At 36.1% G+C, this 57,671-nt stretch carries 40 protein-coding genes and 1 riboswitch (1 of these 41 running past the window's edge); of the genes, 19 read left to right on the top strand and 21 right to left on the bottom strand.

Going from position 1 to position 57,671, the window contains the following annotated elements:
* The 3 genes from AC13DP_RS16825 to AC13DP_RS16815 form a co-directional block, all read left to right on the top strand.
* Positions 1 to 707: the 3' portion of an MFS transporter gene (locus AC13DP_RS16825; RefSeq protein WP_483068154.1), read on the top strand. It extends 520 nt beyond the left edge of the window; only the last 707 of its 1,227 coding nucleotides appear in the window; the start codon falls outside the window, past its left edge; its stop codon occupies positions 705 to 707.
* 236 nt (positions 708 to 943) lie between these two features.
* On the top strand, positions 944 to 1,378 hold the full coding sequence (locus tag AC13DP_RS16820) for a hypothetical protein (protein ID WP_049771456.1): 435 nt from the start codon (positions 944 to 946) through the stop codon (positions 1,376 to 1,378).
* A 34-nt stretch (positions 1,379 to 1,412) separates the two neighbouring features.
* Positions 1,413 to 3,809: a WG repeat-containing protein gene (locus AC13DP_RS16815; RefSeq protein ID WP_483068153.1), complete on the top strand. Its 2,397-nt coding sequence runs from the start codon at positions 1,413 to 1,415 to the stop codon at positions 3,807 to 3,809.
* A 229-nt stretch (positions 3,810 to 4,038) separates the two neighbouring features.
* On the opposite strand, the gene AC13DP_RS16810 is transcribed toward AC13DP_RS16815, so the two are convergent.
* From AC13DP_RS16810 to AC13DP_RS16800, 3 genes are read right to left on the bottom strand one after another with little or no spacing between them, the layout of a single operon-like run.
* Positions 4,039 to 5,493: a SusD/RagB family nutrient-binding outer membrane lipoprotein gene (locus AC13DP_RS16810; protein ID WP_483068152.1), complete on the bottom strand. Its 1,455-nt coding sequence runs from the start codon at positions 5,491 to 5,493 to the stop codon at positions 4,039 to 4,041.
* A gap of 3 nt (positions 5,494 to 5,496) precedes the next feature.
* Complete coding sequence (locus tag AC13DP_RS16805) at positions 5,497 to 8,592, bottom strand: SusC/RagA family TonB-linked outer membrane protein (protein WP_483068151.1); 3,096 nt, start codon at positions 8,590 to 8,592, stop codon at positions 5,497 to 5,499.
* A gap of 5 nt (positions 8,593 to 8,597) precedes the next feature.
* Positions 8,598 to 9,854: an alkaline phosphatase family protein gene (locus AC13DP_RS16800; protein ID WP_483068150.1), complete on the bottom strand. Its 1,257-nt coding sequence runs from the start codon at positions 9,852 to 9,854 to the stop codon at positions 8,598 to 8,600.
* Positions 9,855 to 10,020: 166 nt separating this feature from the next.
* Here AC13DP_RS16800 and AC13DP_RS16795 point away from each other — a divergent pair, with 166 nt between their 5' ends.
* On the top strand, positions 10,021 to 10,620 hold the full coding sequence (locus AC13DP_RS16795) for a TetR family transcriptional regulator (RefSeq protein WP_228250670.1): 600 nt from the start codon (positions 10,021 to 10,023) through the stop codon (positions 10,618 to 10,620).
* Here the strand turns inward: AC13DP_RS16795 and AC13DP_RS16790 are convergent.
* The gene (locus AC13DP_RS16790; protein WP_228250669.1) at positions 10,598 to 10,855 is read right to left on the bottom strand and encodes a CBU_0592 family membrane protein; all 258 of its coding nucleotides are present in this window, start codon (positions 10,853 to 10,855) and stop codon (positions 10,598 to 10,600) included. The two genes, AC13DP_RS16795 and AC13DP_RS16790, sit on opposite strands and share 23 nt — an antisense overlap.
* Positions 10,856 to 11,058: 203 nt before the next feature.
* Positions 11,059 to 11,664, bottom strand: a complete 606-nt coding sequence (locus tag AC13DP_RS16785) for a hypothetical protein (RefSeq protein WP_483068149.1) — start codon at positions 11,662 to 11,664, stop codon at positions 11,059 to 11,061.
* A gap of 304 nt (positions 11,665 to 11,968) precedes the next feature.
* Here AC13DP_RS16785 and AC13DP_RS16780 point away from each other — a divergent pair, with 304 nt between their 5' ends.
* The 4 genes from AC13DP_RS16780 to AC13DP_RS16765 all read left to right on the top strand — a co-directional run bounded on the left by AC13DP_RS16780 (position 11,969) and on the right by AC13DP_RS16765 (position 16,163).
* Positions 11,969 to 13,135 carry a hypothetical protein gene (locus AC13DP_RS16780; RefSeq protein ID WP_483068148.1) on the top strand — a complete coding sequence of 389 codons (1,167 nt, stop codon included), beginning with the start codon at positions 11,969 to 11,971 and terminating at the stop codon, positions 13,133 to 13,135.
* A 270-nt stretch (positions 13,136 to 13,405) separates the two neighbouring features.
* Positions 13,406 to 13,816: a Fur family transcriptional regulator gene (locus AC13DP_RS16775; RefSeq protein ID WP_228250666.1), complete on the top strand. Its 411-nt coding sequence runs from the start codon at positions 13,406 to 13,408 to the stop codon at positions 13,814 to 13,816.
* A 304-nt stretch (positions 13,817 to 14,120) separates the two neighbouring features.
* Positions 14,121 to 15,314, top strand: coding sequence for a GTP-binding protein (locus tag AC13DP_RS16770; RefSeq protein WP_272956843.1), 1,194 nt, complete (start codon positions 14,121 to 14,123; stop codon positions 15,312 to 15,314).
* Positions 15,315 to 15,353: 39 nt separating this feature from the next.
* Entirely contained in the window at positions 15,354 to 16,163 is an 810-nt protein-coding gene (locus tag AC13DP_RS16765) for a hypothetical protein (protein WP_272956841.1), read from the top strand.
* 305 nt (positions 16,164 to 16,468) lie between these two features.
* On the opposite strand, the gene AC13DP_RS16760 is transcribed toward AC13DP_RS16765, so the two are convergent.
* Positions 16,469 to 17,881, bottom strand: coding sequence for an alkaline phosphatase (locus AC13DP_RS16760; protein WP_483068147.1), 1,413 nt, complete (start codon positions 17,879 to 17,881; stop codon positions 16,469 to 16,471).
* 263 nt (positions 17,882 to 18,144) lie between these two features.
* Positions 18,145 to 19,293, bottom strand: coding sequence for a hypothetical protein (locus AC13DP_RS16755; protein ID WP_273300301.1), 1,149 nt, complete (start codon positions 19,291 to 19,293; stop codon positions 18,145 to 18,147).
* Positions 19,294 to 19,400: 107 nt separating this feature from the next.
* Positions 19,401 to 19,612, bottom strand: a riboswitch (cobalamin riboswitch).
* 695 nt (positions 19,613 to 20,307) lie between these two features.
* On the opposite strand from AC13DP_RS16755, the gene AC13DP_RS16750 reads away from it, so the two are divergent.
* The 4 genes from AC13DP_RS16750 to AC13DP_RS16735 are packed head-to-tail and all read left to right on the top strand — an operon-like array spanning position 20,308 to position 27,341.
* On the top strand, positions 20,308 to 23,382 hold the full coding sequence (locus AC13DP_RS16750) for a SusC/RagA family TonB-linked outer membrane protein (RefSeq protein WP_483068146.1): 3,075 nt from the start codon (positions 20,308 to 20,310) through the stop codon (positions 23,380 to 23,382).
* A 17-nt stretch (positions 23,383 to 23,399) separates the two neighbouring features.
* Entirely contained in the window at positions 23,400 to 24,902 is a 1,503-nt protein-coding gene (locus tag AC13DP_RS16745) for a RagB/SusD family nutrient uptake outer membrane protein (RefSeq protein WP_272957612.1), read from the top strand.
* A 12-nt stretch (positions 24,903 to 24,914) separates the two neighbouring features.
* Positions 24,915 to 26,639 (top strand): GMC family oxidoreductase, encoded by a 1,725-nt coding sequence (locus tag AC13DP_RS16740; RefSeq protein WP_273300303.1) that lies wholly within the window; start codon positions 24,915 to 24,917, stop codon positions 26,637 to 26,639.
* A gap of 3 nt (positions 26,640 to 26,642) precedes the next feature.
* Positions 26,643 to 27,341, top strand: a complete 699-nt coding sequence (locus tag AC13DP_RS16735) for a gluconate 2-dehydrogenase subunit 3 family protein (RefSeq protein WP_483068145.1) — start codon at positions 26,643 to 26,645, stop codon at positions 27,339 to 27,341.
* A 130-nt stretch (positions 27,342 to 27,471) separates the two neighbouring features.
* Here the strand turns inward: AC13DP_RS16735 and AC13DP_RS16730 are convergent, their stop codons facing one another.
* From AC13DP_RS16730 to AC13DP_RS16695, 8 genes are all read right to left on the bottom strand, one after another.
* Entirely contained in the window at positions 27,472 to 28,368 is an 897-nt protein-coding gene (locus AC13DP_RS16730; RefSeq protein ID WP_483068144.1) for a carbohydrate kinase family protein, read from the bottom strand.
* A 183-nt stretch (positions 28,369 to 28,551) separates the two neighbouring features.
* The gene (locus tag AC13DP_RS16725; protein WP_483068143.1) at positions 28,552 to 29,448 is read right to left on the bottom strand and encodes a RagB/SusD family nutrient uptake outer membrane protein; all 897 of its coding nucleotides are present in this window, start codon (positions 29,446 to 29,448) and stop codon (positions 28,552 to 28,554) included.
* Positions 29,400 to 30,293 (bottom strand): RagB/SusD family nutrient uptake outer membrane protein, encoded by an 894-nt coding sequence (locus AC13DP_RS16720; RefSeq protein WP_483068142.1) that lies wholly within the window; start codon positions 30,291 to 30,293, stop codon positions 29,400 to 29,402. Before AC13DP_RS16720 ends, AC13DP_RS16725 begins: the two co-directional genes overlap by 49 nt.
* 12 nt (positions 30,294 to 30,305) lie before the next feature.
* Positions 30,306 to 33,458: a SusC/RagA family TonB-linked outer membrane protein gene (locus AC13DP_RS16715; RefSeq protein ID WP_483068141.1), complete on the bottom strand. Its 3,153-nt coding sequence runs from the start codon at positions 33,456 to 33,458 to the stop codon at positions 30,306 to 30,308.
* Between the two features lie 10 nt (positions 33,459 to 33,468).
* Complete coding sequence (locus AC13DP_RS16710; RefSeq protein WP_483068140.1) at positions 33,469 to 35,082, bottom strand: glycoside hydrolase family 32 protein; 1,614 nt, start codon at positions 35,080 to 35,082, stop codon at positions 33,469 to 33,471.
* Between the two features lie 26 nt (positions 35,083 to 35,108).
* Entirely contained in the window at positions 35,109 to 36,428 is a 1,320-nt protein-coding gene (locus AC13DP_RS16705; protein WP_483068139.1) for a sugar porter family MFS transporter, read from the bottom strand.
* Positions 36,429 to 36,668: 240 nt separating this feature from the next.
* Positions 36,669 to 39,395, bottom strand: a complete 2,727-nt coding sequence (locus AC13DP_RS16700; RefSeq protein WP_483068138.1) for a substrate-binding domain-containing protein — start codon at positions 39,393 to 39,395, stop codon at positions 36,669 to 36,671.
* An 819-nt stretch (positions 39,396 to 40,214) separates the two neighbouring features.
* Positions 40,215 to 40,637, bottom strand: a complete 423-nt coding sequence (locus tag AC13DP_RS16695; protein WP_483068137.1) for a DoxX family protein — start codon at positions 40,635 to 40,637, stop codon at positions 40,215 to 40,217.
* A gap of 751 nt (positions 40,638 to 41,388) precedes the next feature.
* On the opposite strand from AC13DP_RS16695, the gene AC13DP_RS16690 reads away from it, so the two are divergent.
* Genes AC13DP_RS16690 through AC13DP_RS16675 form a run of 4 tightly spaced genes read left to right on the top strand, consistent with a single transcriptional unit; the run spans position 41,389 to position 44,260 of the window.
* Positions 41,389 to 41,922 (top strand): RNA polymerase sigma factor, encoded by a 534-nt coding sequence (locus AC13DP_RS16690; protein WP_483068136.1) that lies wholly within the window; start codon positions 41,389 to 41,391, stop codon positions 41,920 to 41,922.
* A complete protein-coding gene (locus tag AC13DP_RS16685; protein ID WP_483068135.1) occupies positions 41,919 to 42,698 on the top strand; it encodes a HEAT repeat domain-containing protein in 780 nt (259 codons plus the stop codon). Before AC13DP_RS16690 ends, AC13DP_RS16685 begins: the two co-directional genes overlap by 4 nt.
* A 21-nt stretch (positions 42,699 to 42,719) precedes the next feature.
* Positions 42,720 to 43,535 (top strand): DUF4097 family beta strand repeat-containing protein, encoded by an 816-nt coding sequence (locus tag AC13DP_RS16680; RefSeq protein WP_049771460.1) that lies wholly within the window; start codon positions 42,720 to 42,722, stop codon positions 43,533 to 43,535.
* 29 nt (positions 43,536 to 43,564) lie between these two features.
* Positions 43,565 to 44,260 carry a DUF4097 family beta strand repeat-containing protein gene (locus AC13DP_RS16675; protein WP_148211741.1) on the top strand — a complete coding sequence of 232 codons (696 nt, stop codon included), beginning with the start codon at positions 43,565 to 43,567 and terminating at the stop codon, positions 44,258 to 44,260.
* A gap of 225 nt (positions 44,261 to 44,485) precedes the next feature.
* Here the strand turns inward: AC13DP_RS16675 and AC13DP_RS16670 are convergent, their stop codons facing one another.
* From AC13DP_RS16670 to AC13DP_RS16645, 6 genes are all read right to left on the bottom strand, one after another.
* Complete coding sequence (locus AC13DP_RS16670; protein ID WP_483068134.1) at positions 44,486 to 46,885, bottom strand: phosphocholine-specific phospholipase C; 2,400 nt, start codon at positions 46,883 to 46,885, stop codon at positions 44,486 to 44,488.
* A 122-nt stretch (positions 46,886 to 47,007) separates the two neighbouring features.
* Positions 47,008 to 48,483, bottom strand: a complete 1,476-nt coding sequence (locus AC13DP_RS16665; protein ID WP_483068133.1) for a SusD/RagB family nutrient-binding outer membrane lipoprotein — start codon at positions 48,481 to 48,483, stop codon at positions 47,008 to 47,010.
* 23 nt (positions 48,484 to 48,506) lie between these two features.
* Positions 48,507 to 51,662 carry a SusC/RagA family TonB-linked outer membrane protein gene (locus tag AC13DP_RS16660; protein ID WP_483068132.1) on the bottom strand — a complete coding sequence of 1,052 codons (3,156 nt, stop codon included), beginning with the start codon at positions 51,660 to 51,662 and terminating at the stop codon, positions 48,507 to 48,509.
* Between the two features lie 594 nt (positions 51,663 to 52,256).
* Entirely contained in the window at positions 52,257 to 53,189 is a 933-nt protein-coding gene (locus AC13DP_RS16655; protein ID WP_483068131.1) for a HipA domain-containing protein, read from the bottom strand.
* Positions 53,182 to 53,514: a HipA N-terminal domain-containing protein gene (locus tag AC13DP_RS16650; protein ID WP_483068130.1), complete on the bottom strand. Its 333-nt coding sequence runs from the start codon at positions 53,512 to 53,514 to the stop codon at positions 53,182 to 53,184. Before AC13DP_RS16650 ends, AC13DP_RS16655 begins: the two co-directional genes overlap by 8 nt.
* Positions 53,501 to 53,722, bottom strand: a complete 222-nt coding sequence (locus AC13DP_RS16645; RefSeq protein WP_347406734.1) for a helix-turn-helix domain-containing protein — start codon at positions 53,720 to 53,722, stop codon at positions 53,501 to 53,503. Before AC13DP_RS16645 ends, AC13DP_RS16650 begins: the two co-directional genes overlap by 14 nt.
* 641 nt (positions 53,723 to 54,363) lie before the next feature.
* On the opposite strand from AC13DP_RS16645, the gene AC13DP_RS16640 reads away from it, so the two are divergent.
* The 3 genes from AC13DP_RS16640 (at position 54,364) to AC13DP_RS16630 (ending at position 57,214) form a co-directional block, all read left to right on the top strand.
* Positions 54,364 to 55,713, top strand: a complete 1,350-nt coding sequence (locus AC13DP_RS16640; protein WP_483068129.1) for a site-specific integrase — start codon at positions 54,364 to 54,366, stop codon at positions 55,711 to 55,713.
* 5 nt (positions 55,714 to 55,718) lie between these two features.
* Positions 55,719 to 56,684 carry a hypothetical protein gene (locus tag AC13DP_RS16635; RefSeq protein WP_483068128.1) on the top strand — a complete coding sequence of 322 codons (966 nt, stop codon included), beginning with the start codon at positions 55,719 to 55,721 and terminating at the stop codon, positions 56,682 to 56,684.
* Between the two features lie 218 nt (positions 56,685 to 56,902).
* A complete protein-coding gene (locus AC13DP_RS16630) occupies positions 56,903 to 57,214 on the top strand; it encodes a DUF3853 family protein (RefSeq protein ID WP_483068127.1) in 312 nt (103 codons plus the stop codon).
* Positions 57,215 to 57,671: the final 457 nt, after the last annotated feature.

Raw genomic sequence — 57,671 nt, 5'->3', positions numbered from 1 at the left:
CTATTTATGCAGGAGCTTTATTTATAGCTGAATTATTTTTTAGCGGAGAAACCATTAGAAATGTAAAGAAATTTAACCTGAAAAAAACTTCGATGCTTTATATGGTTATGCTTAAAAACAAAGCCTTTGTATTTGGGATTTTAATTTTGGGAATGGCCTACTCTACCGTTATGGTATTTAATATTGCCGGCCCATTTGTGGTAGAACATCACTTTGGTTTTAATGCTGTAACCACCGGCTACTGCACGCTTATTCTTGGAATTTCCTGGATGATAGGGGGAATTATAAGCAAGACGTTTTCTAAACAAAACTTTTCTAGAAAATTAAAAGTATCGGCTTTTACACAAATCATACTACTTGTTCTATTTGTGATCGCTGCTGCTCAATTAGACCAGTTATATCTTTTAATCATTTTTGCATTTTTGATCCATATTGTATCGGGCTTTATTTTCACCAATTACTTTACACAGAATATGATTTATTTCCCAAGCAATGCAGGGATAGCAGGAGGTTTAATTGGCGGATTGCTTTATATTATAACTTCTATCATAAGTTTTTTAATATCATCTTCAGGAGAGATCGCGAGTACCTTCGATATGTCCATACGCTATTTAGGTGTTGGCATTCCGCTGGTTTTGGTTATTTTTTATTCTACTTTTTTAATTCTGAAAAAACAACAGAAAAAAGCTAAAATCACAACAGTTTGATCTTTGAACTTTAAGCCAAATTGAACTATAAATTGAAGGTAATTTTTAATGCTACACATTACTACCGACTAATTGATAGACTTTTTATTAAAGGCTTAAAATAAGTTATGCCTGGAGATCCTTTCATTTTCACGGAATTCAGGGATGTGGCCCTTTATTTATTCCGCTACATTGCATAATATATAAAGCATCATTGGCTATGATCATTTTCCGGATACTCTAAATTGATAATCAAATTGAAAAAACCAAGGTCTCTTTTAAACAGGCATGTCGTCATACTAAGTGCGGGGTTATTCATAGCTTCGCTATGCTTTAAAAGCTACTGTATAGAAGATAATTGTGCAGATGCTATAGGATCTTTTATTCTTGGAACAATAGGCTTTGTAATGGGTGGTGCCCTGATCTGCTGGTTAGCAAATCCCTTTATATTTTTGTCTTGGATTGTCATTAAAAAGTTTCCAGTACTCTCGTGGATACTAAGCGGAATTGCCTTATCAACAGGCCTTTTATTTATGACTTTTGACCGTATCATCATAAACGAAGCCGGACATTATAGTCCAATAACAGGTTATGCTTCAGGCTACTGGATCTGGATTATTAGCATAGCTATAATATTTTTATGGAATAGTTATAAACTTCTGTATAAGCGGTTTGGTATATTAAAAAAATGAAACTATAGAATTGATGGAAATTTGCTTCAACAAAATGTATAAACGCATCCTATTAAAAACAGTTCAAATAATTCAGATTGTATTTTTTGTATTTCTTATAATTTGTTTTGAGTCCTGCTCTTTACCTAAAAAAATAAATACTACGGTAAAACCTGGAAAAACCCCAGGTTTAGATACGATGGTATATTCTAAATCATCTGTATTTGAAAGAGGATTTGCCCATGTAGAAAATGATAGTACAAATTTCTATATCGATACCACCGGACAGCGTATTTTCGATACTATTATAGATGAATATCATCCCATAGACAGTATTATTCCAACCGGCGCCGGCTTTGTTAGTTTACGCAAAAACCAAGACCGCTTGTTAAAAATTGTTAGCAATAAAAATTCCTACGGGTTGGTTGATGATAAAGGAAAAGAAATTATTCCAATAGTCTACGATTTAATTCAATTTCATTATAAACGCTATCTCTCACTTTATAGAAAACAAAAAATGACCTTTGCAGATAGTTGGGGGAACCAGTTATTACCCTTAAAATTTGAAGAAGTAAGATTTTTAACCAACAGGTACTTTGATGTAAGTGAAGGAAATAAGTGGGGTGTTTATGATAGCAAAACCGATAAGTTAATCATCCCAATCGCCTATGATGATATTGACTATTGTGGTGGTTGTGGTCATAAGTCATCTTACATTTATGCCAAGAAAAATGGTAAGTGGGGAATTATAGATTTTAATAATAATATATTAATTCCTTTTAACTATGATCATGTGCATTCTAATATGCGAAGTGACCAGTGGGTCGCTTCATTTAAAAAAGAGGGTAATAATCTTATTATAAATATTCCTTCAACTAAAGAGTTTGATGATTCTGAGTTTAATTCCCTGGAGATTATAAACGGAGTACTCATTGTCGAAAAGAACGACAAACAAGCGATAGTTAATAAACAAGGCGTACAAATTTCTGATTTCGAATATGATGAAATATCAGCTTTGTATACTAGCTTTCAAAACGAGGCTTACCTTTCTGTAAAGAAAGATGGCAAATACGGTATTCTCGATACCCTTGGAAAAACTATTGTTCCCCCTATCTATCGGGAACGAATTATCCAGATAGGTGATTATTTCTACATAAAGCAAAATGGCAAATATGGCGTATTAACTAAAGAAAATAAAGAATTACTCCCCATAAAATACAAGCAAATCACCGAAATCATCCGACAAACTGCTGAAGGAAATGAAAAGATTGTGTTTCAAATAAAAAATAATGAACTTAAGGGCCTATTTTTTCCTGAAACTGGCGCACTGATCCCTCCCATATTTGACAATGTGCGAGTTTATCATAAAGATCAGGCGTATTATGATAGTGATTTTCCTCCGCAGTTGGTACAAGTCGTAAAAAATAATAAAATAGGCTATTATACGATCAATGGTGAAGAAAAACTATCTCCTTCTTATACTGATATTAGTTTTCTCGGAAAAGATATGGCTATACTGCGTAAGGATAAAGAAACTCAAACCGGCCTATATGATATCAGGCAACAAAAAGTCATAATTCCCTATATTTATGATAACATGAGCAAAATTTCCCATAATCCAGAGCTGATCATGGTTATCAAAAACCAGAAAAATAATAAAACTGCTTATGGAATTTTTAACACCAAAGGCAAGGAAATACTTCCATTACAATACCAAAGCATACAACAGCTTTACCAGCAAAACTTTTTATTGCAGCAACAAGATGGTGATTATTTACTCTGGAATGCCCAAAAGCAAGAAAAAGAGGTATTAGCCTTCCAAAAGGTGAGCACCATAGAAAATTATCCTATTTTAATAGTAGAAAATGAAAAAGGAACAAATCTATATGATGTAAAAACAGGAAAACTATTATTGGATAATATGATGAGTAAAATCATTCGTCTAAACAATGGCCAATTCGCAGTATTTGCTAAAAATGACCAGGACCAACTAAAATACGGATATGCCAATAGCCAAGGAGAACTTGTTGTTCCTCCAATATACGAGCCCGATAATGCTTCCACGGTTTATGATCTTCAGTATCGAAATTATTTCCCACTCTTTAAAAAAGATGCTGTTTCAGATCGAAAATTAATTGGTTTTGCCGACTTTGATGGAAAGATTTTAGTAAAACCTGTATACCATAGTGTTTTCCCTGAGGTTAATGGGAATGGTTTCATCACCGAAATAAACAGAAAGTTTGGATTGATTTCAGCGTCTGGAAAAGAGCTTTTACCCCCAAACTATGATATTAACCCGTTTAGTTCCTATCGTCCTTATGGCAATACTGCAGAATTCAATTTCCCCCTCATGTTTGGTAAAAACGGACAATGGCAATACATTCAAAAAAATGGTAATATTTTACCGATAAGCTCTAATGAGGTGATTGAATTTATAAAACGCAGGCAGTAGTTTCTATAAAAGCTTTCATTAAAAAACTCAAGAAATTTTACTCTTATCAATACAATTAAAAATGTTAGAGAGCCACTTAATCCAAACCGCTATAAAAAAACAGGAAGCATTAAGCTTCCTGTTTTTATGCAATTATCAACCTGAGTTTAAAAATTAAATGCTCTGATCCCGACAGTTATCGAAACAGCACCTCATCATTACTATTTAAACCTGGCGAAGATCATTTATTTTAGTTAAGCAACCACATTTGGGCATTGATATCATCACCTTCAGAAAATTGTCGGTTAATGGCTTCCTCCAGATGCTCAGCGTTATTTGTTGCTTCATCCATTGGATACATCCAACGCTTAGGAATTCTTCCGTTGTTTAAAATCCCTGCTCCGTCAGTATTGAATTCTGGAAATCCAGTGCGACGTTGTTCAAAGAATATTTGCCACCCGGTATTCATAAACATCGAAATATACTTTTGCTCCAAAATCTTTTGAATTTCATTACCAGCATCTAAATCAATACGATCATTATCAAAATAATCTTCAGGCATTGGTGTCTTGAAAAAATCAAAAGAAGCCGCTACTCCATTTCTATAATGTGTTTCAGGATCTACAGCAATCCAGGAACGTACCGCAGCTTCAGCAATAATAAATTCCTGCTCCCAGTAGCTCATTAAAATGCTAGGCTCGTTAACGGGATCGAAAAAATATCGCTCTGCAATCCTACTCGCTTCTCCCGAAACAGCTTTTGAAGTATTTATATTTAAATCTTCACTACCCTTCAATCCTCCGTAGGATTCAAAGTCATTCATATCATCATCAGCCGCAGTTGGTTTAGGTTCTGCAAACCTAAATAATCGTGGATCTTCAAAATCTTTCAATTTATCGACAAAATTTTGTTCCATATAATAGGCTGTTTGTAAATCGTTATCATTAAAATATGGATAACGGTTATCCTGAATATTAAAATAATTTAAAGCTCCATTATCAGAATTTGATGTCATTAAAGGATATTGAGCCGGATTATTAATGATTTCCTGAAATCTTGACCTAATATTTAAATCACTATCTCCCGTCTTATTGGATAAACTCATCAATACCCTTAAATAATAAGCATTAATAAGTTTTCGCCACTGTAATTTATTCCCCTTAAAAATAATATCCCCTACAATAGGTTCTTGATTTTCGGCTAACGCATCAGAGACCGACTTTAGATCATCCAGTACGCTTAAATAAATACTCTTTTGAGAATCATACACCGGTTGATAAATAGCTTCAGTAGCTAAAACAGCTTCAGTATAAGGCACATCTCCAAAAGTACGGGTAAGATCGATTATAAAATAGGAATTGAAAAAACGTCCCAGAATTTGATAAATCTCGATCCCTGCTTTTTCAGATTCTTCCATCATTTTTTTAACTTGTTTCAAATCGTCATACTTTCCAAAACCCGAGCGCTGCCAATTATAATATTGATTGGAGTTAACACCATTAGTATAGGATAAATATCGACTGGCAAGCGCACTGGATAGACTAACATTATTAAATGCTTTTGTTTGTATGTTGGTTAATAATAATTCTGGACTAACCGAAGTCGCCCGATTAGGATCTTCCTGCAAATCCTCAATTTTACTACAACTTGTAAAGTAAAAAAGTGGAAGGAGCAATAATATGATAATAGCAATAATACGTTTCATGATTTAAAATTTTGCGTTTAGGTTAATACCAATGCTTCTGGTGGCCGGTGCCTGTAAATTATCCCTTCCGGGATCTGGATCTACATTTGGTATTTTAGAAGAAAGCCATAAATTACGCCCTATAAAAGATAAGCTTAGATTATCGAAAGGTAATTTAGACAATATATTTTCTGTAAAATTGTAACTTAAGGTGACCTCTCTAAGCTTAATAAAATCCTCTTTATAGTAGTGGTAATTTTTATTATAACCATTACTGGTGGTCTGCATAAAGTTGATGTAGTTTACAGGAACATCATTAGGAGCGTAGGTTCTGGTATCATTCAAAATATTTCCGTTAACATCATAGCTAACATTCCCTCCTACTACTTTAACTCCGTTTCCTATAAATGTACTTTCTCCATTATTGGCATCATCACGATATTGATTAACCGTACCTGGTGACGTACCTCCCCACCACATTTTTTGATTGGTGGTTGAATACATTAAACCGCCTAAACGGCCATCAAAAAGAAAAGATAAGGATACATTCTTATAAGATATGGTATTTGAAATTCCATAAGTAAGATCTGGCTCATTATAGCCAATAAACCTGGAATAAGGATCTGATACGGGATAGCCGTTTTCAAAAATCACCTCTCCCGCTTCATTGGTTTGATATACCCCTGCGTAAATTTTATCTGTACGATCGCCCACACGAATAAATCCATCGGTTTGTTCACGATCACCATAAATTTCTTCCTGATATCTGCGATACTGACTTAAGTTAATTTGGGTATTCCATCTAAAATTTTTGGTCTTTACCGGTGTACCGTCCAGTACAACTTCAATTCCTCGACGCTTATATTCGTCTCCATTCAGCAAAATACTATTGTATCCACTACTCTGGGAAATAGAACTGTAAATTAAATTATTATAATCCCTGGTTTGGTAATAAGCGACATCTATTCCTAAACGGCTCTGTAAAAATCTGGCGTTCACACCTACTTCCCAGGTATCAGAGGTTTCGGGTTTTAAGTCGGAAGATAAAAGCTCATTTCCAAAATAGGTAGAAGGTGTACCATTCCAACTGGTTCCCTTGTCGTATGCCTGAATGTGATTATAAGGATTATTCCCTATTTTACCTTCAGAAACCTGGGACCAGGAACCCCTTATTTTTCCAAATGTCATCCATTCTGGTGTATTCAGCAATTCGGTAAATACCAGTGAAGCGGATATAGAAGGGTAAAAGAATGAATTATTAGCTTCTGGTAATGTAGACACTTTATCATTTCTCCCGGAAAGGGATAAATAAAATGTATCATAAAAATCAAAATCTACAAATCCATAAAAACTGTGAATAGTCTCTTTTTCTTCTCTATTGCTGGCGATAAAGGTGACTCCAGCATTATTATCCAAATTGTAAAATCCGGGAATATTTAAACCATCTGTAGCCGTAGAATGGTTGGTAGACTTACGGTAATAATTTACATATGCCAATTCCCCAGAAACCCCAATTTGATTTGCAATTTGATTTTCATATTTCAAACCAAAATCAGTAGTAATATCAAAATAAGTAGCATCAACTACCGTAAAATTACCTCTTGAACGCGCACCATACCCAATATAACTCTTGGGCTCCTTATAAGTCCTATTTAAGCCATAAACATTAGTGCCTCCACGACCTTTTAAGCTTAAATGAGGAGTAAGTTTATATTCTATATTTAAATTTCCAAAGACATTATCTTTACTATATCCACGCTGATATTCATAGGCCTGAAAATAAGGATTATTATAATAGGAAACATTGAAATGACGCTGCTGGTATCCTACTTCACCTTCTCTCCAGTAATTTCTTAAATCACGGATATCCACATCTACTCCCGTCCATAGCACGAGGTTATACAGGTAATTAGTAGGTCCATAACCAACTTCAGGAAAATTATCCGTATACTGTTTATTGTATGTCAATGCAGAATTTATCGAGAGGTTTTCAGAAGGATTTAAACTTCCGCCAAGGTTAAAAGACGTATTATTTAAATCGGTATTAGGAACAATACCTTTTTGATAAACATTAGAGATAGATGTTCTAAAACTTGCTTTTTCACTTCCCCAGTCTACGCTTACATTATTAGTCTGAATCAATCCTGTTCTAAAAAAGTTTTCGATATTATCTGCTCCTCTGGATACATACGGTAGCGGAATAAGTTCTCCGGTATCTGGATTAACTTCACTATTATATTGTGGTGTTTCAAAATAGCCACTAGGAGTGCTAGAATCTAATTGATCTAAGCGTGGCCCCCAAATCCAGCCACCACCTTCAGTTCCAGAGCCACTTCCGTTTACGTAGGCATAAACACCCTGATTTCCGTTTCCATAAGTGGTTTGAACCTCAGGAACTTTTATAAACGAAGGCTGGAACATGGTCGAATTATTTACGGTAACCGTAAGTCTTCCTTTTTTTCCTTTTTTTGTGGTAATCATTATCGCGCCGTTACGCCCTACCGATCCATATAATGCCGATGCTGTAGCTCCTTTTAAAACACTTATGCTTTCGATATCATCAGAATTAACCTTCCATAAATCGGTAGTACGATCTGGAATACCATCAATAACTAATAACGGACTCGCCCCTCGCAGACTAATTTGTGGATCCTGAAATAGATCTGTAGAGTTTTGAATATTTAATCCCGCAACCCGTCCGGTAAGGGAATTAACAAAATTAGGTTCTTTTGCTTTTTCCAGTTGCTGCCCATCAACTTCCTGAACAGCATAGCCTAAAGCCTTTTTCTCTTTCTTAATTCCTAAAGCGGTAACCACAACTTCATTCAATTGAGAAGCATCTTCTGCTAAAACAACATCAATAATTGTTTGATCTTTTACAGCTATTCTTTGGGTGCGAAAACCCATGAAAGAAAATTCCAATGTATCACGGGACGTTGCTTCAATGCTGTATTTCCCATCAAAATCAGAGATGGTCCCCTCTGATGAATTAAGTAATAGTACGTTAACTCCTCCTAAGGGAATTCCATCATTATCAGTGATTTTACCGGTAATTTGGTTTTGGGAAAAACCGATAGTCGTTGCTAGTAAAAGCAACAGTAGCGTAATTTTTTTAGTCATAATGCTTAATTATTTGTTTGGGTTGGTGTGATCCATGTATTCAATCTATGATTGGGAGTTTCCATAAGTATTTTATAGATATCAGCTTTCTTCCCTATATTAAATTCAGCTGTTCCATTTTTTATTTTTGCACTCCCTAAAAGCTCATATTCATCCTTCGCGCCATATTTAACGTTATTGGTCCTGGCCACATAAAATTTTGCCGGAGTATCAGTATCGGAAAGTGCTTTCCAATTTAGTTTTAAATTAGCTCCATCAAGATTCGCTGAAAGTTCTACAGCATCCACCATTCCCAAAAGGGGAACCCCATCTAACTCTTCTTTAACTGAAGTTTCCGGATAAAGCTCAAGAAAAGAAATCATTGTGGGCAGTATATCCACGATACCCGGGATTTGCTCCTTAAAATAGCTATTCCCCTTTTTATTCATCGCAATCCAGGTGCTGCGTTCACGATCAGATTGCCCCCCATGATGTTTTCCATCTTTAGCAGTTCGACCATGGTCTGTGGTTACGATAAAAAGCCAGTCTTCATTAAAATTGGACTCTCTATATTTTATAGCTTCATAAATTTTTCCAATAAGTTCATCCTCAAATGTGATCGCATTATACAGTTGGGGACTATCCCCATACCCATGTCCCATATCATCAGAAAACTCCAGATAAACCCAGGTTAAATCAGGTGCCTCATTTTGGATATACTCTGCAGCCTGATAAGCTACTTTCTTATCTATATTCTTAATGTACTCCCGGTATGGATCATGAGGAAAGTTTAGGGTATCTTTTTCGAAACCATCAAAAGCGTAGTCTATCTTTAGAAAATTCGTACCTACTAGATTCTCACCTAGCAGTTTGGTACGGTTATCTTCCCAGGTAGAAAAAATAGCGGTTTGTTTCTCTGGAAAATCATTGGTAAAAAGCCTAAAAATACTTGGATAATTATAGTTAGGCTGTTTAATTTCATTTCCATATACATTGTGTTTATTAACCCAAACGCCAGTTAATAAACTATTATAACCCACCGCAGATATTGTAGGGGTTTCTGAGTAAGTTCCTTTTCTTCCGCCTACATAAGCTTCAGAAAAATCACCTTTTAGTGAAATTGCATCAAGATTTGGTGTGCTTGTCTTTGGAATCATATCTGCTGCGATCCCATCTACAATGATAAAAACGAGCTTTTTTTCTTTTTGGCGATCTTCCTGTGCAATCATCTGATAGCTACACAAAAGAAGCATCATGGCCATGGAAGTGATTTTTAATTTCATGACAATTATTTTAAGTTAAATTTTGCACTCCAAATGTATAGTGAAGATTCAATAAATTGAATGAACGTTCAATTAATAAAAGTTTACTTTAATGTTCCCTTTATGTTACTAATTATGCAGCATTAGCTTTTGTTAATCAAATTGGTATATTTGCTTAAAAAGTCTAGTGGGGCGTAAAAGTTTAAGTGTAAAAAGGCGTAAGGAGATTATTCAATCCTTTTATAGAATTGCTAAAAAAATTGGTCTCGAAAATACCTCAATTGCCAAAGTTGCAGAAGAAATGCAAATTAGTAGCGGACTGGTGATGCACTATTTTAAAACCCGCGACGAACTTTTAATTGGCCTTAATGAATATATTCTGGAACGTCACCTAAATATGGTCAATGCTATAGAGTATGGAGTTATGGATAATAGAAAAAGCCTGGAAAACTTTATTACCGACCTATTCTCCAGAAAGTGGAATAAATATTTTGATGATGGTGTTTTTTATAGTTGTTATGCCTTAATTTATCGCAAAGAAGATTTTAATACCAGTTTTAGAAAATATCTGGAAAAACTTCACCAGGTATTACAGAAAAAATTACTCGAAGCTAAAAATCTAGGAGTGATCTACAACGATAATATACCTGAAATTACGGAAGTCATTTTTGCCCTTATCGATGGATCCTATTACTACCTTGGAATGTTTAATCAAAAAGATCAAACTTATGAGCAACAGGAAAAACTTTATATTAAATACGCAATTAAGCTTTTGGATTTTTCTTAGGCTGTTTTATAATCCTATATATAGCAAATAAAGCTATTAATGCCCATACAATATTCACAAGGATATTCGGAAAATCTTTCAAAGTTGCTGCATTGATAACCAAACACAGCCCTCCTATAACATTTAGTATGTGATATAACGGCTTTTTGGCTGATAAATACCCTGCGCTAAGAAGAAAATAAGCAATGATAAAAATTATTGCTCCGCACCAACCTATAAAACTTATGAATGTCATTGTAAAAATTTATACAAAAAATTTAAAAATTCAGCTTTTATACTAATAGCGTTCCACTCCCGCATTATAAGTCAATATATCAAATTTTAACTTAGAATTCTTGATTCAAGACGGTAACCATCCCTGTGTTATTATACTCTTTATCATTGCTATTAAAGAAAGTTTTTGCAAAGGATCCCAGGATCCGAATCAAGAGACAAGTCTTAAAAAAAGAAAATTCCACCAAGCTGAAAATTGGATAAACCAAAATCTACTCTATACCTGTCAAATTCCGTGCGACCTTCTCCCTCTTCCTTAATTTTCGCATAACGCAAAAGGCCTGTATTCACTTCAAAAGCAAATCTCTTATGAATCAGATACGAGAATCCGGGACGGATATTTGCACTATAACGCTTATAAGTAGCGTCCTCACCTCCAGAATAAGGAATTTTTTTATAAAAATATTCAATAGAGCCCTTTAGGTTAAAAGCCAATTTGTCTAAAATTGGAAAATAACGCTGAATAGTGGGAGCGATGCCCATACCATGAACTGCCCCCTCTTCAATATCTAAATTGGTATAAGTATAGCGCAAACCTACACCTACCAACCAATTATCCGAAAAACTATAAGTAAGATTTGGGGATACTTCCAAATTTATAGCATCAGAATCTGTAGCAAATTCATAATAGTAAGTTTTACTGTTTAAACTGGAAAATGAAAAATGACCGCCCAGTCCCCAACGACCTTTTTCAATAAAAATCTCACTTTTTTCCTGAGCATAGCTTAGCTGAGATAATAGAATAGCAGCTAAAAATAATAGTCTTTTCATGATGTATTTTTGACAGGTCAATTATAGCTGATATGATCTGATAATGATATTGGTGGGGATTAAGTTTAAGTTAAATAAACTGTTAAGCCTAAAAAGAAATGGTATTCAGTATTTAAACAGAAAGGAAGTTCAGTTTAAGCTTTTTTGTCTCTATCATTTTTAGCGACCGCAAATAAGAATACTTCTATTCCACCTAGAGAATCGTTTTAGTTTTTAAAGAATTTTGAATATTGAATTCATTAATTTAAATAAAGCAACAAAGTTGCGTTTGAAAATAAAAAGAGTTATTGTTGCAAAAAAAACAATGACCAAATTTTATGTAAAGCGTATGGGACAGTTCGCCCTACTGCTATTTTTATTCAGTGCTTGCGATAGCGATGATGACTTTATGATTGACACTAGTGCCGAGAAAGTACCGGAACCACCAAAAGAAATTGAACCTGTAGGGTATCTGGCTCCTCTTCAATTGCCAGATACCATAAAACTTACTTATGGGGAAGATTTTATTGGTAAACTGCCAGAAGAGTATCAAAGTCAGAATGTAAGTTTTGAACTGCAATTTCACAGTGAAAATATCGAGATAAGCAGTGAGAAAAACCTGGAGCAGGTATTGGGAACGGGAATTTATGTAGAGGAAACGACAAATAAATTGATGATCGATAGTCAGCAACTCTACCCTAATAATTTTAGTTCTTCGGTTAATGGCAATAGGTTACCTGGGGCCTATGAAGTAACATTAACCGCTAGCGCCTCCCCAACTTATTTACCGGTTAGCAAAACATTTTTCCTTAAAATTGCTCCCGCCAGTGTTCAAATTGAAGAAATGGATAATAGTATGGCCATTCCTTTTGCCTATCAAATGTATAAGGATAGTGATGCTATAACTTATCATCTCTCGACAGCAGGTTTAGGCCTCGAAAATACAAAATGGCAATTACATCAAAACGGACGACCAGATCAGAAAGTAATACTACAGGATAACAAAGTATCATTTGCTGAAAAACCTGGAGATCCAGATCAGGAAGCAGAGTGGACTTACGACCTGGTTGCATCTTTAGAACGCAACGGATTTACATTGGCCACACGACAGTTTCGTATACGCTTTATTCCTGAAATAAAATTCCTGTACGGTATGTATTATGCAGATCTAAACCTAACTATTTATACCAATCGATTACATATCCCCCTACATAAAGCTTACCAGTCATCTGCTCCCCAAATATATCCTGAAAAATATAAGAAATCCTTTTCTATACTAAGCATAGAAAAAGATGGGACTGTATTTAGCAACGAGGAAGAAATCATCAGCATAGATCCTGAAACAGGACAGGTTAAGGTTGCTCATAACCACAGTTTAAACGCGGGTGAGTATCTTATTAAAGTTGAAGCGCAAACAACTACAGGATTAAGTTTTGAGACCAATCTTACCTTGATAATGTCTCAGACTTCAGAAGACAACCATGAGCATTAAATGAGTTACTCTTTTCATTCTATTTTTTGATATTAAAGCAGGCTATTGCGGCCTGCTTTAATTTTTTAAAACATTAAGCAATAACTACATGACTCCATGCAAAGTCGGTAAGCTTTAGATCGAAAAAGCGTTGTGATAATTTCTATGAAGTAAGAAACCCATTGGCGTTAACCACTAAGGGATAAGGATTAACCGAATTAGTTATTGAGGAATTAAAAATTTTCTGTTCTTTAGATAAAGCTTAAATTTACCCTACCAAATAGGATGATAATGAAAACTGCTGAAGAAAAGAAAACCCGAAATACGAAACATCAAAAAGCCGTTTTAGAACTTTTGAAAAACGCAACAAAAGCATTAACAGCAGATGAAATAAGAGAAAAATTAGCCGATAATATTAATAAAACTACGGTTTATAGAATGCTCGATCGTTTTGTGGAGGCCGGAAAAATTCATTTTGTTACCGGACAAAACGGAAAATCATTTTACGCGTTATGCAAAAGCTGCAAGGAAGAACCTCCTAAGCATATTCATAATCATCTGCATTTTCAATGCGAAATTTGTGGAAAAGTAGAATGTCTACCCGAAACCGTAAAAGTACCGCAACTTGACAATTACACGATCAGAGAAACACAGTTGTTACTTATTGGTACTTGCAAACGCTGTATGAATAGCACTAATTAAACTAATCGCTTTTTAAAATTTAGGGGTTGTTGGAACACTTACTAATTCCGATTTTTCAAGTGTCTGGTAAAACATATTTTCAGGCTATACCTGCATATTCTTGTCTACATTTACTGGAATGATATTTAAATGCTAGTCTTTAAATTATATTTTTAAAACGAATTAAATGTTCCATAAGAGGTTAAAAGAACAGGCTATATAATAGCTGTTTCATCAATTACATATTACCAAAAAAATATAATGCAACAAAGTTGCTTTAATTAATTCTCTTTTATACTTTTGAGGCATGTCAAGTAACAACGATATGCAAAAACTTCCGGTTACTGTACTTAGTGGCTTTTTAGGAGCAGGAAAAACAACGCTACTCAATCATTTACTTCATAATCGCGAGGGAATGAAACTGGCAGTGATTGTTAACGATATGAGCGAGATCAATATTGATGCGCAATTTGTCGAAAATCAGCATACACTCTCTAAAACCGAGGAAAAACTGGTTGAAATGAGTAATGGTTGCATTTGCTGCACCCTTAGGGAAGACCTGATGATCGAAGTGGCTCGACTGGCAGAAGAAAAAAGGTTTGACTATTTAATTATTGAGAGTACAGGTATCTCTGAACCGATTCCTGTGGCGCAAACCTTTAGTTTTGAGGATGATTTGGGCCAGTTTAATTTAAAAGACATCAGCTATATCGATTGTATGCTCACAGTGGTTGATGCCTTTAATTTTCTGAATGACTTCTCGAGTGCAGAGCTTCTAGAGGACCGACAATTGGCCAGCGATGAAGAAGATCATCGTAGCATTGTAAATTTACTGACAGATCAGATTGAATTTGCAAACGTCATTCTGCTAAACAAAACCGACCTGGTATCATCGGAAGAGTTACAGCGGGTTCATAGTATCATTAAAGCTTTAAATCCTGACGCGAAGATTATTGAAACCCGTCATGCGCAGGTTGATTATAAGGAAGTTATTAATACCGGTTATTTTGATTTTGAAAAAGCAGAAGCTTCTGCCGGATGGATCAAAGAACTGGAAAATGAGCATAATCCGGAAACGGAAGAATACGGCATCAGCTCGCTTACCTTTAAACACAAAGTACCTTTCCATCCCGAACGCTTATTTAATTTTCTCATGGAGAATTTTCCACATGGAATAATCAGGAGCAAAGGATTATTTTGGTTGGCTTCTCGCCCAGATCAGGCGCTTATTTGGAGTAGCGCCGGGGGATCCTTTAAAACAGATCCTGCTGGAGTATGGTGGGCATCAATGCCATTTAATCAGCGCATCGATCATCCGGTATTTCTAGAAAATCAGGAAAACATAGAGCAAAATTGGGATCCCAAATTAGGAGATCGTAAAAATGAGTTGGTCTTTATTGGCATAAATTACGATAAGGAAAAACTCGAAGAAAATTTAAATAACTGTCTTCTAACGAATTCGGAAATGAACACATGGCAATCAGGAAGTTTACAGCTTCAGGATGTATGGCCTGTTTAAAATAACTAAACCAAAAAATAAGTACTAAAAATCAACAACATGAACTACAAAATCTTACCTCTTTATGCTGCAGTAGCCCTGCTTAGTTTTTCTTCCTGTAAGAATCAGGATAAAAAAGCAAGTGAAAATGTGCAAGTTGAAGAAACATCTCAGGGAGATAGTATTTCGCAGATTACGATTGAACCTTTACTGGATTCTCCTGCTTTTAGTGATGCTAAACTTTCTTTAACTGCTCCATCAGGTGATCAATTTTCCAAAAATACGATTGATTTTAAGTTTGAAGTAGAAAACTACGAACTAGGAGCGCAAACAGATAAAAACGAGATTACTAAAACTTTGGCCAATTCAGATAAAGGACAGCATATTCATTTTATCGTGGATAACAATCCTTATTCGGCGCACTACGAACCCAACTTTTCTAAAGACTTTTCTGAAGGTACACACCATATTGTTGCTTTCTTAAGTAGATCCTATCATGAATCGGTTAAAAACGCAAATTCTTTTGTCGCAAAAACCATTGAAGTAGGGAATTCACCTCAACGACAGTCCAATGTAGATCTCAATAAACCCACCTTAATTTATAGTAGACCAAAAGGAGAATATACCGGTAAAGATACCGAAAATCTAATGTTGGATTTTTTCCTGTTAAATACCGAGCTTTCAGAAAACGGCAACTATGTTAAAGCCACGATTAACGGCGAAAGTTTTGAGATTACGAAATGGCAACCATACATTATTAAAGGGCTACCTAAAGGCGAAGTAAAGATCAGGCTACAACTTTTAGATGCAGATGGCAAGCCAATCGAAGGCGATTATAATGATGTAACACGTAATGTTAGCCTTAAATAAAGAAAAAATCAATAACACAAGCCGGTAAAGTTTCATAATGGTTGGTTTTACAATTAATCACTTTTTACCTCCATCTTTACCGGTTATTTTTTAATGATGAAAAGGGGATTTTCAATCCCCTTTTTTATATATAACCGAATTTATATTCAATAAAATACCGTAGTACGCTTATTCATGGCATCTAATTTTGGACATTGAGTGAATTTTCAAGGAAAATTTGTATCGAATCACCAAAAATAGAAGCTTCGATACAACATCTCTTGCAAAGATTTCAATCAACCTCCGGTAATTATTTCTTGATGCCACTAAAACTTATCCTCTACTTCGGCGACTTCTAACATAAAGTCATGAAGCTCATAGTTTTTTACAAATGGCTTTAGTTGATCGCTGCCCGGGCCATAAGCGGCCAATTCTACGTAATCCCCAGAATGATCCATACTTATCCAGCCTATAGAGGTATATTTCTTCTGCATTTCAGAAAGAGGCCCATAAGGTAAGTTCCCGGTGTTATATAAACCTCCATTATTCTTTTGATAATAATTGAGAAGCACTTTTGCTTCTTCTTCGGTTATGGTTTGATCGCCATTAACACTCGCAACCATTTCCCTTATCGATGAAAATGAATTTGCTTTCTTTTTAATTTCCTCAAGCAACCAGGCATTGGTATGGGTAAAATGCTGTAAGTTGCTAAAGTTTTGATCCACATACTTCCCTTTAATTAAACCGGGATTAGCGTTTCCGTGATCTGTAGTAATAATAACCAGCGTCTCCCTGTCTTTTTCTGCAAAATCCATAACCTCTTTGATCGCTTCATCAAAAGCGATCTGATCGTATAACAATGCCGCTGCATCATTAGCATGTGCTGCCCAATCTACCTTTCCTCCTTCTATTTGTAATACAAACCCCTCATCATTGCTTTTAGATAAGTGTTGCACGGCTTGTTTGGCCATTTCAGCTAAAGACGGGGTATTTTCTTTTAAGTTAGAATCATGAGCACGATCTATCGCGTACGGTAAAGCCTCATCTGAAAAAACGCCCAGGATTTTATTTGATCCTTCATAATCCAAAAGTTCCTTCCTCGTTTTAAAAACCTGGTAGTTTTTATTTTCAAATTCGCTGTAAAGATCACGGCCATCCTCCCGCTTATCGGCCGCAAAATTTTCGTTACCACCGCCCATCATAACATCAAATTCAATTTCAAGATAATCTTCAGCAATTTTATTCTGGTCTCCACGATTCTTTTGCATCACACAAAAACCGGCGGGAGTAGCATGGGTAATAGGAACGCTGGTCACACAACCTACTTTTTTACCAGATTTCTTAAACTTTTGTAGAATAGGAAGATGCTTTTCCCCGTTTGCTGAAACATTTAAAGAACCATTGGGAACTCGTTTTCCACCGCCCCAGGAAGAGCTGGCAGCAGCAGAATCAGTAACCATTGAATCTGCAGAAGCGGTGTCCATAAGGGCACGACTAATTTTTCCTTCACGGTATAAATCCAACCAATGACTTCCCGTACCATTCTTTACCTGTAAAAGCCGATCTGCCATATTTAGAGTACCACTGCTCATCCCATCGCTTACCATAAATATGATATTCTTCGCCTTTTTTGGTGTAAAATCACTTTTGTTGTTCAGCCAGACACTTGGATGAAAATCGCTTACCAATCCCCCAAAAGCAAAAAGACTACTATTTTTAAAAAATTCTCTTCTTTTCATTTAACGCATATTAGTTGCGTTAAAAATAAGATGTTTTTTAGAAATCCATATTATATAGATGTTAACTTTTCTTTTTTATTCTGTGACTAACTTTAGTTGGCGTTTAATGACAATTCTCCACCTGCAGTAATGAGGTCGTTTATGACATCTACTCCCCTGCTTTTATATAAAGGAGGTATAAACCGGATTAAGAAAACACCTAATATGTTTTATACCTTCTTAAGTTAGAGTTTAAAATTCATTCAGCGCTGTTGAATTGAACCTTATTCCAACATAGATAAATCTGCTGCTCCTTTTATTTCCGTGGAAATTTCTCCAAGCCAGCCTGCATTTCCCTGAGCTCCGGTATATACTTTAACAAAATCTATTCCTTGTAACTTCACAAGATTCATCTGCTCATCTACTGCCCAGTCAATATCCATGGCATTTCCTCCATAACTGGCATAATCTGCATCATAATTATCCACATACCCCCATTCCAAAGCATCAATACTGGCAAATCCATCTAAATTAATCTTAGGAAATACTCTGGTGCCCTGAAAGCTCATTTTGTTTCTTTCTTCTATGAATAATGGATAGTAGTTTTGAGTATGATATGCATTAATCATTACACTATCCTGTACGGCTTTACTATCTACCCAGGGTACATTGGCATATTCTCCCGGATTCGAGTAGGTAATTCCGTAACTAAATAGCGTTCCCTCTTTATAGTGAGCACTTCCGGCAAGTTCGTACCACTCATCATCAGCTAATCCATTTCCATTCGCGTCGAAAGACACCTTTACGATACCAGGCTCAGATAGACCTTTCATTGCATTTCCATAGATAATGAAATCCTTATTTTCTTCACGATTTATAATTGTATGATCAAAACTGAAAATAATATAACCACCCCAGGCTCCTAAAGAAAGTGTAGCTGTTTTATCCCCTATTAAATCTATAGCATCTTCCATAGATCCATAAGTAGAGTTTATATACTGCCCCGGCGCCGGTTTATATGCAATTATCTTTGAAATAAATTCACTGCTATTCTCCGTTACCGGTCGATAATAAAGATCATAAGGATCATTGACCTTCAACCTGTAAGTTCTATGAATAGAATCAGAAATAGTGGATACCACCAGGTCGAGGATAAAATTACCGGCTTCCGTCGGGACAAAATTAAGACGTGAATCCCCAGAAAGATGCTGTCCCTCTAACCTCCAGTTAAAACGGGCTTCTTCCGGAAGATTTAGAATTTCAGGTTGGATAGTTAAAGTATCGCTACCAAGAAGTAATTCGTATTCTTTTTGATAGGATGAACTAGCAAATCCCATTGGAATACTAATCTCGTCATCATCATTATTACATGAGCTGAATAAAAAAAGTCCGCTAATAAGGATTAACAGTGAAAATGATAATTTTTGATGCATTTGTTTGTATTAAGATTAATAATTAAGTATCAACTTATTTACAAAACAAAACACAGGGGTCTAAGGTTAGAATAGAAATCTACCCAAAGCAATAACTCCCGAAAGCTTTGTTTTTAAAACTTTCGGCAGGTCTTCTGACTCATTCCTCTTTCTAATCCTTCCCATCACTAATGACAGTGGAATACAACTAATAATTTAGAAAGATTTTCCGGCATTTTATCCGGAAAGAATTTACAGCAGCGGGAACTGTTCAGGGTTTACACCTGATTCCCTTTTAATACCATCCCAAGGAACAGTAACCGAAAATCGAGACAATGTTAACTTAAAAATTAGGATAACGTGCTATACTATGTATAAAAATTTTAGCTTTTTTGATTGTTATTGAGTGTATATGATGCGCAAAAACTATCTCAGCTTAAGCTCAAGAAGTAATTTAATCGATATTTTTTTGAGACCTAACGATCCTATCGCGATGATTAGTAAATGGGAACTTTTTATATGGATCATCGATTAAAAGCAGTAAATCAATGATTTATATAAGCATTCGCCTATTAATTCTTCATTCTGGTAGTTCAGGGCTTATTGCAAATCTTTAAAGCTTGGTCTTATAAAAATGAATTTATGTCTTTAAGTTTTTCAAAACTTCCGATAATACTTCAATATATTTTCTATTGTGCAATGATAGTATACCTCGAAAGAATGACAAGTATTCAGTTAAATAATTCCATAATATTATTTTTTTTAGACACTAGCGTAATTAAGGCTGTTAAATTCTAATAAAATACCAAATTAACTTCATTATAATGATTTTTATGTTAAAATAACAATCAACAACACTACAACGTTGTAGTTTTTGTTGTCCGTCGATTCACAGCTGTTGTTCGTCGATAATAATTTTTGAGATTTATAAGTATCAATAATTTCATTTTTGTAATAAAACGTTTTAGTAACATTTTATTATTTCCTTTTTTTCAAATTCTTAACCCAATTATGAAATTTTTAATCCAGATTTTTATGAGCAAACGACTATTTAGAGGGACGCTTATAGCGGTACTATTTTTATGTGCCCAGGTTTCCCTAGCCCAAGAAATTTCGATCTCAGGTACAGTAACCGATAATGCCGGTCCTGTCCCTGGAGCGAATGTAATTGTAAAAGGTACCACCAACGGTACACAAACCGATTTTGATGGTAATTTCTCTTTAAAAGAGGTGTCTTCAAATGCTGTCTTAGTAGTAAGCTTTTTAGGTTATGCCACGAAAGAAATTCCGGTTGATGGCCGTGAAGAAATCAATATTGTTCTGGAAACCGATCAGGAATCGCTAGACGAAGTAGTAGTAGTGGGATATGGTACCCAACGAAAATCAGATCTAACAGGTGCTGTATCTACTGTTAGCAGTAAGTCTATTCAGGAAATGCCGGTAACGAACCCTGAACAGGCACTTGCAGGGAAAGCAGCCGGAGTAAACATCAGTACAAATTCCGGTCGCCCAGGTGGAAACACCAATGTTAGAATTCGTGGTAATAATTCCATAAATGGAGATAACGGTCCATTATACGTTGTAGACGGTGTTATAGGAGCTGGTCCTATTAACTACCTCAATCCTAATGATATTGAATCCATCGATGTTCTAAAAGATGCTTCGGCTACCGCAATATACGGAGCCCGGGGAGCCAATGGGGTAATCGTAGTGACCACAAAAAGGGGAAGTTCTGGTGAAGGACGACTAAACTATAGCAGCTTTGTTACTATAGGTTCACTTGCTAATCGTGTGGATGTACTAAACGCCAGGGAATTTCTACAGGTAGAAATGAATTCCTATCAAAATGCTGAAAAATATGATCCGGAGGGATGGGCCGCAGGTCGCTACGAAAATCCCATGAATTATAGAACTGATGATGCAGCCCGTCTTTTCGATGAGAATGGGAATCCTTTATACGATACCGACTGGCAAGATGAAGCCATGAGGACAACCGTTAGCACAAATCATAATCTTTCTTTCACCAAAGGAGATAAAGATAATTCGTACGGAATCTTCCTTAATTATGCGAATCAGGAAGGCTTGTTATTAAACTCTTATTTAAAGCGCTACTCTGGGCGATTTGTAACCGATAACAAAATAAATGACTGGTTAAGTGTTAGCGGAGGTATGACCTTTAACCACGTAGAAGAAAACCGAGTGGACGGAGGTGTTGGAGGATTAACCCCATTGCGTATGATCGTGGAAACCCTTCCAATTGTTCCCGTTCAGTACGAGGATGGTTCTTATGGCACTAATGCAGATTATCCAAACATGGAAGGAGGGGAAAATCCTGTAAATTTATTACGAAACAGAGAAAATATCTTTAAAACACAAACCTTCCTTGGAAATGTAGAAGCGCGAATATCATTTACTGATGATTTACAATTACGTAGCAATATAGGAGCAAACATTATAAATACCCAGGAAAGCTTTTACAGCGGCCGTAATCTAAGACAGTTAAGTGCCGATTTTGACGGGGAAGCTTCCATAAGAAATACACGTAGTAATTACTGGCAGTTTGAAAATTACCTAAACTATGAGAAACAATTTAACGAAGATCATAGGTTAACAGCACTTGCGGGTATTGGTTGGCAACAATATGATTATGCTACCTCCTATGCCGGTGCCAGAGGTTTTTCTGACGATTTTTATAAATATAATAATCTTTCAGTAGGCGCAAATCCGTTAACCCCTCAGTCTGAAGTTTACAAATGGGCAATGAATTCTTATTTCGGAAGGGTAAATTATAGCCTGATGAATAAATACCTATTTACAGTTACAGGACGATTGGATGGTTCCTCTAAATTTGGTAGTGATAATAAAAGAGCTTTTTTCCCATCTGCCGCATTTGCCTGGAAAGTTTCTGAAGAAAATTTTCTTGAAGACAGTAATACCATTTCAAATTTAAAATTACGTACCAGTTATGGTGAAACCGGAAACTCTGAAATAGGAGTTTACCAATCTCTTGCTACCATGAGTTCCAATGTGGCTATCCTTGGCGGTGAAAGAGCACCAGGGGTTGGTATAGGAACACTTCCAAACCCTAATCTTAAATGGGAAAAAACTGCACAAATAGATTTTGGTATCGAACTAGGTTTGTTTAGAAACCGAATCGAATTACAAACCGATGTGTATTATAAGAAGACCACAGACATGCTGTTAAATGCACCAGTACCTTTTTCCAGTGGTTTTTCTAACATCTATACAAACATAGGAAGTATGGAAAATAAGGGACTGGAAATAACCCTGGACACCAGAAATATTCAGACTGACAATTTTAGCTGGACCACCACTTTTAATATCTCATTCAACAGAAACGAAATATTAGCCCTGGGAGAAGCTAATGACGATATTTTCCCCGGACCTTATTTTCTATCAAACACCAATGTCTTAAGAGTAGGAGAATCTGTAGGATCCTTTTACGGACTTATTCGCGAAGGGACCTGGGGACAATCTGAAGCTGCAGAAGCTGCCGAATATGGAGACCTACCCGGAGATGTGAAACATACCGACATCAATGGAGATGGTGCTATTAACGATGCAGACAGAGTGATAATGGGAAATGGTTATGCCGATGGATTTGGAGCCTTATTTAACACATTCACTTATAAGAACTGGGATTTAACCCTGGACCTCCAGTTTATGTATGGAAACGATATTTTAAACCTTTCCAGACACTCTGGAGAAGACAGAACCGGGCAGGCGAACAGTTACGCTACTGTACTAAATGGATGGACGCCCGATAATCAAAATACTTTAATTGCTCAAAACAGGCCCGCCAGAGCCAATTATACCTCGACCGTAGATACCAGAATGGTGGAAGATGGATCTTTTATTCGTGGCAGGAACCTGATACTGGGATATAACTTTTCGTCAGATGTTTTAGAACGTATTCATGTGAACCAGCTTAGACTCTATGCATCAATGCAGAATTTCTTCCTGATCACCGACTATACAGGATATGATCCAGAAGTAAGTACCTATGGGAATGCATTTGCACAGGGAATAACATTCTTTGGTTATCCAAAACCTAGAAACTTTACGCTAGGATTAAACATTAGTTTATAAATTTTAATAACAGCAGTATGAAATTTAATTATAGATTATCCTTATATACCGGTCTAATGACCGCATTGCTATCACTAAATAGTTGTTCTGACTTTTTGGAAGAAGAAAATAAATCCAATTATACCCAGGAAAATTATTTCCAAACCCCAGAACATGCTGAATCTTCCATTAACACCTTATACGAGCAGCTACGCTTTATCACCTCTGGGGCCGGAACCTATGGAGAGAGTCCTTTTATGGCCCTGGAATTCCCAACAGGTCTACTAAATACAGAAGTAGGACAAAGTCAATTTAACCGGGATCTTCGTACCCTCTCTACCAATGCAGAGAACAACTATTTTAGTGTATGGTGGCAAAATAGCTATGAAGCAATAGCCAATGCCAATTTGGCGATTCAAAGGATTCCGGAGATTCAGATGAATGAAACTGATCGTGAACACTTTGTGGCCGAAGCAAAATTTATGCGTGCTTTTCACTATTTTAATCTTGTTAGAATGTTTGGTGACGTTCCATTGATCCTAGAACCTGTAGATGCCGGTTCAGAATTGCTTTATCCTGAACGAACAGATAAAGCTGAAGTATACGCAACTATCGTCACTGATCTTCAGGAGGCCGAAGCTGCCGATCTGCCAGGAACAAATACCAGGGGTAGGGTTACCAGTACGGCCGTAAAAACAATGTTAGCCGATGTGTATCTTACCATGGCCGGATATCCATTACAGGCCGGAGATGAATATTATGAAATGGCAGCGGAAAAGGCAAAAGAAATTATTGACGCTGGAAATTATTCCCTTTTCGATAATTATGACGCGCTTCATGATCCGGCTATAAAAAACACAGGAGAACTAATTTTTCAAAGCCAGTACCTTGCCGGTGCTAATATCACCAATGCAGTAACTCAATGGTTATTGCCAAGAGCTCGTAATATTTCTGCATATGCAGACGAATTTGGAGTAATGTTTCCTACCCGGGCTTTTCTAGATACTTATCAGAATGATGACAGGCGAATTGAAGAAGAAGAATTTTACTATACCTCTTATCCTTCTTATGAAAATTCCGATCAGATTGTAGATTTTGGAACGCCATATATTTACAAGTTTTTTGATGAAGACGCGGTCTTAAGAAGTGCGCAAAGTGAATTAAACTGGACTTTCTACAGATATGCGGAAATTTTATTAATTTACGCGGAAGCAGGTTTCGAAGCCTACGGTGCAACTCCTGAAGTATTAGCTGCAATTAATCAAATCAGGGATCGCGCCGAATTACCTGATTTTGATGCAAGCATCACGGCAGAAGATATCTGGACGGAAGGCTTACATGAACTGGCTTTTGAGAATAAATACTGGTTCGACATGCTAAGAAGACGCCAGGTATTAAATACAGAAACCGGTAACTGGGAGAATTTTGTAGGTCATTCATTTTCTTATGGCCCTACCCTAACCGAGAAGTATTTATTATTTGCGATACCTCAGCGTGAGATTGATAATAACCCCAAACTGGAACAAAATCCAGGTTGGTAGAACTTTATATCTATGTCATTTCAAATAAAAAAAACAGCCAAAACCTACGATGTATGCATCGTAGGTTCTGGTGCTGGTGGAGGTATGGCAGCCAAAGTACTGGCCGATGCCGGTTTTAAAATTGCCATGCTGGAAGCCGGTCCTGATTTTGATCCAAAAAATCCCGATCAAAGAACCCAGTTACGATGGCCCTGGGAGTCCCCAAGAAGAGGAGCCTCTACTACACGACCATTTGGAGATTTCGATATGGCCTATGGAGGCTGGGAACTTGATGGAGAACCTTATACCAAAGCCGCAAATACCGAATTCGACTGGTTTCGCTCCAGAATGTTAGGTGGTAGAACCAATCACTGGGGAAGAATATCCCTGCGTTTTGGCCCTTTGGATTTTAAAAGGAAAGACTATGATGGCAAGGGAGACAACTGGCCAATTGGTTATAAGGATGTACAGCCATATTATGATAAGGTAGATAAATTAATAGGTGTTTTTGGAACCAAAGAAAATATTCCTAACGAACCTGATGGTTATTTTCTCCCTCCACCAAAACCGAGATTGCATGAACTTTATATTCAGAAAGGTGCTGCTAAAAGCGGTATCCCAATGATTCCTTCTCGCCTTTCTATTCTTACACGAACGGTAAATAAGCAACGAGGGGCCTGTTTTTACTGTAGTCAGTGCTCCAGATCCTGCTCGGTTTATGGAGATTTCTCATCCTCATCAGTACTTGTAAAACCTGCGTTAGAAACAGGAAATCTGGATTTGTATGTAAACGCAATGGTGAGGGAAGTCATCACCAATGGCGAAGGAGAGGTTCAGGGAGTATCGTATATCGATAAAGAAGACCTTAAAGACTACACGATTAAAGCCCGTGTAGTCATACTGGCCGCTAGCGCCTGTAGCTCAGCAAGAATCCTTCTAAACTCAAAATCGGCTAACCACCCTGACGGCCTTGCCAATTCAAGCGGTGTGGTAGGACACTATCTTCACGATTCTACAGGTTCTTCCAGAATGGGATTTCTACCCGACCTTATGGATCGTAAAAGATACAACGAGGATGGTGTTGGAGGAATGCACCTGTATACGCCCTGGTGGCTAAACGGTAAGATGAATTTAGGATTTACTCGTGGATATCATATTGAATATTGGGGAGGTATGGGCATGCCTTCTTATGGTTTTGGTTTTAATACTACAGAACTGCAAAACATCACGGGTTCCACTAAAAGTGCCTATGGAAAAGGCTTAAAGAATGATATAAAACGCTTTTACGGTGCCACCTTTGGAATGGCAGGCCGTGGAGAAAGCATTCCCAGAAAAGAAAATTATTGTGAAATCGATCATCAGGTAGTAGATAAATACGGTATCCCTGTTTTAAAATTCAATTATTCATGGAGTGAAGAAGAGGTAAAACAGGCAGCCCATATGCAGGATACTTTTGAGGAGATCATCCATCAGATGGGCGGGGTACCACTGGGTAAAAAAGCAGGAAAAGAGACCAGTTATGGTCTTGAAAACCCCGGTCGTATTATCCATGAAGTGGGAACCACCCGAATGGGGAATGATCCAAAAACTTCGGTGGTTAATTCGTATAATCAGGCCCACGATGTTCCCAATCTTTTTATTATGGATGGTGGTCCTTTTGTTTCTCAGGCAGATAAAAATCCTACCTGGACGATACTGGCACTGGCATGGCGTGCATCAGACTATTTAACTCAGGAATTAAAAAATGGTAATATCTAAATTATGGATAGAAGAGAATCGCTAAAAAAAATGTTCATTGGTGGAGTAGCTTCCAGTGTTATGCTTAGTAGCTGTGTCCAGGAAAAAGAAAAACCCATTGAAAAAGGAGATATCATCGAAGAAGCTCCGGGTTATGGCCGTACACCTGCTGAAGCTTCCAGAGATGAAGCGCTAAGAAGCGAAAAATTCTTTAATGATGAAGAAATGGCAACGATTACCGTTCTTTCTGATATTATCATTCCTGAAGATGAAGATTCGGTAAGTGCATCCGCAACCGGCGTGCCCTCATTTATAGAATTTATGGTGAAGGATATCCCCGCCTTACAACTTCCCTTAAGAGGTGGTTTAATGTGGCTAAACCGGGAGAGTCATAAAAGATTTGATAAAGGGTTTATCGACATTTCTGAAGCGCAGCAAATAGAAATTATCGATACTATTGCTTATCCAGAAGACCACCTTAAAAATTCCCCGGGTCCTGTGTTTTTTGAAGAATTTAAAAAGTTAGTGATTACGGGATTCTTCACCAGCAAAGAAGGTATCGATTATCTGGATTACCAGGGAAACCGGCCAAATGTATGGGACGGAATCCCCGAAGAAGTACTACAAAAACACGGAATGCAATACGATGAGAAACTTCTAAAAGTGGCTATGGATCCCGAAACCCGACATGAGGTAATGAACTGGGATAACTATCTGCTTTAAGCTGTAGATATCAAATTTTTAATGTAAGAAGACTGAAGAAAACTTATTATTTTCAATAGTCCTAAAATAAAAGCCCCGTTATCATGACGATACGGGGCTTTTTAGCTGAAAAGAGAGATTTCAGCATAGATTAATAAGGATTAATAAATGATTGAAGCATTTCCCCTGTAATAACTGGATTGGCCCCCTCTTGCCCGGCTACCAGCGCGCCCATTGCACAAGCCTGATCGAGTGACTGTTGCGGTTCTTTTCCCTGCAACAGCTTGGCAATTAATGTTGCAAGAAATGAATCTCCTGCCCCAACGGTATCTTTTACCTGTACCTTGTAACCAGAATTATAATAGAGCTTTTTATTATGCAGAAACACGGCACCGTGTCTACCTTTAGTCACGCATATTGATGTTGCATTAGATTTTCCTGCAATAAAATGAAGATTTTGTTCCAGGGAATTATACTTAGAGCCTAGCAAAGCTGCAATTTCAAAAAGCTCATCATCATTGAACTTTATAAACTCTGCATGTCCTATCAATGACATCAATAATTCCTTTGAATAATGTGGAGGTCTCAGGTTAAAATCCAGCACACGAAACTTAGCTTTCTTAATAAGCTTGAACAAAGTACCTCTACTTATCTCATCACGGCAAACTAAACTTCCGAATATAAAAACATCTGCATTTAAGACAGATTCAGACATTTCATCTTTAAGCTCGATCTTATCCCATGCTGAAGGATATTCAATTTTATAAGTAGCAGATCCATTGGCAGAAAGGCTAACATTTACAATCCCGGTATTATGCTTTTCATCTTGTAAAATATTCCCGGTTTCTATATGTCTTGAGTTAAGATAGCTAAGCAATTCATCTCCTTTTTCATCCACACCAACCTTACTAATCATCTCTGTCTCTATCCCCATACTGCTTAGTCTGCTCGCTACGTTTAATGGTGCACCACCTATTCTTTCTTTCGCAGGAAAAACATCATAAAGGATTTCTCCAAAACACACTGCTTTTATTTTTTTTGTTATCATTTCTTGATTAAGAATTTAAAAAGGGAATACTATTTTCACGTAAATATCTTCGGAGCAAGCCCCGAAGCATTTAATTTGAAGATGATATTTTTATTTCGAGGGAGCATTTACTCTCGATTATCGAGTAAAAAAACACGAGGCAAACCCCGTGTTTTTAAAGCAATCCAAAACAATCATCAACAATTAATATCCAGCGTTCTGAACGTAAAGTCCGCCTGTAAAATCAATTTCACGTTGTGGGATTGGATAATATTCATCTCTCCCTGCTGTAAATACTGCGTTGGCTAAAAAGTCTCTTTTAGTCTTTTCTTCATCCAGGTAAGCATTCAGCGTTTCTTCGGCTTCGCCCCATCTCACCAAATCAAAAAATCGTGGCCCTTCCATTCCAAATTCAAGCCTTCTCTCAAATTTTAGTGCTTTCCAGGCAAATTCTTTATTCGGGAAAGAGGTATATAATCCTACATTGTAGATATCTGAAGCTCCGGCAGCAATCGGTTTTTGTGTACTCGCAGCGGCTCGTTCTCTAACTTTATTTATCAAAGGCAATGCTTCAGTATATCGATCTAACTGAATAAGGGCTTCCGCTTTAAATAAAAGTACATCTGCATATCTAATAAATATTACGTTTCTTGAAGTTCCAACAAAAGGACCTTCTTTTATATAGCAGGAACAGTCTGGCGCTTGCTGTTCCTTCATATTTCCAAAGAAACCATAAACTCCCGGATCTCGTGCCCAACTAAACTTATAGATCATATCCCCCTGTTCACTCACGGTATTTCGATATTTAAAAGGGCGCCCTGGTATTCCTACCGTATGATCCAATCTAGGATCTACGGTTAAGCCTGAAGATACGGCTACAGTTCCGTCTGCCTGAACATTGTTGAGTATATCTGATTGATTGAAGGAATCTAATAAAGGCAGGCCATTTGCATCTGTTCTAAATGAATTTACCATATTCTGACTGGCGAGATGAAAGCCGCAACATCCATAAAGTCCGGTGCCATGAGGAGAATTTAAACCTGTAACGAAGCTTACCCTTCCAACTCTGGTACCATCATTAATAGAGAATTGTGCTGCCAAATAGATTCTGGGCCATTTTCATAATCCACAAGAAAATTATTCGCGTAATCGGGCTCAAGACTACCAATAACCTCATCTGTATAGTTTATAACTTCCTGAAGCAAAGAGCTATTTATGCTAACTACCTGATTGTTTTCGTCCTGCTCATAAGCCTGGTATAACTTAGTTTTAGCCAGATAGGCAGCAGCGGCACTCCTGTCTGCACGCCCAACTTCATCCTGCTCCTCCGGCAAATTATTATAGGCAAAAAGAAAATCGTCAGCGATCATATTCCATAATTCATTATTTGGCAGATCATTTCCTGTATCGGCAATTTCATCTTTGGTAAGATCTTCAGTGATATAAGGAATCTTTTTGAATATTCTTTTCAGCATGAAATGGCAATGAGCACGCAAAAACCTCAACTCTCCCTGTCGGGTCGTTTTTACTTCGTACTCGGCTTCAGGAATATCATTTATTACGCTTAACGCAAAATTTATTCTGGAGATCGCTTTGTAATAATTGGTCCATGTTCTTGGTGCCATCAATTCTCCCTGATCTGGAACCGTTAGATAATATTGTTCATACCTATCAACCTCGCCAACATCACTTCGGCCTCCTCCTCCTTTATAGGAATCATCAGAGCGAACACTCCCATACACCCACATGTGGGTTAAAGGACCTATCATATCATCATTGGCAATTCCTGCATAAGCAGCAATCACAAGAGATTCAGCATTTTCAGCTGTTGCTACATTTTCGTTGGAAAGCACTCCTTCTGGTTTATATTCTAAAAAATCTTCTGAGCAGGATATTAAAAAACCAGAAAGCAACAATCCTGTTATGATATATTTTATATTTTTCATGAGTATCATTTTTTAAAAATTCATGTTTAGGCCAACAGAAAACACCGTTGGTACTGGGATTCTATTCACATCTGTTCTTTCAGGATCTGAACCTATATAATCATTAGGTGTAAACCATAACAAGTTCTCTCCCTGTAGATAGATTCTAAAGCTCTCTAAAACACCAATTTTTTCAATTAAAGTGTCGGATAGGGAATATCCCAGCTGCGCATTTCTAATCTTGAAATATGAATTGTTACGGAACAAATAATCTGAAGTTCTCAAATCATTAAAGGCAAGCGATAAAGATGGAATATCGGTATTGGTATTATTTGGTGTCCAGGCGTCTAGCACTCCCATTCCTGCATTTTCCCTACCCTGAACAAAATTGTTCCAGGATATGTAAGGATCCTGACCAATTCTCCCCGTCACTCCAGATCCAAATACCGAGAAATCCCAGTTCTTATAACCAAGATTTATTCTTATACCATATTCTAAATCTGGTAAGGTTGTTCCTATAAAATCACGGTCATCTGTATCTATAACATTATCTCCATTAAGGTCTTTAAATTTGATACCTCCCGGGCGAGCCCCAACTTGTTCTGGCGAGCTATCTATATCTTCCTGACTTTGGAAGAGACCATCAGATTTATAGCCAAATATCGAAAATTGAGAATGTCCCAATATAGAATTTTGTGCCGTTCCCGGGAATCCTGCCCGTACTTCTTCTGGAAGAAAAGTGATCTCGTCCCTAAAAGAAGAGAAATTAGTTGAAACTGAAAAAGTAAGTTCATTTTCGAAGGTAGTACTATACGCAAGGGCAAACTCCCATCCTCTGGTTTTGGTTGTTGCACCGTTTAAAACCCGTTGCTGACCTTCCCCAAGTACTGAGGGAATTGGAGGCGTGGTTAAAATATCTACCGTTTCCCTGGTAAAATAGTCAAAAGAACCACTTAATTTATTATCAAAAAGTCCAAAATCTACCCCAAAGTTCCATTCTTTGGTCGTTTCCCATTTAAGATCTGGATTCTCTGCCTGCACAGAAACAAAACCAGAGGGTAAATTTCCTGTATTATTACCATTAATATCATAAGCAGTACCTATATTATAATATTGCTCAAAGAAACCACTGGCATATTGCGAAAGTGTTGAGCCATATCTTGCTTCATATAGTCCGAATCTGGCAAGATCGCCAATAGACTGATTCCCCACTTCTCCATAACCTGCTCTTAATTTTAAATTGGTAATGGTTTCTATTTCATTAAAAAAGTCTTCATTACTTATCCTCCAACCTGCTGTTACCGCCGGGAATACTCCATATCGATTATTCTTTCCAAACCTGGAAGAACCATCTCTACGCACTGTAACAGAAGCTAAATATCTATTACTAAAAGAATAATTTATTTTACCAAACTGAGACAGTAATCGGTTACCAGAAGAGCTTCCGTTAGCCGTTCTTGCGCCTGTCCCGGCATCCAATACAAAATAAGATTCTTCTTCTACGGCAAAACCTTCAGCTCTTGCAAGAACACTGTCAAAATCATTTTTAACTGACTCCACTCCCAGAAGTACCCCAAAGTTATGATCTCCTAGTTCCAGTTCATAATTTAGCGTATTTGTAAACACCACACTGGTGTATTTATTGGTATCAAAAGTCAGGCTGTTATTCGTTCTGGTAATAAAGCCGTTATTTACGCGTGGTTCTATATCTTTTCTTTTAAAATCATTAAAGTCTACCCCCAAACTAGATCTAAAGCTTAGATTTTCTAAAAGATCGGCTTCTACATAAATGTTTCCAAAGAAATTATTTTTCTCTGTATTATCCCATCTATTTAAATATTGTATCAATACAGGGTTGTTCCTATCTGAATATCCTGCTCCAATGGGTCCTGCAAAATCCCCATTACTATCATATACGGGTATTGTTGGTGCCAGAGATACCGCTAAACCGGGAGTTGGTGCACTTCCCACATCTGGAGATGCCAGTGTTTCATCTGAAGTTGAGAATTGTGTATTTACACCAACACGTACCTTATCATCAAAGAGATTTGCACTTGCATTGATCCTGGCCGTTAAACGATCATAATTGGTGTATTTAAGAATCCCAGTATTTTTAAGGTGCCCAAGATTTACCAGAAATGACGATTTTTCGGAACTAGCAGCAACAGTTAGCTCATTATTATAAACATATCCTGTTTCGTAAGTTGCTTCCTGCCAGTCTGTATCTCCCGCCGGAACCGTCTCATCTCCACCCACAAAAGGTCTTACGGTAACGCTATTTAGTACAGGATTTTGGAAATCATTATTCCAGTCGAAATTATAGATCTCACCATAGCCTGATGCAGGATCGGCACCATCATTTACAGAAGCCCTCCATAAAACCTGTCCTCGTTGAACCGAGTTAAGCATATCATAACGCTGTTGTTTTTCAGATTGTACAGAAAAATTTGAATTAAAACTTACACTTACTTTTTCTGCACGCCCGGCCTTATTCTTGGTTGTCACCACAATTACACCATTCCCGGCCCTTGCTCCGTAAAGGGAAGAGGCAGAAGCATCCTTAAGTACCTGGATAGATTCAATAGCATCTGGATTTATAGAAGAAAAAATTTCCTGTCGCTGTGTAGGGACTCCATCTATTACATAAAGTGGATCATTGTTCCCTAAAGTGGTTATACCTCTAATAAGCACCCTGCTACTTGCTCCCGTAGGATCTCCAGATTTTTCCACAAAAAGGCCAGGAACCCTTCCCTGTAGCGCCTGCATAGTATTTCCTGAACTTCTACTTTGTCCTTCTATAGGACCTGTTTGAACAACCGTTATGGCTCCGGTTACATCTACCTTTCTTTCCCTGGAGTATCCTGTTAATACAACTTCGTCCAGTAAGGCAGAATCTGCCTTTAAGGCTACATCTATTTTTGTATTACCATTTACGGGTATTTCAGTTTCGCTGTATCCAACAAACGTGAAGACCAAAATGCCATCTTCAGGAACATTTTTTAAGATGTAATTCCCATCAAAATCGGTAGATGTTCCATTACTTGTTCCTTTTACAAATACAGATGCGCCGGGAAGAAGCATTCCTTCCTCTGCTGTGGTTACTGTTCCTGATACTTCAATCCCCTGTGCCGAAAGAAAATTCAGCGAGAGTAGGAACATAAAAAATAAAATCGAATTTAATTTCATAATGTTCATTTTAGTTAAATGTTAGTTGGTAGGCTTCTATTTCATTTAGGGTAAACGGGACATCCATTGATTGTACTGAAAGCGTTTCCCAGGGACGATTTGGGAAGAAAATTTCAGTCATCACTGTTTTTCCTTCATCAAAGAATAATTCAATAGAAGTTCTGTCTATTATGATCGCTCCATCAAATTTATTTGCCGTTGAAATTCGTGGTGCTGTTGATATTTCTGAAGTGAATTCTTTAGAGAAATCTGTCTGACCTGCTTTAGATCTATTGATAAAAAACTCGTTGTTGGAGTGATCATATCCAAAAAGAAGCTCATCTCCTACTGAATTTGAAAGTTTAAATTGGTATGTCGTTTTCTGTAAATCAGAAATTTCAAATCTTATTTCTACACTGCTAAGCGCAATTTTTTCAGCATTAATGATCTTGGTTAATCCATCAATCTGAACATTTTGAGCTTTATATTTTTTACTACGATAGCTTCGCAACTCTTTTACCGGCACTGAGCTAATAAGGTATTTACCATCCAGTTTTTCAAGTTTTAGCTCTCGAGCAACAGTCATGGCACTACGCCAGGTTTCTGTAGGTACTTTTTGCGCATATTCCCAATTGGACATCCATCCCAAAAACAATACTCTTCCGTTCTCCTCAGGAATATTAGCCCAGGTAACACCCGCATAATTATCTTTTCCGAAATCTATCCAGTACGGGTGATTCGAGTCCAGATTACTCATTTGTTCTACCGGAGTAAATTTTTTACCGTCAAAATCACCAATAAAATATTGCGTTCCAGATCCTCCATTATATCCGCCGGGATTAAGACTTTGAATTAGTACCCATTTTACCTCATCGGTACCTTCTACATACATTGGGAAGAAATCTGGGCATTCCCAAACTCCCCCATGTGCCCCAATACCTTCACCAAATTCAGATTGGCGAGTCCAGTTTTTAAGGTCTTTAGAAGCATAAAATAGTGTTTTATCGTGTGCGGCCAAGACCATAATCCACTGTTGGTGAATTCCATCCCAGATCACTTTTGGATCCCTGAAATCCTTAATACCAGGATTTTCAATTACCGGATTCGCCTCATATTTAGTCCAGGTTTGACCTTCATCCAGACTGTATGCGATGGCCTGCGACTGGTAATCTATAGCTCCTTTTTCTTCTCCTTTTGGATCATGGTAAGTAAACATGGCTACAATTGGGGTTTTACCATCTTTACCAAAACCCGATGTATTGTTTTTATCTACTACGGCACTACCAGAGAAAATATATCCTTTCTCGTCTGGGTAGATCGCGATTGGCTGTTCTTTCCAAGAAATCATATCGCTGCTAATGGCATGGCCCCAATGCATAGGCCCCCAAACATTATCATCTGGATAATATTGAAAAAACAAATGAAAATACCCGTTAAAGTAAAACATACCGTTAGGGTCGTTCATCCAGTTATTTTTGGGGGTGAAGTGAAAATTAGGCCTAAAATCCTCATCTTTCTGAATCTCGACAGAAGTCATTTTTGTTTGATCTTTTATAGGTGCTGCATGCTCTTTGGTTTCTTTACATGACGTAAAAAAGCTAACAGGAATGATCATATAGACTAATAAGTAGACTATTTTTTTCATATTTGATTCGTTGTTAATTGGTTTATTTATTTGTTTATAGAAAGTTGTTCACTTAGCTCTTCCAGGGATTTTCCCTTGGTTTCTGGCATCATAAAAATCACGAAGACCAATTGCAGTACCATCATAAAAGCGAAGAAGGCAAATACATATCCAGGACCTATAGTGCTAAAAAGAAATGGAATACTTGATGGAATAATTGCTGCGAGTACCCAATGCGTTGAAGAACCAAATGCCTGGCCTGATGCACGTAAACGGTTTGGAAATATTTCAGAGATAAATACCCATATCACCGCTCCCTGTCCTATTGCGTGGGATGCTATAAAAAGGAAAAGGAAAACCGGAACCCACATTCCTCCCCAATTCAAGAAAAAAGCGGCAGATACAAGAGAAAGAGAGATTATATAACCTATGGAGCCATAGAGTAAAAGTTGTTTTCTACCAAGTCGATCTATTAAAAAAACTCCCAGAAGAGTAAACAGAAGATTCACCACTCCAATTCCAATACTACTTAAAAGTGCAGTGCTTTCCCCTAAACCGGCAGATTCAAATATTCTTGGAGCATAATATAAAAAGGCATTTATCCCCGAAAGCTGGTTAAAAAAAGTTATCAAAAATGCAAGAATCAAAGGAAAACGATACTTTTTCAGAAAGATATTTTCTCCTGTTTGTTCTTTATCATCTAACTTCTGTATCTCACGCAACTCCTTTCGAGAATCGATATGCGGATTGATCATAGATAGCACTTTTTCTGCTTCCTCAATTCTTCCTTTGGAAATTAGCCACCTTGGGCTTCTAGGAATAAATATGACAAATAGAATGTATAGGAGCGCGGGCAATGCTTCTATACCTATCATCCACCGCCAGGGTTGAGCTCCGGTATTACGCAACAAATAGTTGGACAAGAATGCTATTAAAATACCCAATACGATATTAAACTGATAAAGAGACACCAGTCTTCCCCTTTTATTGGCTGGTGAAATCTCAGATACATAAGCCGGTGCGGCAATGGTTGAAGCCCCTACTCCAAGGCCTCCAAGAAAACGAAAAATTGCAAAAGAAATAGGATCATTAACAAGGCCTGATCCCAAAGCAGATACAAAATATAGTATTCCTATTATTACAAGTGTGTTCTTTCTTCCCCATTTATTGGTGGGAATACCTCCAAAAATAGCACCTACCACAGTTCCCCATAAGGCCATCGCCATCACAACAGATCCATGAAAAGCATCTGAAGTATTCCATAGTGCCTGAAGCTGCTTGTCGGCTCCTGAAATGACCACAGTATCAAAACCAAATAAAAAACCAGCAAGTGCAGCACTTATGGACCAGGTTAGAATTTTATTCATAACTTAATTTTTATGTCTAAAAACTAAAGTATGCTTAAAACCCACCCTTATATTTTAATAATTTCGCAAATGATTTTAATAATGTTAAGGATAAGCAAAATTTAATATAAAAAACTAATAATCAGAAATTTAAACTACTTTTAAAAATAAACCGAAAACGATATAGTTTCAATTATGATACATAAACTTCAATAATGTATCATAATTAAAAAACCAACTACAAGGTTTGAGATTTCGTGATTAACAGGTTTTTAACTCTTTAGGAGAAATACCATATTCCTTCTTAAAGGATGTTGAAAAATATCCCGGGGAGGAATAGCCAACTTCATAAGCAATCTCAGAAATATTTAGCTTTGAATTCTGGAGTAAATTTTTAGCTTTTTTAAGGCGTAGCGAATTAATGTACTCATTAACACTCATACCTAACAGCGCTTTTACTTTTCTATACAATTGCACTCTCGAAATCTCTAAACTAAATGCAAGATCTTCTACAGTAAAACTTGAATTTTTGAGGTTAGCATCAATGAGGGCATTAAGCTCTTTAAGAAAAAATTGCTCGGCTCCGGCAAAGTTCTCTCCATTCACTTTATCTATACGGTTGGTATAATAATATCGTAGTTTTTCCCGATTAAATAAAGCCGATTTAATGGACTCCATTAAGATCTGATTATTGAAAGGCTTAGTAATATAAATATCTGCCCCTGCTTTTAGGGCTTTAAGCCTCGATTCCTTATCACTTAAAGCGGTTAATATGATAGTAGGAATATGGGAAGTTCGTAGATCGCTCTTTAACTCCCGGCATATCTGAAATCCATCTTTATCTGGCAGGTTAATATCACATATCATCACATCTGGAATAACTTCAAGGGCTTTTTCAACACCATCCACGCCGTCAGAAACGTAAACCTTATATTCTGAGCTTAATTTTTTCTGAAGCAAAAAGGATAGTTCGAGATTATCTTCAATGATCAATACCGATTCCGCATTTTCCCTCAAGTTTTTATTAGCATCTATCTCTTCAGGAATTAGATTCTCCACCCGGTTCCTCTCAGAAGAGGTATCCATCCCCTTTTGAACTTCAGAAATAACATACTCTTTTAAATGAACATCACCTTTTAATAGCGAAATTTTAAATTCGGCTCCCTGGTTGGAAGAAACACTAATATTCCCTTTATGTAATTCCACAAACTGGCGGGTAATATACAGCCCAATACCAGAACTGGGCCTGGTATTGTTACTAGCCTGCATATACGGATCAAAAATACTTTGGAATTCTTCTTTCGGAATCCCTATACCGGAGTCCTTAAATAAAATTTCAACTTTTTCCTCCTCCTCTTCTATTGTAATATGAACTTTTCCATTTTTAGGAGTAAACTTAAAGGCATTAGAAAGGATGTTAAAAAAGACTTTATCCATCATTTTCCTATCTAGATAAAGCTGAAGATCTTCGCTTTTATAGGAAAATTTAAGATCAATAGATTTTTTAAGCGCTTCGCTTTTGAAATTATCAACTATATTTTTCAGAAAAGGAACGATTTTGGTCTTTGTAACCCTTAAATCGAAACTGCCATTTTCGATTTTTCTGAAATCCAACAGCTCATTAATAAGACGTAGCAATCTTCTGGAGTTATTTATAATAAGATTGGTCTCATAAGAGATCTCCTGCGATTCTTTAGAAGGACGTTCGGATATTGACTCAATTGAACTGGTAATAAGCGTTAATGGCGTTTTGAATTCATGCGACAAGGCCGTGAAAAAATTGATCTTACTTTCATTAGAAATTTTCAATTTTTCCGCGAACTCTTCAATTTTATTTCGCTGTGCCAGGATCTCTGTATTACTCGACTCCAGATTTCTTTTATGCTTTCTAAGCTTAACAACCAGATAAATACTCCATATGCTTAGTATTAAAAGCAGGACTAATAAAAATATCATTAACTGGATAAGCTTCGATTGCGAATTGTACGTGTTGATTTGTTTATCGATTACTTCCTGTTGGTGCTCAATATCATTCTGCTGTTGGTTCATTTTATCGAACTGGTTCTTCATGATCCCAACATTTACAGAATCTATAATAATCGTCTTCAGTATATTATTCTTTTCAATGCTTTGTTGATTGATCAAATCCTCAGCCAATTTTATTGCCTCCATTCCCCCGGTAGGATAAAGCACTGTGGCCTCCAGAATACGATCTTTAACTAATTGAATTCCTCCATTAGGGCCAAAAAGTCCATCCACTCCAATAACATGGATATCATTTTCCATAGATTTCTCTTTTACCACCTCCCAGGCTCCCAGGGCCATTCGGTCATTATGTGCAAAAATGTACTTTGGGATTTCGGTGGAATCTAAAAGCTTTGATAATTCCTCTTTTATGGAGGCTTTTTCCCAATCGCCTTTAATGAGATGGGATATAGTTAAATTAGGAATCTGGTTTATCGCCCTTCTAAAGCCTTCACTTCTTTCATGGGCAGGCGAAGATCCTTCCTGACCGGTAATTTCTATGATTTCAGCGGGTTCACCTGAATGGGAAATGATATATTTTGCGGCATTGCGCCCCACTTCTACATTATTTGCACCAATATAAGCTGTAAAATTGCTCCCATCTATTTTTCTATCGATAACAATAGTTGGGATGCCTGCATCCATCGCCTTTTCTATAACAGTAGTAATGGGATTAGACTGGATAGGAGACACAATAAGCACATCTACACCGTCTTTAATAAATCCTTCTATCTGCTTAACCTGTTGGGCAACACTGTTCTCAGCATCCTTAATTTCAAGAACAATTTCTGGGTGAAGCGAAGCTTCCAGTTGCATGGATTTATTCATCTCACGGCGCCAATTGTCTGTTGTCATCGCTTGCGAAAAACCAATTCTATAGTTCTCCTCCCTATGTTGTTGATTGCACGAAAGGAATAAGAGGAAAAAAATGGTAAGAAGGAAAAACTTAATTAAAGACTTCATTGATTAGTAGTTAACAAGCTTCTAAAATAAAATTTAAAAATTGTTTAACAACAAATAGAGGTGCCTAATTTGTAAACCCTTTTACTTCTATGCCATCTAAACGCTCTACAAATCATTAAGTTGAATAAATATACCACTCGTTTTGGGTTCATAACTTTTTTTAATTTCCTTAACAGTCTTCCGCTAGAAAATGACTTTTAATATTTTATTTTTTCTATCAAACATTGCCTGGGAAACATTTAATATACCTTCCAATTGAAGAGGTTAAAATGACTGGCTATAGAATGATTCCAACAACTTTTAAAGTCACAGATTTTATCTGTTATAAATCTTAGCAGATCAGTACACTACATCTGCGTAAATCAATAAATACACTTATTAGGAAATTACTTTTTGCTTCGAGGCATCCTTCCCTAGCCTTTGATTCCATGGGTCGAGTAAACTACGCATCAATCCTTAATACAAAAAGAGGTGAAAAAATCGATATTTGTGAGTTTCAAAGCGCTTATAGACCGTCTTCGGTTTTCAGAAAGCAAATGGCAGAATTTAATCTTGGTAATGTTTCCGGATAAAGTTATTCCTTAATGTTTTATTATGTTCAATCACTGGTAAAACAATGCAGCATGGCGAAAAAGAGAAAGAAAGTGAAACAGCTAAATTAAAAAATAACCGGCCCATGGACCGTTATTGTATCTTAAACTTTCGACCTTTTTATGAATTGCCTCTAAAAAATATAATAATCCGTTACTGATGATTATTGAAATTCACCAAGATTTTCAAAAGCTTTTATGGTTTCTACCTCTAGAGCATACACCGGGTTTATTTATTAAACTTTTCAATTAAATACCTGTCTGCTCCCGTAGACCAAAGAGCTCCATAGACTAATAAAGGCTGAAACAACAAACGGATAAAACGTTTGGTATCTGTATCCAATCCAAAGGCATCAATCCTATTCGTATACTGGGATATGTTTCCCGGAAAAATAAGAATATAAAACAAGGCTAACATCAATCCGGTACTAATTCGTTTTTCTTTCCATAAAATCATTAATACCCCCAGAGTTATCTCAACAATACCAGAGAAAAGCACCGTTACGTCCATTAATGATTGATTTGCTGGTAACCAACGGGGCACCTGAGCCTGAAATTCTTTTCGTTTAAAAGTGAGGTGTGCTATACCGGCAAATACCATAGCTGAACCCATTAACAGTCTAACCACATTTCGTGTTCTGATGCTTTTCATTTCTTTTTTCTAAAAGATAGTATAGAAAAAGAATAAGCGCAATTTTCAAATAGGCTTTATCAAATATTTCACATTATGCTACTCTTTTAATAGCTGAAATAACTTAAAAGCATCGAACTTGGGACGGTATTCTAAACTTTTTGCCTTAGAAATTCCCTGGTTTCACTTGTTGTGAAGTACTAATCTGAGTATCGGTTTTATAACCTTCAATGGTTTTGGGCACTGCCGGTAAAATTTTGGTATTGATCATATTTAACTGAAATACCTCATCGAAATCTGTATTTGGACTGGCAATTCAAAAGTGTTTTTCACATATTCTACATATGAATATTCGTAATATATAATAGCCCGTATTATCCGTGCTCTTACTTTCCGTTCCAAAAAGTTTCTATAATTACATCTGCTATCTAATTTAAATCATTTATTGGCAATGCCAGAAGCTAGAATACACGATCCCTATACTTATGAGCATACCTCTAAATTGCAAAAAGTTTTCTGATTCCTATAAGATTGCCTCAGCTTATTGAGGGTAGTACAATATACCTGTAACTAAAATACTTTATAAAAAAATAAGCGTTGTGAAACCTTTTTAAAAATCTGAGGTCTTTATAGTAAAAGAGCTTAGGGCAATGAGGCATGTATCAAAACATCATTTTTTATTTCGAGGCATTCCGCTCCCGATAGCTATCGACAAGAGACAGGAACCCGAGCATTTAATCTCGATTATCGAGGAGTAAACAACATCAAAAACTTGAAAAACCTAACCGACGAAGAATTGATGAGCATGGTTGCTAAGGATCATTTGGATGAGATGCGGATACTTTATGAACGATATCATCAATGGATCTATAACTTTTTTATACAGATGATTCGCGATAAAGATATCTGTGAAGATTTAATGCAAACCACATTTTATAAAGCTATCAAATATCGCAAATCATACCAGGGTGGAAAGTTTGATTCCTGGATCTTTAGGATTGCCCGCAATCTTAGTTACGATTATTTTAAAGCTCAAAAAAACCAGTATCAAAATGAGGACCATACCATAATTCACCAAATTAAAGAAGACGAAGAGGATACGAATGATGACATCATAAAACTCAAATTGGTAATGCAAAAATTAACCCCTGAAGAAAGAGAAATAATAGTCCTTAGTCGTTTTCAGGAAATGCGCTATCTGCAAATAGCAGAAGTTTTAGGCAGTACGGAAAATGCGATCAAAATAAAAGCTCACCGCACCCTAAAGAAATTAAAAAAATTATTTTTTGAATCTGTAGAGATATGAATTGTAACGAAATAGAACAACGAATTTTTGATTATTTGGAAAGACAGCTTTCTGAAAAAGAAATCCATGAATTCGAAAAGCATCTAAGCCAATGCGAAGCTTGCAGAAAAGAACTGGAAGAAACTAGAAGGCTAACGGAAACTATCAAGGTTGTTTCTTCAGAACAACCAAAGACCGGACACTTTACCTCTTTTGAAGACATGCTACAACGGGAAAAGCAGAAATTAAAAAATCATGAACCCAAAGTACAGGTACTATATTGGAAAACAGCTTTTCAAATTGCCGCTTCTATCCTGCTTTTGCTTGGAGGCTATCTTTACGGAGAGTATCGCGGCAAGGCACTGGCACAAAAACAAATCGTCCAGTTACAGCAACAATCACAGCAGCTTAAAACCAATATGACTTTAGCTATGCTTGATAATCGTTCTGCCAGTAAAAGAATACAGGCCGTCAATTATACAGAAGATATAAAAATGCCAGACAATCAGGTATTGGAAGCCATCATCGGAAGATTACAAAAAGATGATAATATCAATGTAAGGCTGGCAGCAGCTGGGTCATTATCGAGATTTCAGGAGAATCAGCTCGTAAAAGATGCTTTTATCACTACGCTGGAAACCGAAGAGAATCCTGAAGTTCAGATTGCAATCATTCAGTTTCTGGTGCATGTTAAGGATGAACGTTCGGTAAAGCCCATGAAAAAACTATTAAATCAACCCGAAGTACCGCAATACGTAAAGTATCAGGTTAATCAGGGACTTGCACAAATTTTATAATCAATCAAAAAAACAAGAGTAATGAAAAAAACAAGCATATTATGTATGTTGCTTATGCTTATTGGTAGCGTAGGCATGGCCCAAAAGGAGTTTAAAAAATCACTAAGCGGTATCTCCAGAATAGAAATCGAAACCAACACTTCCATATTTATAAAAAAGGGAGTATCAAATGAGTTTATTATCAGGGAAGGTTGCAGCAACTGTAAAAGTGAAGAAGAAGAAACGGGATCGACCTGGAATGATAAAGATTCTTCAATTGATGAAAAAGCTAAAGGTCTCACTCCTATTTACGCTGGTGGGGAGGATAATACCGGAGTGGGGATGTATATGGAGAAAGATGGGGAAAGTTTACGGATAAATGACCTTAAATCTTTTTATAATCGCAGGGGATTGACTATAAGCGTTCCGGCCTCAGTAGCCCTAAAGATAAACTGCGGAAATTTAGGTAATGTGAAGATTGAGAATTTAAGCAACGAGCTAGAAATAAATACCAATATAGGCTATATAAAACTAAACAATGTGACCGGCCCCATAACAGCACACAGCACTACGGGAAACATTGATGTGGTATTTAGCAGTGTTAATCAAACCGCTCCGATTTCCATCAGTTCTTCTACGGGTATGATCGATATAAGTTTACCCTCCAATACAAAAGCATCGGTAGAACTCAATTCTACTATGGGATCGGTATATTCTAACTTTAACCTCATCAAGCCAAGGGAAGACGGACTTAAGGCCATTGGCGGTCAAAAAGCCATTACGGGAGATATTAATAATGGAGGGGTAAAAATGAGCTTAAAAGCTTCTGTAGGAAATATTTATCTAAGAAAAAAATAATCAAATTTATTAATCAAAAAACGAACATTATGAAACATCTAATCGTATTAACAATGCTCATTCTTTTTACTTCGGTTACCCAGGGCCAAAGACAGGTTGAAGAACAATTTAAAATAGCTAAAATAGAACAGATCAATTTAAACTTTAAATTTGCTTCTGAAATCAAAGTGGTACAATGGGATCAAAAGAATATCAATGTCAAAGCAAATGTTCTGATAGAAAATGGGGAAGGTAATGATGCTTACAGTTTAAAAAGTGAGACCTCTTCTAAAGACATCACTATTTATTCAGACTTTGGAGATTACTTCAAGCAAAAAAATAATATTGTACTCAATAATTGTGATCATAAAACTGAAATTAATTATGTGGTTTATGTGCCTAAAAACTGTAGGCTTAAAATAAAGAGCATTACCGGAAATGTTATTTCAGAAAACTTTTCAGGTAAACTGGAAACAGATTTGATATCGGGAAATGTGGAGCTAAAAAAGTATGATGGAGAGCTTGCTTTAAAGACAATTAGTGGAAATTTAGATATTACAATGAAGAAAGCCGAAATTGATGCCAAAACCCTAACCGGAACTATCTATTCTGATCTTGATATTAACGTAATAAAAACTCATAAAAACTCTTCTATATCCAGTAGAATTCAAGGTATCGTTAGTAATGGTAGTGAAAGAGCAAAACTTGAAACTATTTCAGGTAATATTTATATGCGTAAAGAATAGTAATTTTATATCTCATGGCTTTCTATTAAAAGTTAGAAAGCCATGAGATAATTTTCCAGAAACTACCTTATGGTTTGCTCTAAGGTAATTTACCAAATTTCTGGTAGTGACATTGTCACCTATATCTAATCCAATATCGGCAAATCTTAATCGATACTATAGTAAGATGTTAAGAATACACAACAAAACTAATAGCCTGTAAAATGTCGCATATTTTTTTGAATTTTAAACCGATCTTCCCATTAAAGGGTCAGTAGTACTGGTTTTTCCATTTTCGATATGGCCGGCAAAACGTTGTTCAAAATCAGCGTATTCCGCTATCAAAATGCTGTAATCATACCAGCCAAATGAATCATGGACATCTATCTCCTGTTGATGGGTTCCTTTTTCTAAAACTACATTCACCGGTTTTCTATTATACGACTTATCGATGATAGCAACACTAATCTTTTGTTTTGTATCAATTTGAAAAACTGCACGCATCCCTTCTTTATTACCTGCTGTTTTCAATGTAATAGTAGTGGCTGCAAGCTGATTTTTATGCCCTCGAAATTCCCTGTAAAAACCATTAGGAGCATAAGCCTTGATAAAGAACTTATCGGAATGGAAAGGAAAATCATATTTTATATGTTCACCTTCACTTACGGTAAAATCATAACAGGACCTTTTAGCATCCTGAAGTAAAGAAGTCATATCATATACCTGAAATGGTGCTGCTCCTTTTTTAGATTTCGATAGCGTATTTTGGTAGGACATAGTAAGTTCCAACTTATCTTTTGAAGCCATATACCCGCAATCTAATGACAAATTATAGGGTAAAGCACAAGCAGGTTTGGTACCCGGCTCCTGCGCCGGCAATAATTTATTAAGTTGATCTTTATTTCTTAAATCCCTCAAATCGGTATCACTTAACATTTTATAATCCGAAGGCAATTTCTTTTCTTTCGCATCATAAATTTGTTGGATATAGGCGTCCCTTTTTACCGCCATTTCTTTTGGTACTGAGCTATCAGCATCCCTGAATACCGAAGTAAGGTTACCACAAATAGCCCGTCTCCAATCTCCAATATTCTCTTCAATAACTTTTTTACCTGTTTTCTTTTCTATAAAATGCTCCAGGAACTGTAACGAGGAGGTATGATCAAAAACTTCACTGTTTACATACCCTCCCCTACTCCATGGTGAGGCAACTATCATAGGTACCCGAAAACCTAAACCTAAATTATGTTTTCCGTCTACAAACTCTTCTTCTGTAGGGATATTGTTAGTCGCACCACTTCCCGGTTTAGGCGCTACAAAGGGAGGTACATGATCAAAATAACCGTCATTTTCATCATAGGTAACGATAAAAATTGTTTTTTTCCATTGCTCCGGATTTTTCGTTAAAATATCCAATACTTCAGATACGTACCAGGCGCCATACCATGGCGAACCGGGATGATCTGAAAAAGCACATGGGGCTACCAACCAGGATACCATAGGTAATTCCCCATTATCTACATCGTTTCGAAATTGATGAAGCACGTCTCCCTTTGGCACTTTAAGTTCCTTATCTTCAAACTTCAAGTGTTCGAGTTTTCGATATTCCAGATAATTTTTATTGGTGATAAAGGCTTTATTATGGATTGCCTTTTGGTGATCGCTTAGCTTATTAAAATTAGCTTCGCTATACACCTCAAGATCTTTCCTAAGATTAGCGATTTTAGCCGTTAATTTTTTTTGTTTATTTTCTGAATGCTTTTCTGACTTTTCAATTTTTAATAGTTTTTCTAATTCTGACTGCATCCATGCCCTGTGCTGGGGATGAAGACGAACATTATATTGTTTTATAAATTCTAAATCATTATCAGTAAAGTTAGCAAGCCAAAACTCTTCTTCTCCAGACAGACCTGTGGGAATACTAAGTTCGTTTTGATATACTCCCCAGGATATCCCGGCTTCTTCAAGGCGTTCTGGATATGTTTTCCAGCTCACATTTTTAAAATCGATCATTCCATTATCTACATGGGCTTTTGAAGAAGGATTATGTGCATCTTCACGAACAGTTCCCGCCCAGAAGTAATTTCTATTGGGACTGGTACCCGTTAACGTAGAACAAAAGCTTTGGTCACAAACCGTAAAAGCATCTGCAAAAGAGTAATAAAAGGGAAGATCTTCCCGGTCGTAATATCCCATCGTTAACGGCATTTTGGCATAGTCGGGATTCCCTGATTTTTTGGCTTCAAGCCATTTATCCATCTTACCATTATTTCTTGCAGCCACCATATCTTCCCAACCATGAGGAAGTGATCCCATCCAGGTGGATTTGGTATTTTTTATATCCAGACGAAATGGCGTTGCAGTTTTACCAGCATTATTACGCTGATACCACACTGGCAACCCAGTAGGAGTGTCTATCGCCCTGGGGTCATTAAATCCACGTACACCACGCAAACGCCCAAAACAGTGATCAAAAGACCTGTTTTCCTGCATAAGAAACACGATGTTTTCTGCATTTAAGTAAGTGGTTCCGGGATCAGCACTTATCGCTAAAGCCCGAGCTATCGATTGTGGCATCGAATTAAAAAGTGCTGTGGATCCAGCTAATAAAGAAGCTTTTTTCAGAAATGACCTTCTTGACTCCATAACTTATATTTTTTGAAATCTAATTATCAAAAATGATAATTAATTTTTTGAATAACGTTTTTTTAAAGCGTATAATTATAAAATAGCAGCATCGTAAAAACAGATGCTGCTATTTCTATAAATTAATCAAGCCACCAGGGAAGTTGTCTTATCCCATCGTTTCCGCCAAATTGAGCGTTTATTGCGGCCTCCAGATTTTTCGTATTATTATTATATTCTTCTACCGGATAAACAAACCTGTACGGTGGTGTTTGCCCTGTAGGATAATCAAATTCAGGATAACCGGTTCTTAGATAATCGTAATACTGTGACCACCCGGCCTGTAAAAAGGTGGCAATATACTTTTGCGTGATAATGGTTTCCAGTTGTTCTTCCTCAGTACCCTCAAGACCTAAAGCAGCCTGGCCCAGGTATTCTTCCACTTCTTCTACGCTTAAATATTCTGAGTATGCACTCGCATTCGATCTATAAAACTCAAAATTTGCACGAATAGCATTTTCAAAATGTGTAGCTGGCTGATCATTTATCCAGCCTCTCAACGAAGCTTCGGCAAGTATGAACTCGACCTCCCAATAACTTAAAATGTTATGCGGTTCGGTCGTAGGATCGGTATAATATCTTGCATTAACTTTTGATATGTTCCCACTGGCAACCAGGGTTTCATTGATTACCGAGTAGTTTTCCGAAGGGCTTCCTCCGTTATAGGAATCAAAATTATTGATATCTAATCCCTGCGATGCAGCACTTGAAGTTTGTTCGGCTACGATAAATAAACGCGGGTCTTTTAATTGCTTCAATAAATCAATATAGGTAGCTGACATATACATACTTGATCCGTAACTACTCGAATTAAATTCGGTATAACGACTATCCTGCTGATCCTGAAAAACTAATTGTGCATTATCTTCTAAGGAGCTAATCATCATCCCGCGCGCATAAACTTCTTGAAATTTGCTTACGATATTTATTGATCCGGCAGTAGTTTTATTGGAAAGGCTTATTAATAGTTTCAATTCGTAAGCATTAATAAGTTTTAGCCACTTTCTGGCATCGCCGTTAAAAATGATATCACCTTCAATAGCCACATCTTCCTCTATCATAGATGCCGCTTCATCCAGTTCAGTAATGATTCCTTCAAAAACGGTCTCCTGAGAATCATATGATGGCTCAAAATCATCTTCAGATTCGCCCTTTAAAGCTTCAGAATAGGGAATATCCCCAAACCGAAGGCTTAATTGATAAAAATAGTAAGCTCTAAAAAATTTACCAATAGCAATATAATTAGGACTACTAATGCGTTCAGCTTCTTCAATCATTTTAGTAACCTGTCTTAGATCATTAAACTCTCCAAAGCTACCATTACCCCATTTAAAATATTGATAATCGTTCTCTTCTCCCGTTTGTATAAGCATTCTTGAAGCATAAAGCGGACTGGTACCGGCAACCTGAAAAGCTTCAGCCGAAATTTCTGTAAGTAGTAACTGGGGATGAGTTTGGCTTACGTTGTTAGGATTTTCATTAAGCTCATCTAAATCCTGACAGCTTTTTGTAATAAAACCTAAAAGAATAATTAAGGTATATATGACTAATTTTTTCATGAAATGATTTTTTAAGTTGAGGCTTAGAATTTAAAGTTTACTCCTAAACCAAGATATCTGGAAGAAGGATCCTGAATATTATTATTGTCACCCGTTTTATAGTCGGGATCTGTATAATAGTCTCCTTTTTTTAGTACAAACAGGTTATAGCCATTAAAGCTCACATTGGCATCTTTAATGGTTTTACTATTTAAAAGATCAGTAAAATTATAGCTTAGGCTAATGCTTCTCAATTTTAAATAAGAACGATCAAAAACATTCGCAAAAGTTTCACTTTCATCCTCGGTCACTCGGGCACGATATGGATAATTTTGCGACCAGGTTTGCCAGCTAATAGGAGTGGTATGCTCTTCAAAAACACGATTATCTGAAACAATATTACCACTTACGTCCCTTACCAACTCACCACTCACAAGATTTACACCCTTAGGCACATAGATAGCTTCTCCTGCGGCATATTCTTCATCACGATATTGAACAGATTTAGGATGTTTTCCTCCCCACCACATTTTTTCAACAACCTGAGACCGCAAGACACCTCCCCAAACGCCATCCATGGCTATATTTAAGTTCCAGTTTTTATATTTAAAATCATTTACAAAACCAAAAGTCCAGTCAGGATCAAAATGCCCTAAATAAGATAAATACGTGTCTCTGGTAGGTAAGCCCGTGGAAGCATTCAAAATAACTTCTCCCTCTGGAGATTTCATCCATTCCTGATCGTAGTAACTATCGATACGATCATTTAGAGAAAGGTTTCCAAACTTATCTTCCCCACTTGTAATTTCTGTTAGTTTGGTTACTTTTTTCGACCAGTTTAATAGCGCCGACCATTTAAGATTTTCATTAACAATGGGTTTGAATCTTAAGGAAAGCTCCAGTCCGTTAGTTGTATATTCATTTCCGTTAATTTTTCTGGAAGAGAATCCGGAAGCAAGGGAAATAGGCTGGTTAATAATTTGATCGGTATCTACCGTATTGTAATAAGTAGCATCAAAAGCAAGACGATTATCTAAGAACGAAGTATTCAATCCTACCTCGAAAGAGGTTGAAGTTTCCGGAGAGATATTTGGATTAACAATACCGGAAGGATATACAAGACGCTGAACATTTGCAAAATTCCCTGAACTATTATAATAAGCTGAAAGTTGATAAGGATCCAGATCACTGGAAACCCTGGCCCAGGAACTAAATAATTTTACATATTCGATATCCTCTGGCATTTCAAAAATATTACTTATTAAAGCACTTCCCGATAATGAAGGATAAAAATAGGATCGGTTTTCTTTAGGCAAAGTTGAAGACCAGTCATTTCTGGCAGACATCGTAATGAAATAGGTGTTTAAGAACTCTAAATCCAGAGTACCATACACACTATTAATCGCTTTTTTCCATAAATTATTTTCAGCTCTTACCGGTCCGGTAGAATTTCCCATATTATAAACTCCCGGTACCGTTAATCCATCGGTTGCCGCAAATTCTTGTTGGTACCTTCTATAAAATGTTGATGCACCGGCATTCACTACGATTTTAAAATCTTCTGAAATGGAATTATCATAAGTGGTCAGTACATCATAATCGATATTTAACCTTCTTGTATTCCAGGTTTGATAAGATCCCTCTCTTGGCGCACTATAATTAAAATAAGATTTTGGACTTTCTAAATCTTCAAAATTTGATTTTAACACTCCAGATCCTCTTAATTGTAACCTGAAGTGTTCATCAAATTCATAAGCTAATTTTAATTGAGCATTCAATAAATCTGAATTATATTCTTTTTGATAATGATTGGCTCCAAACCACGGATTATTATACCATGCATAGTTCCAGTTTGCCTGCCGGTATCCTTCCATTCCCGGTACCCATTGATGGTTTTTAAGATCCTGCCCATTCACATCTTCTCCCATCCAAATCAAAAGGGTATACATATGTCCGCTAGGATTATACCCATAATTTGGATAATTAGGAGAATAAACTTTGTTGTAAGAAAGCTTACTGGTTAAACTCATCTTATCAGATAGCTGCGTTAAAGACTTATAACTTAGTCCTCCTTGTGATAAACTAGAGTTTGGTACGCGATCTCTATTATGCGAAAAATTTCCATTAATGCGATAATAGCCTTTTTCACTCTTTTGGCTTACGGTGAAATTAGTACTGGAAATTATACTTGTTCTTAGAAAATCGTCTAAATTGTCGTGTCTAACCCATGGTAAAGGCTGTCTTGAATACCTGGATCTGTTATCATATTGCGTACCGGTCACGCTACCATACCATGGAATAACTTCTCCGGTTTGGCTATCTACAATCGGACTGTTCCACTGCGGAATCAATAAATTTTCATCAAATTTTGGTCCCCATATCATATCACCATCGGCAATACCGCCGTCGGCACCATCCCAGAATTCATACTGCCCGTTAGAGCCATTTCCATATTCATGCTGGGTTTCCGGAAAAATAGCATAACCTGCTGAAAACATGACATTTTGAGATATTTCTATGCTTAACCCATCTTGCGTAGCGCTCTTGGTGGTAACCAGGATAGCACCGTTTCGTCCTCTGGATCCATATAGTGCAGAAGCAGCAGTTCCTTTAAGAACATTTATAGCTGCAATATTATTTTGAGGAACATCAAAAAAATCAGTTTCTACCGGGATTCCGTCAATAACAATTAAAGGCGTCTTTCCCCGTAACGAGAATGAAGGTGATTGAAACATCCCAGGAGGACTACTTACCTGAAGTCCCGCAACTTTACCAGAAAACAAATTAGCGACATTAGGCACCGGTAAATTCTCCAAATTATTGGTTTCTATTTCCTGTGTGGCATAACCAATTTTCTTTTCTGCTTTTGTAATTCCCAGTGCAGTTACTACAACCTGGTCTAAAGATTCGGTATTTACCTGAAGAGTTACTGTAAAATTATTCTTGTTTCCTACTGCAACTTCCTGGGTTTTAAAACCAATATAGGAAAATATAAGCGTATCATTTTGTACCGCGTTAATTAAAAAATTACCATCAATATCAGTAACAGCTCCAACCTGATTGCTGTTTTTAACACTTATGTTAACTCCTCCCAGGGGAAGACCATCAGGATCGGTAACCACTCCCGATATTTCCTGTTGACTATAACCTGTCCACGAGAGATTAATGAATACAAATAGTAATAGATAAAAATGCTTCATTGATATTATTTTTAAGTGAGTCGCAAACCTATTAAACGGTTTTAGCAAACTCGTTAACAATCTTTAAAGACATTATTATCTAAAAATGAATAGGAAATCAGTGAACAAAATCGCAAATAACTGACTAATAAAACCTTATAAATATCGCTTGTTTTTATGTTCTTATACAGAATAACTATTTTATAATTAATTGTTAACGAATCTATAAACTGAAAGAAGGCGATTCGATAAAATAATTGAAGATTATAACGCAGGTAGTTTATCTATTAAGAAGCTTACGAAGAATTACTAAAGCAAGCCAAAGACTTGTCTAAAGACCAAGAGCGTTTAGCAAAAATGTAATGACTGAAGAAGTGCTTCAACTCTTTGATCTTTTAAAAAAAGAAAAACTAATCAAAGACGAAGGGAAAGCGTAAAGTTGGCAGCTTCACATTTATTGTAAATCCTTTTTGATTCCAATAAACAATTCTAATTCTAGAGTAGCAGAAAAAGAAAATAACTCAAAAAATTGTACTAAACGGACTACAAATTAGGGGTAGTCCATTTATACTTATTATCTTTTTTAGAACCTTTTCCTTATAAAATCGCTACTATTTATTCGCGCAGAAGTATTTTATATCTATTTTCTAGCATGTTGATATACGCTTTTTGCATCTCTTCACTTAAAAATGAATTTCGAATTAGACCTATAGTCTTGTTTTTGGATTTATTAAAGCGTTTAAAGACGCCATTGATTTGCTTTTGAGTTAGTCCTAAATCGAGACCAAAGTCAATTAGCAATTTTCTAGTAATTTTTTTCTTTTTCCCTGCAAGCGTCAAAGCTAACTCTTCCTCATCGTCTGGGTTTACTATGGAGACATTCAGTAAATCATAAGCCGGAGAAAGCGTCCACCCATAATCTGCTTTTATCAAAGAGAAATTTTTTAAGTGCATATCATTATTTCCCGTTAAAAAACTAAAAATACTTAATTCATAATACCGAAGAAGATCCAATAAGGTGTTTTCAGCATATTCATTGATAGCTTTTCCGATGCGCTCCATCGATCCTCGATATTTATCGAAAGCTTCTACGACTTGAAACATATCGATCATATGGATTTTTGATCCGTCTTCTTTTCGATCTACTCTTTTTGTGATATAAGATAGCTCGCCTGAAGAAAGCCGAATCAATGAATGCGGAACGACCGAAATGTTGAATAACTCTGCCATTTTCATAGTGACATCTTCATTTGCGGGCATTTCAGGATAATCTGCGGAAGGTGGCTTAAAAATATAATTTCCGCCTAATGCTCCTAACACCGTAAGCCGCTGATCGTTATTATTTTCAAATAATGACATCGATAATTTGGGCTGTACACCAGGAACAGAAATACTACGTTCTACAACCTGCTCGGCCAGTGTTGTCATTTCCTGAATTGAATAGGGAATTTTAGGAGGCGTTTTTGTTCCGAAGAATTTTAAGCTACACTCTTCATGAAAGTCTCCTTCTCCAGAAAGCTCTTTATAACAAAATAAGCACTTATTCATCTTCAGTAGGTATTGGTTCAACACTTACTGCGCCTATACAGTTTTTACAACAGGCCAATAATAATCCCATCCGGTCATTTCTATTGATTTTCCAATTTTTAGAAGCAATATCCAGTAACCAACCTTCAGGAATCAAACCTTCAAAAAAAGCGAATAGACGTTTTTCTTTATATTCTGTTTTACGAACAGGCATCGTAAATGTGATAAATTGATCGGGATAATTACGAACATAACCCTCATCATATTTAAACACAAACTCGCCGTCATTGGTCTCTGTTAATTGTCCACAATAAATAGTATCATAAAAAATCCTAGCTTGCCTCATGAGCTTCAATCTCTTTTAAATTAATCGGTGCGAGCTTATGACCAAACATTTTTAAAACCTGGTTGACTTTATCCAAATTTAAATTTGTTTGGTTTTGTTCAATTTTTCGAATAACGGTCAACGCTACCCCGGCACGATCAGCAAACTCTTCCTGCGTTAAGTTTACTTCTTTTCTCCGCGCTTTTACAAATGACGCCAATTCCTCCATTATATGTTTTAACGTATAATTTTAACCAAATATAGTAAATTATATGTAATTACATATAATTTAAGATAGAAGAAATATTTTATATGTTTTTACATATAAATATAACTGTCCGAGAAACTATTAATGTAATACCAGAACAGAGTAAAAAATCATAACTTTTCTAACCAATAATCTATATTATCAATTCGTTCTAACTTTCCATTTCGAGCTTCTGCAATAGCGGCTTTAGTAGCCTCATTGGGGATATTACCTATGTCCTTAACCAATACTTTTATTATGTAAAGATTTAAACTGCATTGTTTTGCCTTAGCTTCTTCTTTTAAGGCTTTTAGATCACGATTTAGAGGAGTGAGGAATACCGAATATTTCTATATATCGCTTGATTAAATTATATTCTTAAAATCGTAAAAACCCAGATTTTAGAATTGATCCATTTTGGACTTGATCCCATAAAATTTAAGAAGCTGGCACCTATCGTAGCATCTATAAAAGAAAAGCCCCGTTATCATTACGATACGGGGCTTTTTAGCGGAGAAAGAGGCTCTCTCACCTATAATATCAAGAAGAATCACTAAATACTTATTTCATTGTATTTCAGTTTTTTAAATAAAAATAAATTCTAAAACTTTTATTGAATTTCTTTGAATATCAAAAAAAGTGGCTGTAGATTTGGCTGTATATATTTACAGCCAATGATTACAATAAAGAAAAAAATCACTATTGCTATTGAAAAAAGAAGAAGGCAAGGTGTCATAGTAGAAGAAAATGCCCCTATTTTTCTCCGGTTAACTTATTCAGGAAAGAGAATAAATTTATATAGCGGTTTTCGTATAAATTTGGATCAATGGGATAGTGAAAACAAAAAGGTGATTGAAGGAACTGTTAATGGTAATGACCAGATAGCTGAAGAGATCAATCTGAATATTGAAAAACAAAAATCAGAGATAAATTCTTTGTTTTTTAAATTTCAAATAGAAGAAAAAATCCCCACTACAACTGAAATTAAAGAAGCCTTCGAACAAATTAGATCCGGGAATAAGAAGATTCCTAAGAAAAGAATAATTCAAAAATCTACTGAATTATCTTTCTTTGAAGTTTTTGATGATTTTACAAATTACAATGGGAAAATCAATAACTGGACGGAAGATACCTATACCAAATTTAACACTTTAAAAACGCACCTACAGGATTATAATCAAAATTTAAAATTTGAAGATTTAACTCACGAAGGATTAAGTGACCTATTGGTTTATTTTATGAATAAACTGCAAATGAGAAATACAACCACTAAAAAATACTTTGAATTTATTACCTGGTTTTTGCGATATGCTTTATCAAAAAAGTATACTACGAATGATGCATTCCTCAATTTCAAACCCAAATTAAAAATAGTAAAGAAGCAGGTTATATTTTTAACTGAAGATGAGATTAATCAAATAATCCAGACTAATATTCCTGAAACCAAACAATATCTTTCTAGAGTTCGTGATGTACTACTTTTCCTTACATACAGTGGACTTAGACATTCAGACGTATATGAATTAAAAAAGTCCGATATCAAAAAAGACAAATTTGAAGTAACTACTGTAAAAACATTAGATAATTTGGTTATTGATTTTAACCACACAACAAAATCTATCCTGGATAAATATAAAGATATACCTCTCAAAAAAAATAAGGCCCTACCTGTAATTTCTAATCAAAAGACAAATGAATATTTAAAGGAACTAGGAGAATTAGCAAAAATTAACGAGGAAATTACTGAAACTTACTTTATAGGAAATAAAAGATATGATTCGCCTAAACCAAAATATGAATATATGACCAGTCATATAGGTCGTCGATCTTTTATATGTCTATGTATTGCCAAAAATATCCCAATCCAAATAATTATGAAATGGACAGGTCATTCGGATTATAAATCAATGATACCCTACATCGAAGTATCTGAGAAAACCAAGGAAATTGAAATGAAAAAATTAAATTTTTAATAAATATGGATTGTCTAGTATCCTTGGAGTATATAGATAGAGGCTTTAAAGAAATTGAGAATTCTGGAGACATTGATATTTCGATATTGAAACATATTTCAGAATTTTCAAAACGGGATCTGAAAGATACCCACAACCATCTACTTCAATCTAGTGAACGTGTATTTCTGTTAAATCAGTTAGAAACCACTATAGATAATATAAAAAACTCATATGGTAAGAATAAGCAAGTTTTCGATGCATTCAATCCAGGTGAAAGGTTAAGAAAGTTTTTAAGATTTTCTGATGATATTTTGCAAAATAAAATTAATAAAGCAACATCATTAGGCAAAGAATATAGAGATTTAGATAAAGAATATGAACGGAGGTCTTATAATAATGATATTCCAGAAAACCACTTACAAAATCTAGAAAAGGAAGTCCTAACAGCCCAAAAAGCTTATAAGAAGCAAGTAGATATTAAAGATCAAGCGTATAAATCTAATCAACAAAAATTGGACGAACTTGAATTTATACTAACCGTTGATTTTAAATTTTTTATTGAAAAATTAGATGACTTAAAACTTCTAGTTTCAAAAATGCAGAATTCCATTCCCACAGAGGATAGAGCTTTTAAAGATTCTAACGCTGTATTTATAGCCTTTAATATTTTTGTGAATTTAAACTTACTAAAAGACGTATCGGTTGAAAACTTCATATTAGAGATCGATACTATTAAGCGTAAAATTGATAATACATTCCTTATTAAACAACCTAAGACAGATATGTATATAATGTACTCAATTCACAAATTAAAAGATTTTGTAATTGTTGGGAAGAAAGATATCTGGGAAGAAAAAATGATACAACACTTTGGGTTTAAAAGGGAAACTTATGAGAAAAAAAGAAAGGTTGGAAATGAAAACAAAAAAGACTTACACTTAAAGATCGACAAAGAGTTTAATAGGTATTATAATAATTTCATATTATAAAATAAATAGTAAAAATGATACTCTTTGAACCTTTCCAATACGCATAAAATTTCATACACTTATAATCTTTACAAATCATATTTAAAATACTTAAATTCAGGTTTTTAAATATGATTTATTTTTGTTTTACACTTTCCTACACTCGATAATTACTTACTTTTTCTCTTGATTTGTTTTAGTCGCGACATCAAAAAAATATTAATTCAAAATGACTAAAAATGAATCAAGAAAATTTATTAGATAAGCCTATTTGGCAAATGACCGGAGAGCAATTTATTTCACTCTTAAAGAATAATACTGAGTCTGAATCTGGGGAAATATCCAGCCAAAAATCTTCTAAAAATAACCAAAAGAAGACTTATGTATATGGCATCCGAGGAATCGCCAATCTAATTAATCGCAGTATTTCAACCGCCAATAGAATAAAGAAAAGTGGAATTATAGATGATGCCATTATTCAACATGGTAGAACTATAATGGTGGACTCAGAAAAAGCCTTACAACTTCTAAAAGAAAACTCGGAAATATAATCTTCGATAAGCATAAAAAAAAGCATAACTACTGACATAGCTATGCTTTATAAATAAATTCTTCAACACTTGGAAGTGATTATGCAAAGATACAAAATTCTGTATTATCCTTCCATACAATACTATAATTATGGAATACAATTCAGGGATGTATGACTCCGGAAAAAATAGTAATACCAAATTTGATCAAGTAATAGCGTATTTAAATGATAAATATTTGGTTCGATTCAATATAATATTAATTCAGTATCAAATAAAACTTAAAAGCAACGGGAAATGGGAAATTTTAAATTTAAACTCTCTTTTTATCGAGCTCTATAATTCCCCCCAAAATTCGGACAGTAATTTGAATTAGATTTTTAATTAAATTTACTGTATTATGAACAAGAGGAAACACACATCAGCATTTAAGGTTAAGGTAGTCCTTGAAGCCTTAAGCGAGCGCTCTACGATCCAG

Source organism: Zunongwangia sp. L-65, from assembly GCF_056859415.1.
This window is presented reverse-complemented; position numbering and strand designations above follow the sequence as displayed.

Excerpts from the sequence above, each read along its gene's own strand:
- AC13DP_RS16815 (WP_483068153.1), top strand. The coding sequence starts at position 1,413 with ATGTATAAACGCATCCTATTAAAAACAGTTCAAATAATTCAGATTGTA.
- AC13DP_RS16810 (WP_483068152.1), bottom strand. The coding sequence starts at position 5,493 with ATGAAACGTATTATTGCTATTATCATATTATTGCTCCTTCCACTTTTT.
- AC13DP_RS16805 (WP_483068151.1), bottom strand. The coding sequence starts at position 8,592 with ATGACTAAAAAAATTACGCTACTGTTGCTTTTACTAGCAACGACTATC.
- AC13DP_RS16800 (WP_483068150.1), bottom strand. The coding sequence starts at position 9,854 with ATGAAATTAAAAATCACTTCCATGGCCATGATGCTTCTTTTGTGTAGC.
- AC13DP_RS16790 (WP_228250669.1), bottom strand. The coding sequence starts at position 10,855 with ATGACATTCATAAGTTTTATAGGTTGGTGCGGAGCAATAATTTTTATC.
- AC13DP_RS16785 (WP_483068149.1), bottom strand. The coding sequence starts at position 11,664 with ATGAAAAGACTATTATTTTTAGCTGCTATTCTATTATCTCAGCTAAGC.
- AC13DP_RS16780 (WP_483068148.1), top strand. The coding sequence starts at position 11,969 with ATGACCAAATTTTATGTAAAGCGTATGGGACAGTTCGCCCTACTGCTA.
- AC13DP_RS16775 (WP_228250666.1), top strand. The coding sequence starts at position 13,406 with ATGAAAACTGCTGAAGAAAAGAAAACCCGAAATACGAAACATCAAAAA.
- AC13DP_RS16770 (WP_272956843.1), top strand. The coding sequence starts at position 14,121 with ATGCAAAAACTTCCGGTTACTGTACTTAGTGGCTTTTTAGGAGCAGGA.
- AC13DP_RS16765 (WP_272956841.1), top strand. The coding sequence starts at position 15,354 with ATGAACTACAAAATCTTACCTCTTTATGCTGCAGTAGCCCTGCTTAGT.
- AC13DP_RS16760 (WP_483068147.1), bottom strand. The coding sequence starts at position 17,881 with ATGAAAAGAAGAGAATTTTTTAAAAATAGTAGTCTTTTTGCTTTTGGG.
- AC13DP_RS16755 (WP_273300301.1), bottom strand. The coding sequence starts at position 19,293 with ATGCATCAAAAATTATCATTTTCACTGTTAATCCTTATTAGCGGACTT.
- AC13DP_RS16750 (WP_483068146.1), top strand. The coding sequence starts at position 20,308 with ATGAGCAAACGACTATTTAGAGGGACGCTTATAGCGGTACTATTTTTA.
- AC13DP_RS16745 (WP_272957612.1), top strand. The coding sequence starts at position 23,400 with ATGAAATTTAATTATAGATTATCCTTATATACCGGTCTAATGACCGCA.
- AC13DP_RS16740 (WP_273300303.1), top strand. The coding sequence starts at position 24,915 with ATGTCATTTCAAATAAAAAAAACAGCCAAAACCTACGATGTATGCATC.
- AC13DP_RS16735 (WP_483068145.1), top strand. The coding sequence starts at position 26,643 with ATGGATAGAAGAGAATCGCTAAAAAAAATGTTCATTGGTGGAGTAGCT.
- AC13DP_RS16730 (WP_483068144.1), bottom strand. The coding sequence starts at position 28,368 with ATGATAACAAAAAAAATAAAAGCAGTGTGTTTTGGAGAAATCCTTTAT.
- AC13DP_RS16720 (WP_483068142.1), bottom strand. The coding sequence starts at position 30,293 with ATGAAAAATATAAAATATATCATAACAGGATTGTTGCTTTCTGGTTTT.
- AC13DP_RS16715 (WP_483068141.1), bottom strand. The coding sequence starts at position 33,458 with ATGAAATTAAATTCGATTTTATTTTTTATGTTCCTACTCTCGCTGAAT.
- AC13DP_RS16710 (WP_483068140.1), bottom strand. The coding sequence starts at position 35,082 with ATGAAAAAAATAGTCTACTTATTAGTCTATATGATCATTCCTGTTAGC.
- AC13DP_RS16705 (WP_483068139.1), bottom strand. The coding sequence starts at position 36,428 with ATGAATAAAATTCTAACCTGGTCCATAAGTGCTGCACTTGCTGGTTTT.
- AC13DP_RS16700 (WP_483068138.1), bottom strand. The coding sequence starts at position 39,395 with ATGAAGTCTTTAATTAAGTTTTTCCTTCTTACCATTTTTTTCCTCTTA.
- AC13DP_RS16695 (WP_483068137.1), bottom strand. The coding sequence starts at position 40,637 with ATGAAAAGCATCAGAACACGAAATGTGGTTAGACTGTTAATGGGTTCA.
- AC13DP_RS16685 (WP_483068135.1), top strand. The coding sequence starts at position 41,919 with ATGAATTGTAACGAAATAGAACAACGAATTTTTGATTATTTGGAAAGA.
- AC13DP_RS16680 (WP_049771460.1), top strand. The coding sequence starts at position 42,720 with ATGAAAAAAACAAGCATATTATGTATGTTGCTTATGCTTATTGGTAGC.
- AC13DP_RS16675 (WP_148211741.1), top strand. The coding sequence starts at position 43,565 with ATGAAACATCTAATCGTATTAACAATGCTCATTCTTTTTACTTCGGTT.
- AC13DP_RS16670 (WP_483068134.1), bottom strand. The coding sequence starts at position 46,885 with ATGGAGTCAAGAAGGTCATTTCTGAAAAAAGCTTCTTTATTAGCTGGA.
- AC13DP_RS16665 (WP_483068133.1), bottom strand. The coding sequence starts at position 48,483 with ATGAAAAAATTAGTCATATATACCTTAATTATTCTTTTAGGTTTTATT.
- AC13DP_RS16660 (WP_483068132.1), bottom strand. The coding sequence starts at position 51,662 with ATGAAGCATTTTTATCTATTACTATTTGTATTCATTAATCTCTCGTGG.
- AC13DP_RS16655 (WP_483068131.1), bottom strand. The coding sequence starts at position 53,189 with ATGAATAAGTGCTTATTTTGTTATAAAGAGCTTTCTGGAGAAGGAGAC.
- AC13DP_RS16650 (WP_483068130.1), bottom strand. The coding sequence starts at position 53,514 with ATGAGGCAAGCTAGGATTTTTTATGATACTATTTATTGTGGACAATTA.
- AC13DP_RS16645 (WP_347406734.1), bottom strand. The coding sequence starts at position 53,722 with ATGGAGGAATTGGCGTCATTTGTAAAAGCGCGGAGAAAAGAAGTAAAC.
- AC13DP_RS16635 (WP_483068128.1), top strand. The coding sequence starts at position 55,719 with ATGGATTGTCTAGTATCCTTGGAGTATATAGATAGAGGCTTTAAAGAA.
- AC13DP_RS16630 (WP_483068127.1), top strand. The coding sequence starts at position 56,903 with ATGAATCAAGAAAATTTATTAGATAAGCCTATTTGGCAAATGACCGGA.